The organism is Alkalitalea saponilacus (genome assembly GCF_900168165.1).
GTDB lineage: Bacteria > Bacteroidota > Bacteroidia > Bacteroidales > Marinilabiliaceae > Natronoflexus > Natronoflexus saponilacus.
In genome coordinates this window covers 1-57,671 of record NZ_FUYV01000019.1, presented here as the reverse complement: position 1 = coordinate 57,671, position 57,671 = coordinate 1, and the positions used below count along the sequence as shown (strand labels likewise).

At 40.0% G+C, this 57,671-nt stretch carries 43 protein-coding genes and 2 tRNA genes (1 of these 45 running past the window's edge); 31 read left to right on the top strand and 14 right to left on the bottom strand.

Annotated elements, in window-relative coordinates; translation table 11 throughout:
- Positions 1-765, top strand: partial view of an endonuclease/exonuclease/phosphatase family protein gene (locus tag B5X70_RS14440; RefSeq protein WP_079558617.1) — the 3' portion only. 297 nt of this gene lie to the left of the window's left edge; the window shows 765 of its 1,062 coding nt (coding positions 298-1,062); its start codon lies beyond the left edge, outside the window; it ends in the stop codon at positions 763-765.
- Here B5X70_RS14440 and B5X70_RS14435 read toward each other — a convergent pair whose 3' ends face one another.
- Together B5X70_RS14435 and B5X70_RS14430 are read right to left on the bottom strand one after the other, a co-directional pair.
- A complete protein-coding gene (locus B5X70_RS14435) occupies positions 766-1,386 on the bottom strand; it encodes a trimeric intracellular cation channel family protein (RefSeq protein ID WP_079558616.1) in 621 nt (206 codons plus the stop codon).
- Positions 1,387-1,471: 85 nt separating this feature from the next.
- Positions 1,472-3,139: a DEAD/DEAH box helicase gene (locus B5X70_RS14430; protein ID WP_079558615.1), complete on the bottom strand. Its 1,668-nt coding sequence runs from the start codon at positions 3,137-3,139 to the stop codon at positions 1,472-1,474.
- 297 nt (positions 3,140-3,436) lie between these two features.
- Here B5X70_RS14430 and B5X70_RS14425 point away from each other — a divergent pair, with 297 nt between their 5' ends.
- The 14 genes from B5X70_RS14425 to B5X70_RS14355 all read left to right on the top strand — a co-directional run bounded on the left by B5X70_RS14425 (position 3,437) and on the right by B5X70_RS14355 (position 22,342).
- Complete coding sequence (locus B5X70_RS14425) at positions 3,437-4,444, top strand: GntR family transcriptional regulator (protein ID WP_079558614.1); 1,008 nt, start codon at positions 3,437-3,439, stop codon at positions 4,442-4,444.
- 42 nt (positions 4,445-4,486) lie between these two features.
- Complete coding sequence (locus B5X70_RS14420; RefSeq protein ID WP_079558613.1) at positions 4,487-5,959, top strand: xylulokinase; 1,473 nt, start codon at positions 4,487-4,489, stop codon at positions 5,957-5,959.
- 20 nt (positions 5,960-5,979) lie between these two features.
- Complete coding sequence (xylA, locus tag B5X70_RS14415) at positions 5,980-7,308, top strand: xylose isomerase (RefSeq protein WP_079558612.1); 1,329 nt, start codon at positions 5,980-5,982, stop codon at positions 7,306-7,308.
- A gap of 107 nt (positions 7,309-7,415) precedes the next feature.
- Positions 7,416-8,804 (top strand): D-xylose transporter XylE, encoded by a 1,389-nt coding sequence (gene xylE, locus B5X70_RS14410; protein ID WP_079558611.1) that lies wholly within the window; start codon positions 7,416-7,418, stop codon positions 8,802-8,804.
- Between the two features lie 263 nt (positions 8,805-9,067).
- Entirely contained in the window at positions 9,068-10,624 is a 1,557-nt protein-coding gene (locus tag B5X70_RS14405; RefSeq protein ID WP_079558610.1) for an alpha-N-arabinofuranosidase, read from the top strand.
- Between the two features lie 170 nt (positions 10,625-10,794).
- Positions 10,795-11,796 (top strand): glutamate ligase, encoded by a 1,002-nt coding sequence (locus B5X70_RS14400; RefSeq protein ID WP_079558609.1) that lies wholly within the window; start codon positions 10,795-10,797, stop codon positions 11,794-11,796.
- A 73-nt stretch (positions 11,797-11,869) separates the two neighbouring features.
- The gene (locus tag B5X70_RS14395) at positions 11,870-13,210 is read left to right on the top strand and encodes a glutamate--cysteine ligase (protein WP_079558608.1); all 1,341 of its coding nucleotides are present in this window, start codon (positions 11,870-11,872) and stop codon (positions 13,208-13,210) included.
- Entirely contained in the window at positions 13,200-14,948 is a 1,749-nt protein-coding gene (locus B5X70_RS14390) for an ABC transporter ATP-binding protein (RefSeq protein ID WP_079558607.1), read from the top strand. Before B5X70_RS14395 ends, B5X70_RS14390 begins: the two co-directional genes overlap by 11 nt.
- An 8-nt stretch (positions 14,949-14,956) precedes the next feature.
- Positions 14,957-16,729, top strand: a complete 1,773-nt coding sequence (locus B5X70_RS14385) for an ABC transporter ATP-binding protein (protein ID WP_232468355.1) — start codon at positions 14,957-14,959, stop codon at positions 16,727-16,729.
- A gap of 200 nt (positions 16,730-16,929) precedes the next feature.
- A complete protein-coding gene (locus B5X70_RS14375; RefSeq protein ID WP_079558605.1) occupies positions 16,930-17,922 on the top strand; it encodes a beta/alpha barrel domain-containing protein in 993 nt (330 codons plus the stop codon).
- Between the two features lie 88 nt (positions 17,923-18,010).
- Positions 18,011-19,297 (top strand): hydroxymethylglutaryl-CoA reductase, encoded by a 1,287-nt coding sequence (locus tag B5X70_RS14370; RefSeq protein WP_079558604.1) that lies wholly within the window; start codon positions 18,011-18,013, stop codon positions 19,295-19,297.
- Between the two features lies 1 nt (position 19,298).
- The gene (locus B5X70_RS14365) at positions 19,299-20,207 is read left to right on the top strand and encodes a GYDIA family GHMP kinase (protein WP_079558603.1); all 909 of its coding nucleotides are present in this window, start codon (positions 19,299-19,301) and stop codon (positions 20,205-20,207) included.
- 88 nt (positions 20,208-20,295) lie between these two features.
- Entirely contained in the window at positions 20,296-21,363 is a 1,068-nt protein-coding gene (mvaD, locus tag B5X70_RS14360; protein ID WP_079558602.1) for a diphosphomevalonate decarboxylase, read from the top strand.
- 1 nt (position 21,364) lies between these two features.
- Positions 21,365-22,342, top strand: a complete 978-nt coding sequence (locus tag B5X70_RS14355; protein WP_079558601.1) for a mevalonate kinase family protein — start codon at positions 21,365-21,367, stop codon at positions 22,340-22,342.
- 115 nt (positions 22,343-22,457) lie between these two features.
- On the opposite strand, the gene B5X70_RS14350 is transcribed toward B5X70_RS14355, so the two are convergent.
- A complete protein-coding gene (locus B5X70_RS14350) occupies positions 22,458-22,664 on the bottom strand; it encodes a hypothetical protein (protein ID WP_079558600.1) in 207 nt (68 codons plus the stop codon).
- Between the two features lie 176 nt (positions 22,665-22,840).
- On the opposite strand from B5X70_RS14350, the gene hemN reads away from it, so the two are divergent.
- The 3 genes from hemN to B5X70_RS14335 all read left to right on the top strand — a co-directional run bounded on the left by hemN (position 22,841) and on the right by B5X70_RS14335 (position 25,889).
- Positions 22,841-24,211: an oxygen-independent coproporphyrinogen III oxidase gene (gene hemN / locus B5X70_RS14345; protein WP_079558599.1), complete on the top strand. Its 1,371-nt coding sequence runs from the start codon at positions 22,841-22,843 to the stop codon at positions 24,209-24,211.
- Positions 24,212-24,256: 45 nt separating this feature from the next.
- The gene (gene hemG / locus B5X70_RS14340) at positions 24,257-25,627 is read left to right on the top strand and encodes a protoporphyrinogen oxidase (RefSeq protein ID WP_079558598.1); all 1,371 of its coding nucleotides are present in this window, start codon (positions 24,257-24,259) and stop codon (positions 25,625-25,627) included.
- 177 nt (positions 25,628-25,804) lie between these two features.
- Positions 25,805-25,889: transfer RNA gene (locus B5X70_RS14335), tRNA-Ser, on the top strand.
- 209 nt (positions 25,890-26,098) lie between these two features.
- Here the strand turns inward: B5X70_RS14335 and B5X70_RS14330 are convergent.
- The 8 genes from B5X70_RS14330 to B5X70_RS14295 all read right to left on the bottom strand — a co-directional run bounded on the left by B5X70_RS14330 (position 26,099) and on the right by B5X70_RS14295 (position 37,764).
- Positions 26,099-26,175, bottom strand: a tRNA-Arg gene (locus tag B5X70_RS14330).
- 210 nt (positions 26,176-26,385) lie between these two features.
- Positions 26,386-26,877: a flavodoxin domain-containing protein gene (locus tag B5X70_RS14325; RefSeq protein WP_079558597.1), complete on the bottom strand. Its 492-nt coding sequence runs from the start codon at positions 26,875-26,877 to the stop codon at positions 26,386-26,388.
- An 11-nt stretch (positions 26,878-26,888) separates the two neighbouring features.
- Positions 26,889-27,581 (bottom strand): hypothetical protein, encoded by a 693-nt coding sequence (locus B5X70_RS14320; protein ID WP_079558596.1) that lies wholly within the window; start codon positions 27,579-27,581, stop codon positions 26,889-26,891.
- A gap of 110 nt (positions 27,582-27,691) precedes the next feature.
- Positions 27,692-28,825 carry a helix-turn-helix domain-containing protein gene (locus B5X70_RS14315; RefSeq protein WP_079558595.1) on the bottom strand — a complete coding sequence of 378 codons (1,134 nt, stop codon included), beginning with the start codon at positions 28,823-28,825 and terminating at the stop codon, positions 27,692-27,694.
- 202 nt (positions 28,826-29,027) lie between these two features.
- Positions 29,028-32,381, bottom strand: coding sequence for a ligand-binding sensor domain-containing protein (locus B5X70_RS14310; protein WP_079558594.1), 3,354 nt, complete (start codon positions 32,379-32,381; stop codon positions 29,028-29,030).
- 462 nt (positions 32,382-32,843) lie between these two features.
- Positions 32,844-33,749 carry a diaminopimelate dehydrogenase gene (locus B5X70_RS14305; protein WP_079558593.1) on the bottom strand — a complete coding sequence of 302 codons (906 nt, stop codon included), beginning with the start codon at positions 33,747-33,749 and terminating at the stop codon, positions 32,844-32,846.
- 328 nt (positions 33,750-34,077) lie between these two features.
- A complete protein-coding gene (locus B5X70_RS14300; RefSeq protein WP_079558592.1) occupies positions 34,078-37,350 on the bottom strand; it encodes an AsmA family protein in 3,273 nt (1,090 codons plus the stop codon).
- Positions 37,351-37,404: 54 nt separating this feature from the next.
- Positions 37,405-37,764 carry a hypothetical protein gene (locus B5X70_RS14295; RefSeq protein ID WP_079558591.1) on the bottom strand — a complete coding sequence of 120 codons (360 nt, stop codon included), beginning with the start codon at positions 37,762-37,764 and terminating at the stop codon, positions 37,405-37,407.
- 413 nt (positions 37,765-38,177) lie between these two features.
- Here B5X70_RS14295 and tnpA point away from each other — a divergent pair, with 413 nt between their 5' ends.
- From tnpA to B5X70_RS14250, 9 genes are all read left to right on the top strand, one after another.
- A complete protein-coding gene (tnpA, locus tag B5X70_RS14290; protein WP_079558590.1) occupies positions 38,178-38,645 on the top strand; it encodes an IS200/IS605 family transposase in 468 nt (155 codons plus the stop codon).
- Positions 38,646-39,669: 1,024 nt separating this feature from the next.
- Positions 39,670-40,920 (top strand): glutamyl-tRNA reductase, encoded by a 1,251-nt coding sequence (gene hemA, locus B5X70_RS14285; RefSeq protein ID WP_079558589.1) that lies wholly within the window; start codon positions 39,670-39,672, stop codon positions 40,918-40,920.
- Positions 40,917-41,846 (top strand): hydroxymethylbilane synthase, encoded by a 930-nt coding sequence (gene hemC, locus B5X70_RS14280; protein WP_079558588.1) that lies wholly within the window; start codon positions 40,917-40,919, stop codon positions 41,844-41,846. Before hemA ends, hemC begins: the two co-directional genes overlap by 4 nt.
- Positions 41,839-42,561: a uroporphyrinogen-III synthase gene (locus tag B5X70_RS14275; protein WP_159450011.1), complete on the top strand. Its 723-nt coding sequence runs from the start codon at positions 41,839-41,841 to the stop codon at positions 42,559-42,561. Before hemC ends, B5X70_RS14275 begins: the two co-directional genes overlap by 8 nt.
- An 82-nt stretch (positions 42,562-42,643) precedes the next feature.
- Positions 42,644-43,615, top strand: a complete 972-nt coding sequence (hemB, locus tag B5X70_RS14270; RefSeq protein WP_079558586.1) for a porphobilinogen synthase — start codon at positions 42,644-42,646, stop codon at positions 43,613-43,615.
- Between the two features lie 59 nt (positions 43,616-43,674).
- Positions 43,675-44,949, top strand: a complete 1,275-nt coding sequence (gene hemL, locus B5X70_RS14265; RefSeq protein WP_079558585.1) for a glutamate-1-semialdehyde 2,1-aminomutase — start codon at positions 43,675-43,677, stop codon at positions 44,947-44,949.
- A gap of 18 nt (positions 44,950-44,967) precedes the next feature.
- Complete coding sequence (gene hemE, locus B5X70_RS14260; RefSeq protein WP_079558584.1) at positions 44,968-45,990, top strand: uroporphyrinogen decarboxylase; 1,023 nt, start codon at positions 44,968-44,970, stop codon at positions 45,988-45,990.
- Positions 45,991-46,006: 16 nt separating this feature from the next.
- A complete protein-coding gene (locus tag B5X70_RS14255) occupies positions 46,007-46,882 on the top strand; it encodes a LytR/AlgR family response regulator transcription factor (protein ID WP_079558583.1) in 876 nt (291 codons plus the stop codon).
- A gap of 182 nt (positions 46,883-47,064) precedes the next feature.
- Positions 47,065-49,380, top strand: coding sequence for a TonB-dependent receptor (locus B5X70_RS14250; protein WP_079558582.1), 2,316 nt, complete (start codon positions 47,065-47,067; stop codon positions 49,378-49,380).
- 190 nt (positions 49,381-49,570) lie between these two features.
- Here the strand turns inward: B5X70_RS14250 and B5X70_RS14245 are convergent, their stop codons facing one another.
- The 3 genes from B5X70_RS14245 to B5X70_RS14235 form a co-directional block, all read right to left on the bottom strand.
- Positions 49,571-50,158, bottom strand: coding sequence for a hypothetical protein (locus B5X70_RS14245; protein ID WP_079558581.1), 588 nt, complete (start codon positions 50,156-50,158; stop codon positions 49,571-49,573).
- A 19-nt stretch (positions 50,159-50,177) separates the two neighbouring features.
- Positions 50,178-51,086 (bottom strand): DUF6588 family protein, encoded by a 909-nt coding sequence (locus tag B5X70_RS14240; protein WP_079558580.1) that lies wholly within the window; start codon positions 51,084-51,086, stop codon positions 50,178-50,180.
- Positions 51,087-51,263: 177 nt separating this feature from the next.
- Entirely contained in the window at positions 51,264-51,941 is a 678-nt protein-coding gene (locus B5X70_RS14235; protein WP_079558579.1) for a DUF2461 domain-containing protein, read from the bottom strand.
- 148 nt (positions 51,942-52,089) lie between these two features.
- Here B5X70_RS14235 and B5X70_RS14230 point away from each other — a divergent pair, with 148 nt between their 5' ends.
- The 4 genes from B5X70_RS14230 to B5X70_RS14215 all read left to right on the top strand — a co-directional run bounded on the left by B5X70_RS14230 (position 52,090) and on the right by B5X70_RS14215 (position 57,593).
- Positions 52,090-52,983, top strand: a complete 894-nt coding sequence (locus tag B5X70_RS14230; RefSeq protein WP_079558578.1) for a patatin-like phospholipase family protein — start codon at positions 52,090-52,092, stop codon at positions 52,981-52,983.
- Positions 52,984-53,132: 149 nt separating this feature from the next.
- Positions 53,133-53,660 carry a hypothetical protein gene (locus B5X70_RS14225; RefSeq protein ID WP_079558577.1) on the top strand — a complete coding sequence of 176 codons (528 nt, stop codon included), beginning with the start codon at positions 53,133-53,135 and terminating at the stop codon, positions 53,658-53,660.
- A 21-nt stretch (positions 53,661-53,681) separates the two neighbouring features.
- Entirely contained in the window at positions 53,682-54,119 is a 438-nt protein-coding gene (locus tag B5X70_RS14220; RefSeq protein ID WP_079558576.1) for a hypothetical protein, read from the top strand.
- Positions 54,120-57,593, top strand: a complete 3,474-nt coding sequence (locus B5X70_RS14215; RefSeq protein WP_079558575.1) for a hypothetical protein — start codon at positions 54,120-54,122, stop codon at positions 57,591-57,593. It abuts the gene before it with no gap.
- The last annotated feature ends 78 nt before the right edge of the window (positions 57,594-57,671 follow it).

Genomic DNA, 57,671 nt, shown 5'->3' with positions numbered 1-57,671 from the left:
GAATTAGAAAACAGAGAGGTTCTTGTAGATCTGGTACAAAACGAACGGATACGCCACCTTAATTACCAAATAGTACATCATTACGGACCCGATCGTCGAGGTATGGATGTTGCATTGCTTTACCAGCCACGCTATTTCAGGGTTACAAACTCCAGATCGGTACCGCTGGAATATTATCGTGAAGATGGCAGTCGACTCTACACCAGAGATCAACTACTGGTTTCAGGAGTTTTTGATGGCGAGCCCATGCACTTCATTGTTAATCATTATCCATCACGTTGGGGAGGTGAAGAAAGAAGCCGTCCGTTGCGTGTTGCTGCAGCTCAGCTTTCACGGGCATTGGTAGATGAAATTAAGGATGAAGATGCTGATGCAAAAGTTATTGTTATGGGAGATTTTAATGACGATCCCATCAATGAAAGTATAAAGGTTCACTTAAATGCTCATGGAAACCAAAGGAGACTGGAGGAAGGACAACTTTACAACCCTTTCGAGCCTTTGCATCGACGGGGGATAGGCACTCTCGCCTATCGGGGAGAATGGAATTTGTTCGACCAGATTTTATTAACGCAGAGTTTTCTCAATAAAGATCAGGAAGGATACAGGTATCACTCTGTCAGGGTATTTAACGAATCTTTCTTAGCCAGAGACGAAGGACGGTTTAGAGGATACCCCTTTCGTTCCTATGTGGGGAATCAATACATGGGAGGATACAGCGACCACTTCCCGGTTTATATCGTTTTGGTTAGAACTCTCAGTCAATAGCTATTTTTGTTCAGAATCAATGGTTAGAACTGGCATTGACCAGTTGTAACGGATTGAGAGCAGTCTAATGGTAATAATAACTCCAACGGTTAATAACTGGTTAATTCCTGCCTCCAGTCCCAACCATCTCAGAGCCAGATAAACCAATGCTCCGGCAATACATGCCGTAGCATAAATCTCCTTTTTAAAGATCAATGGAACTTCATTGGTCAGAGTGTCACGAATAACACCGCCCACAACAGCCGAAGTTACTCCCATTAAAATTGCTACAGCAGGGTGAACCCCAATCATCAGAGCTTTTTCTAAACCGATGATGGTGAATACGCCAATTCCAATTGTATCGAATAAAAACATGGTTCGGCGCAATTTATTAAGTGTTTGCCTGAAAATGATGGCCACAATAATCCCTGTCATAATAACAGCCAGGTAGTGCCAGTTACTGAGCCAGGTTACGGGAGTTACACCAATCAGGAGGTCTCTTGTTGTTCCTCCACCAATTGCCGTAACAACGCCAATAAACATGGCGCCAAACAGATCCAGTCGTTTTTCGGCAGCTGTAAGTACACCACTCATGGCAAATACCATGGCTCCAATATAATCAAGGAGTGTGAATATGACCATCTTAATTTGCGTTATACCAAAAGGCGAAATTCTTTATTAGAATTTCGCCTTTATCTTTAGTTATAATATTAGGTTGCCCGAGGATTTAGTTTTTCCACTTTCCCCCGTTACGTTTTCCACTACTTCTTTTTGAAGGCATAACGTCCATAGGTTGCACCATCAGGCTCATCCCTTTGTAACGTGCTCTTCTAAAAGCTTTAATCAAGTGCTTTTCATGCTGACTGTCGGCCTCAAAGAACGAAACTTTTTTCTGAATATCAATCTTGCCAATGGCAATTTTTTTATCAGGGGTTTGTCTGTTGATGATGCTGATCAGTACATCAGGGCGCAAATCGTTTTTCGATCCAACGTTGATGGAGTATTTAGCAAATTTTTCACCAACACTTCTTCTGGCACCTCTATTCTCAGTTGTTCTGGCTCTTCTGCCTGTGTCGACATTCAGATCGGCAGTACCCTGATAATCTTTGTGAAGCCTGTTAAAGTTATGAGCAATGAGTTTTTTAATAACTTCTTCTTTACTTAAACCTTCAAACATCATTTCAACAGACTTCAAATACTGGTCTGCATCAAAACCTTCCGGTTCCGATTGAGAAACTTCCCCCATAAAGTTAATCAATCTTTTTTCGAACACCTCTTTCCCGTTTGGAATGGGAGTGTGGATGAATTTGTGTCCGGCCTGTTTTTCCATAAAAGATAAACGTCTGGTTTCGGCAGGAGCAAGAATCGCAATGGATTTTCCTTTTCTACCGGCACGTCCGGTTCGACCACTTCGGTGTATGTAGTTTTCTGGGTCGTCCGGTAAGTGATAGTGGATGACGTGTGTCAGGTTGTCAACATCCAAACCTCTGGCTGCAACATCAGTTGCTACGAGAATCTGAAGGTTCCTGTTTCTGAAACGTCCCATAACATAATCTCTCTGAGCCTGTGATAAATCACCATGAAGTGCATCGGCATTGTAACCGTCACCCATTAGTTTATCAGCAATGTCTTTGGTTTCCTGCCGAGTTCTACAAAAAACTATTCCATAAATATCCGGGTTGATATCAGCGATCCTTCTTAAAGCCTGATATGTGTTTGGTGGAGATGTTACACAATACTCATGACTGATATCAGTATTGGATGTATTTTGTCGGCTAACCGAAATGGTATGCGGATTTTGCATGTGTTTTCCGGCCATTCTGTTAATGTCCGGGGGCATGGTTGCCGAAAAAAGCAAGGTCTGTTTTGAATCAGGGGTTTGATCCAGGATGGCATCCATCTCATCTTTAAAACCCATTTTCAGCATCTCATCGGCTTCATCCAGCACTAAAAAGCGGATGCCCGACAAATTAAGCTTTCCACGGTTTACTAAGTCATTAACCCTTCCAGGGGTTCCAACTACAATATTACACTTTTTACGAATCGCAGAAATCTGCTCATAAATAGGTGCTCCACCGTAAACCGGTACGATGGAAATGTTCATGGCCAGTGTAAACGACTTCAAATCATTAGTGATTTGAAGACACAACTCTCTGGTTGGACATAAAATGATGGATTGTACACCAACCATTTCTGTATCCAATTTATGAAGAATGGGTAAACCAAAAGCAGCGGTTTTTCCTGTTCCTGTTTGAGCCATGGCAATTAAATCCTGCTCTGAATTCAATAAAAATGGAATGGTTTGTGATTGAATAGGTGTTGGCTGAGTGAATCCGAGCTTTTCAACTGATTCAAGAATTTCGGGACGTAATCCCGTTTCAATAAATGTTTGCATTAGTAATTTGAAAATAATTAATAGAGCAGCCAGCTATACGTTGTCTGACTGAAGCCCGGTCTCGCCATCTGATATTAAAGTTTCCGGCTGTTGAGAATACCATGACCGGGAAAAGTGGTCTGTAATTCCGGAAAATCAGGCTGCAAAAGTAGTGAGTATTTAATTATTAATTGCATGAATCCCTAGTTAAATAACCTTGTTTTATGTTTTTTTATAATGTATGTAAAAAAAAAATGGTTCATCTGATACAAGTTATTGTTAAAAGCCATATCTTTGACCCTACCAGACCAGAACACTATGTCAAAAAAGAAAAAAGTCTTTAAGTTTCAATTAAATACCGGAGAAGATGTACCTAAATTCCGGCAACTGATCGATTCAGTTAATCATGCAATTTCTGAGAACAGACTCAGTGTTGGTGATCATTTGCCATCGGTCAACCAGATTTGTAAAGAGTACAGTTTAAGTCGTGATACGGTTTTTAAGGCTTATTCCATTCTTAAAGAACAAGGTGTTATTGATTCAGTGCCAAACAAAGGTTACTTTGTTGCCCGTGAGGTTCGCAGAGTTTTTCTTTTCCTCGATACTTTTAAGGCATATAAGGAAGTTCTCTATGACTCCTTTACCAAGAATCTTCCGACAAATGTTATGGCCGATGTGCATTTTCATCACTACAATATTGATGTCTTTCGCCGGCAAATTGAAGAGAGTATAGGGAAATACACTAAATACGTTGTAATGCCTTTTGATGCAACTGAAATGCATCAAATCCTTGAAATGATACCATCAGAGAAATTGCTGATTGTCGATTGGAACATCTATTCCAAACCTACCAGTAATATGTTGTATCAGGATTTTGGGCAATCTGTTTTTGAAGGTCTTCAAAGCGTATCGCATTTAATCAAGAAATATCGTGAAGCTGTTTTCCTTTATCCGGACTATACTAATCATCCATACGAATCGGTAGAGTATTTTTGTAAATATTGTATTGAAAATAACATTCCACATGTGGTTTCCAGAGATCCGGAAAACTTTGAAGTAAGGGATGGTGTCATTTATTTTAGCGTTAGCGACCGGATGTTGGGAAAATTTCTTGATCAATGTAGGGAGAAAAAACTCGAGCCAGGTGTGAATACCGGTATTATTTCATATAACGAAACACCTATGAAGAAATTTATATATAAAGGCATTACCGTGATTACCACTGACTTTAAATTAATGGGTCAAAAGGCAGCTGAGTTTGTTTCAGGAGATACAACGATGCAGTATTGTGTACCAACACGAATATTAGTACGCGAGTCCTTGTAAAAAAATTATAATATTAAACAGAACAGAACAGACTGAAAATTTATGTATACTTTAGGAATTGATGTAGGAAGCTCTTCAGTGAAAGTTAGTTTATTGAATCTTACAAATGGGAAATGCGTTGCTTCAGCATTTTATCCATCTGAAGAGATGCCAATCCTAGCTGTTAAAGCTGGATGGGCAGAACAGGAGCCATTGCAATGGTGGGAAAATATGAAAAATGCCCTTGCTGATGTTCTGAAGAACGCTGCCATTAATAAAGCTGAAATAAAAGCAATAGGTATATCTTATCAAATGCATGGATTGGTTGCCTTGGATAAGAATGGCGATGTAGTTAGGCCTTCGATTATCTGGTGTGACAGCCGTGCAGTTGAGATAGGCGATAAGGCTTTCAAGGAATTGGGTAGTGACTACTGTTTGAACAGTTGTCTGAATTCTCCCGGTAATTTTACTGCCTCAAAACTAAAATGGGTAAAAGAAAATGAACCGGAATTATACGCCACCATTGATAAAATTATGCTTCCGGGTGACTACATCGCCTATCGTCTTACTGGGGAAAAGCAGACTACAGTCACAGGGTTGTCGGAAGGAATTATGTGGGATTTCAAAAAAGAGAATGTTGCCAATGATTTGTTTGATTACTATGGTTTTTCTTCTGATCTAATACCAGAAATCGTACCGGTTTTTTCTGAACAAGCAAAAGTTTCAGATACGATCGCCGCTGAGTTAGGAATTCCGGCAGGAATTCCTGTTAGTTATCGTGCAGGTGATCAGCCAAATAACGCATTCTCTTTAAATGTGCTTGAACCGGGCGAGGTAGCTGCAACCGCTGGTACATCGGGTGTTGTTTATGGCGTAAACGATCGCCTTGCCAGAGATGAACAATCACGGGTTAACACTTTTGCGCATGTTAATCATAACGAAGAACAAAAGCGTTTAGGTGTATTACTCTGTATAAACGGAACAGGGATTCTCAACTCATGGTTAAGAAGGAATGTCGCAGGAGGTATTGATTATCCTGCTATGAATGATGAAGCTATGAAAGTTTCTGCAGGCGCTGATGGATTATTGTTTTATCCATTCGGAAACGGAGCAGAGAGAGTTCTGGGTAATGCCAATCCCGGAGCAGAACTAAAAGGCTTGAGTTTTAATATTCACAATCAATCTCATGTGTTGAGAGCGGCGCAGGAAGGCATTGCTTTTAGTTTCCGTTACGGAGTCGATATCATGGGAGAGATGGGGATTAAAACTTCTGTGGTACGTGCAGGAAAGGCTAATATGTTTTTGAGTCCTTTGTTCCGCCAAACCATGGCTAATGTACTCGGAGCAAAAATTGAGCTATATGATACCGACGGTGCATTAGGTGCTGCACGTGGAGCAGCATTGGGGGCAGGCTTGTATAAAAATGCTTCGGAAGCATTTGATAACTTGACATGTCTTGAGACCATTCAACCAAACAATGAAAAGAATGCGGTTGAAGATGCCTATAAAAATTGGAAATTTAATTTAAAGTTCTAACAGATTAATTATTTTATATTATGAGCGTTACTTTAGGAAACAAAGAGTATTTTCCCGGAATTGGGGAAATTAAGTTCGAAGGAAAAGAATCAAAAAATCCTTTGGCATTTAAATGGTATAACGCAGACCAAGTGGTTGGCGGTAAAACCATGAAGGAGCATCTGCGCTTTGCAGTTTCATATTGGCATACCTTCTGCGGATTGGGTGGAGACCCATTTGGTCCTGGTACACAAAAGTATCCTTGGTTAGGAGCTGGTGATGCAATCGAAGAGGCTAAAAATAAAATGGACGCCGCATTTGAGTTTTTCACCAAGTTAGGTGTGCCTTATTACTGCTTCCACGACATTGATTTAGTAAGTGAAGGGTCTTCAATTGCTGAGTACGAGAAGAACATGCAATCTATTGTTGACTATGCCAAAGCCAAGCAGGCTGCTTCTGGCGTTAAACTGTTGTGGGGAACTGCCAACGTATTCAGCAATCCTCGATATATGAACGGAGCTTCAACCAATCCTGATTTTGCTGCTTTGGCTTACGCCGGAACACAAGTTAAGAATGCCATTGATGCTACCATTGCTTTGGGTGGTGAAGGTTATACTTTCTGGGGTGGTCGTGAAGGTTACATGAGCCTTTTGAATACCAATATGAAACGTGAACTTGAACATATGGGAAGATTCCTTTCTATGGCCCGCGATTATGCTCGTAAGCAAGGTTTTAAGGGATGTTTCTATATTGAGCCAAAACCAATGGAGCCAACCAAACATCAGTATGATTTCGATTCAGCTACTGTAATTGGTTTCCTTCGTCAGTATGGTCTAGAGAAAGATTTTAAAGTTAATATAGAAGTAAACCATGCGACTCTAGCGAGTCACACTTTCCAGCATGAATTACAGGTTGCTGCTGATGCCGGTATGCTTGGTTCTATAGATGCAAACCGCGGTGATTACCAAAACGGATGGGATACCGACCAGTTCCCGATCAACATTTACGAAACTGCTGAAGCCATGCTTGTTATTCTTGAGGCAGGAGGTTTCCAGACTGGTGGTGTAAACTTTGATGCAAAAATCCGTCGTAATTCAACCGATCTTGAGGACATCTTTATTGCTCATGTATCAGCAATGGATGTTTTTGCCCGCTCTCTTGTTATTGCTGATAAAGTTTTAAGCGACTCAGATTACAAAAAGATGCGTGCTGCTCGTTATGCCTCTTATGATAGCGGCAAAGGTGCCGAATTCGAAGCTGGTAAATTAACTCTTGAAGATCTGCGCAATTTTGCTGCTCAAAATGGAGAACCTGCCAGAATCAGTGGAAAGCAAGAGTTGTACGAACAACTTATCAATCTTTATATCTAATTTTTACGAGATAGCCGGAGTTATCCGGCTATCTTCATTTGATCCCTTATCATTGTTATTCAGAGTTAGTTAAAACAGATCCCAAATCTTGATTTAAATCTTTTAGAATGCAGAATAACGGTCAGAATAAGCTATATGTTGTTGGTTTAACCCTTGTGGCAACGCTTGGTGGGTTGTTGTTTGGTTACGATACAGCAGTGATTTCAGGAGCAGAAGGTTCGCTTCAGGTCTTTTTTGCCCATGCTCTTGGTTTAAATGATTTTGTACACGGAATTACAACCTCAAGCGCATTGATTGGATGTGTAATTGGTGGTGCTTTATCGGGAGTTTTCGCAAATCGTTTGGGTAGAAAAAGAGCCCTGCAGCTTGCTGCTTTCCTATTTTTTACATCAGCTATCGGATCCGCTTATCCTGAGATGTTTCTGTTCCCGTTCGGGGAAGCATCTGTTGGTTTGCTGGTCACTTTTAACATGTTCCGGGTGCTTGGAGGTATCGGAGTTGGTCTTGCTTCAGCCATTTGTCCAATGTACATAGCTGAAATTGCTCCCGCAAACATCCGAGGACGTTTGGTTTCTCTCAACCAATTTGCCATCATTTTTGGTATGTTGGTTGTCTATTTTGTTAATTGGGGAATTGCTCAGGGGCAGCCTCTTGAATGGATAAACAGCATCGGATGGCGATGGATGTTTGCATCAGAAGCCATACCTGCAGCCCTTTTTGGTACATTGCTTTTCCTTGTACCTGAAACACCCCGTTATCTTGCTCTAAATCGCGAAGATGAAAAGGCCATGTCTATTCTGACCCGAATTAACGGTCGGGATAGAGCACAGGAAATCATGACGGAAATAAAATCTACCGTTAAAGTGTCGGCTGCCAAAATATTCTCATACGGAAAACTTGTTGTAATTATCGGTATCCTGTTGTCGGTGTTTCAACAATTTGTTGGTATAAATGTAGTCCTCTACTATGCTCCCCGTATATTCCAAAATATGGCAGGAAGTGCAACAGATGTTTCAATGATGCAGACAGTCGTTATGGGAGTGGTGAATATTTTGTTCACTGTGGTAGCAATTATGACAGTAGATAAATTTGGTCGTAAACCCCTTTTGATAATAGGTTCCATAGGAATGGCCATCGGCATGTTTGCAATAGGACTGATGTCTTATTTTCAGATTATAGGTATTGGAACTCTTATTTTCATTATTGTTTATAGTGCATCATTTATGATGTCTTGGGGACCTATCTGTTGGGTTTTAATTTCTGAAATATTCCCCAACAATATCAGGGGAAAGGCCGTTGCTATTGCTGTGGCTGCTCAATGGATTGCAAATTTTATGGTAAGTTCTACATTTCCATTTCTTATTAGTGTAAACGAAGCATTTACTTATGGATTATATGGAGTGATGAGTGTGATCTCGGCCATATTTGTCTGGAAAATTGTACCCGAAACCAAAGGGAAAACATTGGAGCAAATGGAAGCCCTTTGGAAAAAATAGTCCTTTTTTTTCATAGATTTGGTTTGGAACCGGAATTCTTAAAGAAGAGTTCCGGTTCTTTTTTGAGAAAGAATGTTTATTACAATAATTCACAGATTAAAAGTTAAATTTTGTTTATTGAAAGGTTGGAGGGTTTAATAATTTCTCTTACTTTAGATTGACAAATTGTTTTATATATCTCTTAATAAAAGAGTTATTAGAGTAGTAACTTAATCTTTCAGTTATATGTGAAGTTTAAACATTAATCAAAATCCTAATTACTGATGAAGAAATCTATTTTATTACTAATGGTAGTTGCACTTCTGATTGGGTGTGCGACTAATGACGAAAAGGTTGTTAAGGGCAACCAAATATTCTTAAACTTTGATCAAGCAGAACTGGTTATCAATAAGGATGTTTACGGACATTTTGCAGAACACCTTGGACGCTGCGTTTATGATGGAATATGGGTCGGCCCCGATTCAGATATTCCAAATTACAAAGGGTATCGTTTAGATGTTCTGGAAGCTCTTAAAGAATTGCAAGTTCCTGTATTAAGATGGCCGGGTGGCTGTTTTGCCGATACATACAACTGGAAAGACGGCGTTGGCCCACGGAGTGAAAGACCTAAGCTGGTAAATGTTTTCTGGGGCGGAGATGTAGAGGATAACAGCTTTGGAACTCATGAATTTCTTGAGCTTTGCCAAATCCTTGGTGCTGATGCCTATATTGCTGCAAATGTTGGAAGTGGCAGCGTTCGAGAAATGATAGAATGGATTGAATACATGACATCAGATCAGGATATTCCAATGGCAAACTGGCGGCGCGAGAATGGCCGTGAAGAACCTTGGGATGTTAAGTTCTTAGGTATTGGCAACGAGAGCTGGGGATGCGGAGGGGAGATGACTCCGGAATTTTATGTAAATCTGATGCGTCAGTATTCTGTTTTTGCCCGCCAATATGGAGGTTCGGATATGATTCGTGTGGGATGTGGTTCTCATCAGTTTTATTATCATTGGACAGAGGTTCTTATGCGTGAAGGTCGCAATCATATGGAGGCTCTTTCATTACATTATTATACGATTCCAACAGGTGATTGGGGAATTAAATCTGAAGCAACCGGATTCGATGAAGATCTTTATTTTAGCGCACTTAGAAATGCGCTAAGAATGGATGAACTTTTAAAAGGTCATATCGAAATTATGGACAGATATGATCCCGAAGGACGTGTTGAACTGTACATGGATGAATGGGGAATATGGACGGATCCGGAACCCGGAACCAATCCGGCTTTTCTGCACCAACAAAACTCGATGCGCGATGCATTAATAGCTTCTTTAACTTTTGATATTTTCCACAGGCATGCCCGCAGAGTACAAATGGCCAACATCGCTCAAATGGTGAATGTTCTTCAGGCCATGATTTTAACCGATGGTGACAGAATGATTCTGACTCCCACTTATCATGTGTTTAACATGTATAAATTCAATCAGAATGCAACGTATATACCGGTTGAAATAACCACTGAAAAATACGCTTTTGAGAATGAGACCATACCTGCCATCACGGGTACGGCATCAACCAAAGATGGAAAAGTTTTTGTCGGTTTAAGTAATCTTCATGCATCAGAAACTTTAACAATTGATGTTGACATTTCTGGTGGTAATGCAAATAGGGTGTTGAAGGCTACCATCCTTACGGCACCTGAGTTTAACTCTCATAACACCTACGATAACCCAAATGTTGTTGCTCCGGCCGAATTTGCCGGATATGAGCTTACAGCTGGCAATCTGCAGGTTGTTATACCTCCATACTCAGTAGTTACTTTTGAAATGGAATAATTAATACCAGTTTTATAAACATTTTACACCCCTTGCACCTTTAAGTGCAAGGGGTTTTGTTTTTTATTATTCCGGTAAGCTCTAAACTATAAACTATAAACCCTAAACTATAAACTCAATATATTATTGCTAAATTTGAATTTTTGACAGGATTTTAAAAACAATCAACAATGCAGGATGTTAATTATATGTTCACTCCTTTAAAAGGATATGAACAATTTGAGGCCACTACCCAAATAATCATTGCAGAGATTATTAAAAGGGGATTGCCGTTTGAAATCATTGATGAAAAGAACAACCTGATTGCAGTAACATATAACAACCGGGAGTATATCATTCATGAAGGAACCATATCAGATGCCAACAGTTTAATAGCCTATTGGATATCAAACGATAAGTGGATGACCAAGCAGTTTCTTAAACGTGCAGGTATTTCTTGTGCTCAAGGTGCTGTTATAAAGAAGGGTTATTCTGTAAACGACCTTATAGGATTGCAATTTCCGCTTGTGGCAAAACCGGCCAATACCGACCATGGCATTGCTGTCAGCGCTAACCTGAAAAATATGGACGATACCAAATCGGCCATTGAAACGGCTTTTGAATATTCCGACAGGGTAATTGTAGAAGAGTTTTTTACCGGCAGGGAATACAGATTTCTGGTAGTGGATGATGCTGTTCGTGCCGTAGCATACCGTGAACCGGCCAATGTGATTGGTGACGGTAGTTCAACCATTGCGCAGCTCGTTGAAGAAAAAAGTGCAGGACGTGGTGAAGATTACACCCATCCGTTACTAAAAATTAAGGTGGATAAGGAGGTCATGCGCCATCTTTCGCAACAGAATCTGACGCTTGACGATATTCTGGAAAGAGGACGAAAGGTTTATTTACGTGAAAACTCGAACCTTAGCACGGGTGGAGATAGCATTGATGTGACCGATGAAATGCCTCCGTTTTATAAGGATGTTGCTTCAAAAGCAGCCCGCGCCGCGGGTCTGCGGTTGGCTGGTATTGATATCATTATTAATGATATCGCAGGGATACCTTCCCCAAAAAAATACATAGTAGTAGAGTTGAATGCCCCGGCCATGCTGAGCATGCACAATTATCCCTACATTGGAAAAAACAGACATGTGGAAAAGTATGTATTGGATTGTATTCTCAGCGGTAAGTAAATGTTTTTCTCCTTACTCTAACCTATCAGTCTGATATCTAGTATTCTTAAGTTCTTTAAATAGATACAAAAACGTGGAGATAATCGAAAATAAAGACCAGTTAATTCGCTATTTTGAGGCGGGGAGCAAATCTTCTGACCGATGGGGTATAGGCACGGAGCATGAGCAATTTCTGTTTTTGAGAGACCGGTTGGAAAGAGCCGCCTATGGAGGCACGCACGGCATTGCTGAAATTATGCAATACATGCAAAAAGCAGATGGCTGGAAGCCGGTAACTGAATCCGGTAATATCATTGCTCTCAGGAAGAACGGTGCATCAATCACCATCGAACCGGGCGGGCAATTTGAACTGTCCGGCAGCAACTTTAAAACAGTTCATGAAACCAACAGAGAGACTCGTCTTCACTTCGATATGCTTAAAAATATTTGCAAGGAATTTGGCGTTGGCAGTCTTTGTCTTGGGTTTGACCCGTTGAGTACCCGCGAACAGGTGCCCTGGATGCCAAAAAAACGCTACGAATATATGCGTAATTATATGCCAACACGGGGAACTCTCGGGTTGGATATGATGACCCGTACAGCCTGCATTCAGGTTAATCTGGATTACGGCAATGAACAGGATATGGTGAAGAAAATGCGCGTTGCACAGGCGTTTCAGCCGGTAATTACTGCCATTTTTGCCAATTCTCCCTTTACCGAGGGCAAACCAAACGGTTACTTGAGCTACCGAGCACGTGTATGGGACGATACCGACCCCGACCGTTGCGGGTTTCTCCCGCTGGTATTTGAAGAAGGATTTGGTTTTGAACGTTGGGTCGATTATTTACTGGATGTGCCAATGTATTTTATCTATCGCGATGGAGAATACCTTTCTTCCGGTAACATCACCTTCAGACAGTTTCTGAACGGAGAGCACGAGTTGAAACCCACCATGGAAGACTGGGATACGCATGTCTCTACTGTTTTTCCCGATGTGCGGTTGAAAAGATTCATCGAACTCCGCGGTGCCGATGCCGGTTGCATTAATCACATCGTTGCACTTTCGGCACTTTGGGTGGGGTTAATGTACGATGAACAAAGTCTGGAAGAAGCCTGGAGCATAGCCTCACAATGGAACCTGGAGAATTTAAAAGAGATTCGTAGCCAAGTGCCCAAATTGGGACTTAGGTCCCAATCCGGCAATTTGAACATGCTACAAATCAGTCGTGAAGTGGTACGAATGGCATCCGAAGGACTAACCCGAAGAGCAAAACTTCTTGGAATAGAGGATGAAGGTTGTTACCTTCATCCGGTGAAAAGAATTGTTGATTCAGGAATTACCCAGGCTGAACAACTTTTGGAGAAATATCACACATTATGGAAACAGGATGTTTCTGAACTTATAAAGGATTGTCCCGGCACCAATGATAAGTAAGCTTCGATTTCTTTTAAAATATGCCCATCAATACAGATGGTGGTACACGGGTGGTATTTTGTTTATGGCACTTACCATTGGTGTTTCCGTTACCATACCCGAGTATATCCAAAAAAGCATCGATTTAATTGGACAGGGAAGAGAAGGTAATGAAAATGCTTTCTACAACTACGTTTTAATGATTCTGGTTCTGGCTTTGGTGCTTATCCTTGTACGAACCATGTCGCGGATTCTCTTTTTTATTCCCGGCAGGCTGATTGAAAAACAACTAAAGGGTGAAATGTTCAGGAAACTGACCTCTTTCGGGAAAGAGTATTTTGATAAAAATTCATCCGGAAGCATCATTTCCAGAATAAACAACGACATAAACGGGGTACGCATGATTACCGGCTTTGGACTTATGCAAATCGGTAATGTGATTTTTTCTCTGTCGGTTACTCCCTATAAAATGTGGAATATGTCTCCGGTTCTTACGCTGTACTGCGTTCTTCCGCTCATCGTGGTTTTTGTCATTGTAAGGGTAGGAATGGCTGTGATGGTTAAAAACACACGCCGCCGCATGGATTCTTTGCAGAATTTGTCTGGAAAAACGGTGTCATTTTTATCGGGAAACGGCGTAATAAAAAGTTACAACATACATAAATGGGCCGAAGAGAAAGTGGATGAGGAGAATGTATCGCTTTTTGATTTTACCATGAACATTGCCCGTGTGCGTTCTTTCGTGCTTCCTTTGCTGGCCAATCTCGAACAGATTCTGAAAATTGTGGTATTATTTGCCGGTGGGATGTTCGTGATTAACGGCACTTTTACCATTGGTCAGTTGGCGGAATTCATCGCCTATGCTGCATTGTTATCCCATCCAATCATGGGATTGGGATGGGTGCTAACTGTATTTCAGCAGGGTTTTGTTGGGATAACCAGTCTTCAAACCATTATGGACAAAAAAGGTGTGGATGATGATAAGCCTGCATTGGAGCCGAGTAAAGTCAACACCCTGTTTAAACAGGGTGTTTCGGTTCGAAATCTTTCATATCGTTATCACAATGGAGATGAAGAGGTTTTAAAGAATATCTCTTTTGATATCAAACCGGGACAAGTAGTTGGAATTACCGGAAAGCTTGGATGTGGAAAAACCACGTTGGTGAACTGTCTTAATGGCTATTTAAAACCGGAAAAAAACTCCGTTTTTTTCAATGGACATGATGCGGCGCTGTTAAGAGGACAGGACATCCGCAAGGTTGTGAAAACGGTTAGTCAGGAAGTCTTTCTTTTTTCGGATACCATTGAAAATAACATCACTTTTGGCTCAGGAGACCTGCCCGACAATGAAAAGGTTGATAAGGTGATTTACAAAAGTGCTTTGGCAGATGAAATTGAACGCTTTCCCGGGCAAGAGCGTACCATGGTGGGAGAGAAGGGTATCATGTTATCGGGAGGCCAAAAGCAACGAATCAGCCTGGCCAGAGCGCTTTATACAAAATCTGACTTGCTGATTCTTGATGATGTTTTTTCGGCTGTGGATACCGATACAGAACGATTTTTAATAAAACATATTTTTGAGAATCGAACCAATGAAACCATTTTGGTGGTTTCAAATCGAATCAGTGTGTTGGAAAAGGCCGATTTTATTATTGTTTTGGAAGATGGTGAAATGGTGGCCAAAGGCACTCACAAAGAGCTAATGAAAAAATCTTCCTATTACCGGGAAACTTCAGAATTGCAGGATAATAAAGAATAGAAGGTGCAATGGCAGGAATGATTAAACGCATACTAAAAACCAGTGACTGGGGATTAATCAGAAAATTTGCCGGTTATTTTAAGCCCTATAAAAAGTGGGTGGTACTGAGTGTTGCCTCAATACCTGTTACAACGGCGGCAGGCATTATGTTTTTATGGTTGGTTGAAAAAATTGTGGATGACTACATTTTACCCGGCGATGCGGAGGGTTTGCAACTATACACCATATTACTTGGAGCCGTATTGGTGGTGAACTATTTGTTTGATGGAATATACAGTTATGCATTTTCAAAGGCCGGAAATATGGCCATTGTTGATATGAGGCGAGAATTATTTGGACGTGCGCTGCGTTTTCCAATGAAATATTTCGATAAGAATCCCATTGGCGTGACTTTGTCACGCCTTACCAGCGATATGGAGTCTATTTCCGAATCTTTTGCAGCAGGAATTTTGGGACTTCTTGCCGATACCATCAAAACATTGGCTTTGTTGACATATCTTTTTGTTCTCAACTGGCAGTTGACGTTGATTTTATTGATAGTGGTTCCTTTAATTATATTGGTCATCCGCTATTTACGAAGGAAAATTCGCAGAGCTTTTAATGAGTCACGCACCAGTTTGGCTAAATCTGCAGCATATTTGCAGGAGTCGTTAAACGGGATTAAAACCATTCAGCTTTATGCGGCGGAAAATGAAACTTTTGAGAAATATAACCAGTTGAACCAGCAATATTGCAAATCACAAAACCGGTCAAACGTTTACGATGCTGCACTTTACTCTACAGTGGAAGGAATTACTTCCATTGCAACAGCATTGGTTATTTGGTATGGTGCCGTACTTATCTGGAATTTTGATTTCACCATTGGTATTCTGATTGTTTTTGTTACTACGCTAGGAAGGCTTTTTATTCCGGTGCGGCAGTTCACTCAGCAAATTACCACCATTCAAAGGTCGTTGTCGGCACTGGAGCACATCAATGTGCTTTTTGAGCAGGAGGAGGAAGAACCGCGCACTTTATCCGGGGAGGATAAGCCTAAGCCTCTGGAATTTGAAGAGATTGAATTTCGTAATGTATTCTTTAGTTACGGTGACGATGCCCCTGACGTACTGAAAAACGTTTCATTCAAGTTGCAAAAAGGAGAGCGCATTGCACTTGTAGGAACCACCGGTTCCGGAAAATCAACCATTATTCGCTTATTGAGTAAAGCATACAGTGGTTATCGGGGTTCCATTACCATAAATGGTCAGGAGTTGCGGGATATCCCATTGAGTAGGGTAAGGGAGACCATCTCGGTGATGCAACAGGATATTTTCATGTTTAATGATACGGTTGCCTTTAATATTGGCCTTGGACGAGAAGGTGTGACCCGGGAAAAAATTGAGAATGCTGCACGGTTTGTTTATGCTGCCCCATTTGTCGAAAAACTACCCGGGAAATATGAATTCATTATCCAGGATAATGGCGATAACCTATCGAAGGGACAGGGTCAGCTTATATCTTTTGCAAGAGCTGTCTGCTCCGAAAGCGAATTAATTATACTTGACGAAGCCACCAGCGCGGTTGATTCATTAACTGAACAGTACATTCAGAAAGCCATAGGCAACATTTTTTCATCCAGAACCGTTATTGCTGTTGCACATCGGTTAAGCACCATTCGTCACTCTGATTTAATTCTGGTGATGGAAAACGGTGAGATCATTGAAAGGGGGAACCATACAGAATTACTTGCAAAAAGTGGAAAATATGCCAGCCTTTTGCATCAGTTGGATGAGAAAAGTTAGGTTGATGTTTATAATTCAAGGTTTAAAGTTTATGGTTTATGGTTTATGGTTTTGGGGCGAAGCGGAGTCCCAAATGGCTTTTGTTTCATGTTTGGATTTTCAAACCCTAAACTATCAACTCAAAACTATCAACTATCAACTATCAACCCAATTACAAACTAAAAACCATAAAATCTAACCGCCTAAAAACATCAAAACGAATGGAAGAACGTAAAAAAGACCATATAAATCTGGCATTTCAGTCGCGTGTTGAACCAGACGGTACCAACAAACCATATGATTACGAACCTTTGCTGGCGGCACATCCGTCAGACAATATGCTGCCGTTCGGTTTTGCAGGAAAAACCATGCAATTGCCTGTATGGGTATCAAGCATGACCGGAGGAACCGCAATGGCTGGGATTATCAACCGAAATCTGGCAAAAGCGTGTGCCGAGTTTGGTATGGGTATGGGACTTGGGTCCTGTCGAGCATTACTGGATGATGATAAATTTCTATCTGATTTTGACATCAGAGACATCATTGGAGACGATGCGCCTTTATATGCCAATCTGGGCGTTGCACAAGTTGAGAAACTCATTAGCTCAAAATCGCTGGATAAGGTTGATGAACTCATACATAAGCTCAAAGCTGATGGAATCATCATACACGTGAACCCGCTGCAGGAAGCTTTTCAACCCGAAGGAGACCGATTTTCCGTCCCTCCTGTAGAAACCATACAGACTTTTTTGGAAAACAGTTCGGTGCCATTGATTGTTAAAGAAGTGGGTCAGGGAATGGGGCCGGAAAGTCTCAGGGCATTGTTGAAACTCCCCCTAGAAGCCATTGAGTTTGGCGCTCTTGGCGGTACCAACTTTACCAAACTTGAACTTTTGCGACATCAGAACCATGACGTATCGGTTTTTGAATCCTTTAAAAACGTGGGACATACAGCGGAGGAGATGACCCAAATTGTCAATGAAATTGTGGAAAGCAACCATGAAATAAATTGCAGGCAGGTTATTGTTTCGGGAGGAATCACAGATGTTTTACAGGGGCATTTTTTGGCAAAAAAATGTAAACTTCCCGCGGTTTTTGGCATGGGCTCAGCATTTTTAAAACATGCAACCGAGGACTATTCTTCTCTAAAGCAGTATGTCCAACAAATAAAACAAAGCATTCTGATTGCAGAGCAATACCTTATGTTGAAGTAGCTGTTAGATAATCAGTCAATATTCATTTGAACATGATTACGTTTAACATCTTAATTATTAAAAATCTCATATTCTATTGATTTGTGGCATGGAACGAATAAAAGGATTTTCAAAACTATCGAGAAGTGAGAAGATAGACCAAATATCCAGATCACTCCATCTGAATCCAGATTTTAAGAAAACACTGGCATCGTACCGCCACCCAGAAGAACAGGAGCTATTCGACGACTTCTCTGAAAACACCATCACCAATTTTTATATGCCTTTTGGTGTGGCACCCAATTTCCTCATCAACAATCGCATGTACATGGTTCCCATGGTGATTGAAGAGAGTTCTGTGGTGGCAGCAGCATCGCGGTCTGCAGCATTTTGGGCAGATAACGGAGGTTTTACAACAACCATTCACAATACCATAAAAACCGGACACATCTGGTTCAGATGGCAGGGCGATTACCAACTGCTGAAATCTAAACAGGAATCGGCAGAAAAAATACTCAGAGATTCGGTAGCGCATATTTCTCAATCCATGGAAAAACGCAGTGGAGGAATAGTAAAAATGGAGTTCCTTCCACAACAGGAAATTCCCGAAGTATATCAGCTTTTGGTTCAGTTTAAAACAGCCGACAGCATGGGTGCCAATTTCATCAATTCGTGTCTGGAAGCCATGAAAGAACCTCTTTGCAATTTTTTCATATCCAACGAGATGAAAAATCCGGAAATCATCATGGCCATTCTTTCAAACCACACCCCTGAATGTTTGGTTACCTGTTCGGTGGAGTGCAAAACAGAACAACTACAACCTTTTGCAGGAAACCTGTCGGCTACAGAATTTGCAGAGAAATTCAACCTGGCAGTGGATATTGCACGCTGTAATCCGCACAGAGCCGTTACTCACAACAAAGGAATCTACAATGGTGTTGATGCTGTTATTCTTGCAACAGGAAACGACTTTCGTGCAGTGGAGGCTGCCGGTCATGCTTTTGCATCTTTGGATGGGCAATACCGTTCTCTGTCGCATTGCAACATTACAAGTGACGGGATTTTTCAATTCAAACTGACTATTCCCCTAGCCATTGGCACTGTGGGAGGATTAACCAACCTCCATCCCATGGCTAAAGAAGCTATGAAAATTATGCAGCAACCCAATTCCCAAGAGTTAATGGCCATTGCTGCTGCGGCAGGACTGGCCAATAATTTTTCCGCGGTGGCTTCTTTGGTGACCACCGGAATTCAAAAAGGACACATGAAACTGCATCTTTCAAACATTCTTAACTCCCTTAATGCCACAGAAGAAGAGAAAAAACTCGCAAACGAATATTTTGCCAATAATACGGTGAGCGTTAACGCTGTAAAGAAACTGCTAAACAGAACTTAACATGTATTTTCACGCAAACGGAAAATTACTTATTACCGGTGAATATTTGGTGTTGAATGGAGCCAAGGCCTTAGCCGTACCTTTAAAAAAGGGACAAAGCATGAAAATTGAAGAGGATGAATCCAACGGATTCATCTGGAAAGCCATGACTCCTGAAGGTCTTTGGTTTCAATCGGAATTCGACAGAAACCTGAACATCATAAAAACAACCAGTTCTGCGCATGCAGAAAAACTCAAATCGATTTTAGAAACAATCATCAGGCTTAATCCCGATGCCAATAAAAAACTAATCAATCAACGCATCACCACACAACTTGAATTTCAACCCGATTGGGGATGGGGAAGCAGCTCCACACTCATCTCTCTGTTATCGCAATGGCTGGAAACTGATGCATACCAATTTCTTCAGCAAACCTTTGGTGGTTCGGGTTACGATTTGGCCTGTGCCACCTCCCATCAGCCTCTATTTTTTAGAATTGATGCCAATCATCAACCAACAATTTCCCCGGTACAATTTTCACCTCCTTTCATGGAACAAATCGGTGTTGTATGGCTCAATAATAAACAAACCTCATCGGTTGAAATTGAGAGATTTAAAGAAAAGCAAGTGCCGGTATTAAAGTATGTTGATGACATTTCAAAAATATCGGAAGAGATTGTAACAGTGACTGATATTAAGCAGTTCTGTGAACTGCTTAACACCCATGAAGAAATCATCGGTAAAGTTACAGGCCTTACTCCGGTAAAAAGGAGTTTGTTTCCCGAATTCAACGGTACTATGAAATCCCTTGGCGCATGGGGAGGCGATTTTACTTTGTTTATAAGCGATGAACCATTTAGCTCCTCGGCTAAATGGTTTTCCCGGAAAGGGTATCAGACATCATTCAGATTAAAAGACATCATGATATAAAAAACTTAAAAAACTACACTAAACAAAAAGTTCCAAATCGTTGTTTAATCTTCATACAAAAAAGATTAAACTGTTTATCTGTAACTAAATGACCAAAGTCTCTCAAATAAATGCTTCCACCGAATGGAGAAGTCCGTCAAATCTGGCCATTGTAAAATATTGGGGAAAACGAAACGTGCAGGAACCCATTAATCCGAACGTGAGTTTTTCTTTGAAAAACTCCGTTACCATCACGCGTGTTACGGCAACCCCTTCAGAAAAAGGTGGATTTACTTTTTCCTTGAACGGTGCCTTTAATCCGGCATTCCACCCAAAAATTGAAACATTTCTTAAACAGGCTCAACACCATTTGCCATTTATCAGAAACCACCATTTAACCATAGAAAGCAGCAATACTTTTCCACATTCTTCGGGAATAGCCTCGTCGGCCAGTAGCATGAGTGCCCTCGCGCTTTGTCTTTTGTCGTTGCATAACCTATCCATAGGAAAATCTCCTGAATCGGTTGATTTAACCATGGCTTCGGGTTTGAGCAGGTTTGGTTCGGGAAGCGCATGCCGCTCTGTTTTTGGAGGATGGAATTTGTGGGGTAAGTTTGATGAAGTTAAAGAGAGTTCCGATACCTATGCGGTTCCCATTTTGAAAAACGAGGTTTCACCCGTTTTTCAGGACTTAAAAAACGTCATACTCATCATCAACAGTGGTTCAAAAAGTGTAAGCAGTTCTCAGGGACATCAACTGATGAATGACCACCCTTTCAGAGAAGCCAGAGTTGAGCAGGCTTTTAACCACACCGGCAAACTGCTTGAAATACTCAAAACCGGCGACTGGAATGGCTTTATTGAAATAGCCGAAAATGAAGCTCTTACACTACACGGACTGATGCTAAATTCAACACCATCTTACACCTTAATGGAACCCAATTCATTACAAGCCATACAATTAATTCGACGTGCACGAAAAGATGAAGACTTAAAAATAGGGTTCAGTATGGATGCAGGTCCAAACCTGCACGTTCTTTATCCCGAGTCGGAAGCTTCAAAGGTTGAACCCTGGATTGAACAAAACCTTAAACCACTTTGCCAAAACCAACAGATGATATATGATTCCGTGGGAGATGGCCCAATAAACATCCAATCCATTAATAACGCGATTTGACATGTCAACACAAACAAACGGATACAACGATACCTTCCACTCTAAAATAATGTTGTTTGGAGAATACAGTATTATTTTAGGCTCTATGGGTTTAACCATTCCTTATGCCCATTTTAATGGTTCATTGGGTTTCATTAATAAAAACAGATATACAGATCTGGATTTTGCTAAACGCAGTAATCTGTTGCTCTCCGAATATTCTGAATACATCGACAAACTTGAGCGTGAAGGGTTGTTGCCTGAAAACTTTGATAATAAGCGCCTGAAAAAGGACATTACAAACGGACTTTATTTTGAAAGTACCATTCCCGAAGGATACGGACTTGGCAGCAGTGGAGCGTTGGTGGCTGCATTGTACCACAAGTATAAAACCGATAATCAGAACCCACGAAGAGCAACCACTCACAATCAGCTGCTAAAACTGAAAAAGGAGCTTGCAACCCTGGAAACATGGTTTCATGGAACCAGTTCCGGCATTGACCCATTAATCTGTTACATGAAGCACCCGTTGCTTTTGAATAACGACACAAGCATAAAACCCATTGGCATTCCGCGTTATAATTTAACAAGCGAAGATGCTATCTTTTTGGTTAACAGTGGCAAACCCGGGAAAACAGCACCTCTGGTTGAACGGTTTATGTCGCAGTTAGAAAATCCTGAGTTCAAGGATTTAATGGAAAACCACTATACTCCCCTGAACAATAAATGCATCAAGCATTTGATATATGGCGAACTCGACCAGTTCACCGAATCGCTGAGTGAACTCTCTCAATTTCAAGCCACCCATTTTAAAGATATGATTCCCCCTACCGTTGAAATGGAATGGATATATGGCATCAGCACCCAGAAATACATTCTGAAACTTTGCGGCTCAGGAGGCGGCGGATTTGTTCTCGGCTTTACCAGAAACTACAGCGAAGTTAAAGAACGCTTTCAGGAAAAAAATATGGAAGTGGTGCCGGTTTACAGAGCGGAGTGAGATTTTGTTGAGGGTTTGGAGTTGAGAGTTTTGAGTTTGGATTGCGAAGTTAACCGCAACTCTGTATGGCAGGAATAGTTTTGTAATGAAACGAAGATTAAAAACTAAATAATCTTCATTTAATTTTACGTTGAGCCATAAACTTTTCCCACATGCTTTTATTTACAGATTCGGAAAGTTCATCAACATCTTCCTTTTTTGCCTTTGATTTTGAAGTAACCTCTTTGTATTCAAGGTAATCCAGCATATTTTGAAGTTCAGTTAAATCGACATGCGCAGGCAACCTTACTAAAATCTCATTATTTGTCCGTTCAAGTATCATAAATATCCAATTTGTCTAAAGATACGAAATTCAATTTTGAACAGTAATGTTTCTTTCAAAAAAATATGCTTCACTTTCTTAAAACTTTCTCTTTCCCTAACCGTTACATGAACAAACAAATTAAAAACCTTAAATTTGTCGGTTATTCCATCAATCTGAAAAAAGCAAGATAAAATATGATTAGTCCGTCCCTCATAGAAAAATACAATCAACCCATCCCCCGTTATACAAGTTATCCACCGGCTACGGTTTTTCATGATACCTTTACTTCAAACGACTATATTCGAATGGCAGAAGCGTCAAACCATGAAGAACCGCGTGCCATATCCCTGTATATCCACATTCCTTTTTGCACCAGACTTTGTCTCTACTGCGGATGCAACACGCTAATTACCAACAAACAGGAGTTAATGACCGAATATCTGAAAGCTCTTAAAAAGGAGATTACAATGGTGAGCCAATGGTTGGACAAACAAAGACCGGTAACGCAAATTCACTGGGGAGGCGGTACGCCCAATGTGCTTTCAACTGATGAAGTAGCATCAATAATGGATTTGATTCATGAAAAATTTTCGGTTTCGAAAGAAACCGAAATTGCCATGGAATGCCATCCTGCTCACATCGACATAAACTACCTGGATAATCTTTTCAAAATGGGGTTTAACAGGATAAGCCTGGGAATACAAGACTTTAACAGCGAGGTATTAAAAACAGTACACCGAATGCCCCCGGCCATTCCCATTGAAGAGATAGTTCAATTTATAAAAGAGAGTAAAATTCCTCTGAACCTTGATTTTATATACGGTTTGCCGCTGCAAACTGTAGAAGGTTTTGCCGAAACCATGCAACAGGCTGTTAATCTGCAACCAGACAGACTGGTGACCTTCTCTTATGCACATGTACCTTGGGTAAAACCGCATCAAAAAACACTGGAAAAAACCGGACTTCCTTCACCCGAAGAAAAAACTGCCATGTACCTTTCAAGTTACGAAACAATTACTCAAAACGGATACATTCCAATTGGTTTCGACCATTATGCAAAACCCGACGATGAACTGAGCGCGGCTTTAAAAAACCATCAACTTCACCGAAATTTTCAGGGATATTGCACCAAATCGACAACAGGACAAGTTTATGCTTTCGGGATGTCAGGCATCAGTCAGTTAAGCAATGCCTACGCACAAAACACCAAAAACATAAAAGCATACGTTGAAGCCATCAACAATGGTATTCCTGCGACAGAAAAAGGATATGTCATTACCGAAGAAGAGAAACTAACCCGGGAGGTCATTCTCGAGTTGATGTGCAATAACTACCTCAAATGGGATGAACTTGCATTGAGGCTCAATTGCCATGTTGATGACCTAAAAAAGGCTACCGCATTTTCTGAAGAAAAAATTAAAACTTTTATTGTCGATGATTTGTTGATTAATAAAGATGATGCATTGGAAATTACAGACGCAGGCCGGTTTTTTACCCGCAACATAGCTTCGGCCTTCGACCCGAAGCTAAAAGCAGGCCCCGGACAATTTTCCAAAAGCATTTAACTTCATTATTGACTTATTTTTACATTGAAACAGAACATCAGCAATATGAGTACCCGGTCAGCTGTCATCATAGGAGCAGGACTCACAGGATTAACAACAGCCTTCTATCTAAAAAAAGCCGGATGGGAAGTCACCATACTTGAGAGGTCGGCCAGAACAGGAGGTTCCATACAAACTCACCGTGAAAACGGGTTCATTTTCGAAAGCGGTCCAAACACCGGAATTATCACAAATACTGAGGTCGCAGACCTTTTTGTCCGCCTTGGACCGGATTTTAAATTTGAGCCAGCCAATGAGGAAGCAAAACGCAGGTTAATCTGGAAAGGATGTCGATGGTATGCTCTCCCTCATTGTTTAAAAGAGGGAATTAGGACACCTCTGTTCAAATGGCGCGACAAATTTAGAATTCTTCTGGAACCATTCAGAACAAAAGGTAGAAATCCGGACGAAACGCTTGACGAACTGGTTAGGCGACGAATGGGAAACTCCTTTTTAAATTATGCCATCGACCCATTCATCTTAGGTGTTTATGCCGGAGACCCAGCTCAATTGGTCACCCGATATGCTTTTCCTAAGCTTTATAACCTTGAACAGGAGTATGGCAGTTTTATAAAAGGGAGCATAAAAAAATATAAAGAGCGAAAATCTCCGGAGCAGCAAAAAGTTACCCGGCAAATGTTTTCGGTTACAGGAGGATTAGATAATCTTGTAAGCACACTCACCGAACAGGTAGGTATTGAAAACTTCGTTTTCAACTGCCGCAGAATTACCATTTACCCTAAAGGAGACGAATACTCGATATCATACGCCCGTGAAGGTCAAACCCATCAAATTAACAATAACGTGGTGATAACAACCACAGGCGCAAACGAAGTTGATAGCCTTCTGCCATTCCTCAACCAAAAAGAGAAAGAATCCATTAACAACCTTAATTACGCCAAAGTCATTCAAGTGGCCATTGGTTTTAAAAAGTGGAGAGGATTGCCTCTTAAAGCGTTTGGTGGTCTTATCCCTCACAAAGAAAACAGGAAAATTTTGGGAATTCTTTTCCCTTCCGCCTTTCTGAAAGGACGTGCGCCTGAGGATGGAGCCCTTTTATCGGTATTTTTGGGAGGAGTAAGAAACCCGGAAATTCTACATCTCGACGATTCCATCATAAAAGCGATGGTAATGGAAGAACTCCGGTGCATGATGCTTGTTCCCAGTGGCGATGAACCGGATCTGTTTAAAATTTTCCGCCACAACCACGCAATCCCTCAATATGAAGTCACTACTGGCGAAAGGCTTAGCACCATAGCGAAAATAGAATCCCGTTTCCCGGGTTTAATCCTTGCCGGAAACATCCGCGATGGAATAGGAATGGCAGACAGAATAAAACAAGGCACCACCATTGCACAAGAACTTATTAAGGGTTGAAAAGGTGAGGGTTTTTGGTTCATGGTTTATAGTTTATCCAGAAAACTATAAACCATAAACCAAACAACCATAAATTAATTGATGTTCGTCCAAGGGAAAAATCTCCAAATAGTGAAAATTTTTTCCCAATTTGTTTTGCAAATAAAATTAAACCCCTATTTTTGCAACCGCAATGAAGGAGAGATGGCAGAGTGGTCGAATGCGGCGGTCTTGAAAACCGTTGACCTTCACGGGTCCGGGGGTTCGAATCCCTCTCTCTCCGCAAAAAGACTTTCATGAAAATGAGAGTCTTTTTTTATGGAATGAAATGAGATATCCTTAATTATTATTGTTCCCCAGAAATTTGGATTGTTCACCAATTTGTTCACCAGCATTTTGTTATAATATGGGTTTTAATGAACACCCCCAGAAAACAAAAAACGCTGTAAATCAATCGATTTACAGCGTTTTGAATATATGTGGGATTGTGAATGGTGATCCGGACAGGATTCGAACCTGTGACCCACAGCTTAGAAGGCTGTTGCTCTATCCAACTGAGCTACCGGACCGTCTCGTTTTCGGTGTGCAAATATAGAAAAATATTCTAAAACCAGGTAATATATCTACTTTTTTAAGAAAAAAAACAGAGTTTTTTTGAGTCTATTGTGATCTTAAAAGATATATAGCAGAACCATAAGCGAAGTATCCGCATCATAACTCTTAATGCACAAAAAAGGTTGATTGTATTCATCTCTTTGGTAGTGTTTGGATTATGAGTTTTAATTAATCAGAATGTTCGCTGAAATCCGGGATATGAGTTGGTCAATTTGTTCATAATTTATGTTCGAAACAGAGCTTTTTATTCCCGTAATTCTTTTTATAATGATTCTCTCAATGAAATTCATTTTTTCAAGTTTAAATTCACCTCCTGCATAGCAGGAGGCAAATGCATGATTTCTCAATAACTCCGGAAATGCGTTGGAGAATTGTAAATCTTTATCAGCATCATTCATATAGCAAATAAACAAGGCAACAGGCTTTTCCAGCAGGGTAATGATATTGTCTTTGACGAACCTGCTCATGGCTTTACCAATTTTGCCTGCATGTATGGATGTTCCCAAAACAATAATGCTATATTGAGTCAAATCTGTTTTTCGGGCTCCGCCCAGATTTATTAAATCCGTCAACGAATTATTAATACCATCAGAAATGGTTTGGGCGACCTTTTCTGCAGTTCCGTGCTTTGATTCATAAATTATAGCAGTTCTCATTACTGTGAAATTTAGAATGGGTTAAACTGGAATATCACACCAAACTTCGCATAACTGGAACCAGGCATATCAAATGATTTTTGATTATAATAATCTTCATATATCTGACTCCCACGGTACCCTTCAATAAACCACCCCAGACTACTTCCGTTTTGAAATCTAAATGGTGTTGAAGAAGCACCAAGAGATATGCCTGCTGAAACAGAGTTGTATGAATACTCAGGCAGTTGCCCCTGATGTGTGAAGTGGAGAAGATTATATTGCACAACCGGCCCAATTTTTATTTGGAATAGCCCTTGTTCATGGTGTTTTCTAACGATTCCAAAATTCCAAAGTACTGGAACCATGAACTGGACTAATGAAACCTCCCTGTTACCGAAGAATTGGTTATTCCCATCTCTATAGCTGAATTCCTGACTGTTCACCATAAAATCGAGCCCGGTTTCCACTGCATTATAACCAATGGGTTTTAATATTCTGGCTCCTATGTTGAAGCCTCTGTTTGTCGCACCTGAGAAACCATCGACAGGACTACCGGGGACTAAATCCAATTCAGTATTTTCTACAATTCCGCCTTTGTTGATACCTGCCTGTAGTCGGAATATCAATTGTTGGTGGTCTGTTGCAGCGGTTTCACGATGAGTGGCACATCCAAGAAAAAGGGGTGCAGTTAATAATGTCAGTTTCAAGTATTTTTTTAGCATGATAAAATGGTTTTTCATTATCATGCAAAGAAATATATAGACATGTAATTGAGAGACTCATTTTTTCGAAATGAGGTCTCAACTTGCCTGAAACATTATAAAATGAGGTCTCAGTTTTTTGATACCTGCTGTAAATACTGACTAGGAGTATAACCCGTCATGTTTTTAAACACGCGATTAAATGTAGCTTTAGAACTGAATCCACAATCAAGGGCAATGCTGATAAGAGTATAATCTTTGTTTTGAGGATCTTTACACTTTTGCTTGAACTCTTTAATTCGGTAGTGATTGATAAAATCGAAGAAGCTCTTATTTAATTGCACATTTAAGATGGATGACAAATACTCCGGAGAGGTATTTAGCTGCCCGCTTAATCCGGCAATGGTGATGCATTGATCCAGGTGTGGTTTGTTTTGCTGCATATAATGCAGCAAATCGTTTATAAAGGTAGAATCTTTGCTATTCGTGCTCATATTCAAAGATGGTGATTGTTGCCTTTTATCTAAATTCATCTTAACAGGCATACTAATGAACACATTCTCCTGCCTGAGACCAAAAAAGGCTAACGTAAGTACAAATAACGAAGCCATAGCGTGTGCCAATGATTGCATAAAACTGTATGGCATTAATTGCCATATGTAATCTAAAGTGTAGGTAAGGCTATTAAATGCATAAAGTACAACTGCTGAATATAGCAGAAACTTCAACCAGTCCAGACCAATTCCGGAAATCTCCGAAAAGTAACTTTTTATTTCATCTTTATACTTTTTGACTCTCCATATTGCTATAAATATATAACTGAGTGATGACACTGCAATCCCTGCTATTACAACAGGATAGATTAATCTTTCTTTAAATGACTGGTTTATGTCGATTTCAATTCTTGTTTCAACGGGATATAAAAAATGACCGGAGAATAATAGTATTGAAACAATGAAAAAGGGAATTAAATGAAGAATATCTATTTTACTAAACTTGAAGTTTTTCGTTGTCAGTGATTTTACATAAAACCAGATGGCCGGGCCATGAAGAAAAATCATGGTAGGAGAACTGTTTAAAAAAGCCGGATATGGGTAACCATTCTGTCGGTTGTAAAGCTCCATGAAACTGAGAAAAGTGGTTGTAGCGAATATCAGGAAATTTAATGACAACAAATAATCTGAGATGTTTTTTTTCTTTTTTGTAAGGATTAATAGAGCAAGGAATATACCCTGAACAACCCCGATTATTAATATGGTGTTCATAAATCTTTCTTGATATGGTTGAATACTCTTCTGACAATGACAAAGATAATGAATTTGCAAGATTGTCAGATAGATTTATTCAGCAACATCAGAGGATTTTTTTCGAAATCAGATATTTTGAGGATTTATCATAATTCCTTATAATATGCTAAAAAAATGAGTCGTTCATCCAAAACCACCAACGGAAATTACCTCATTGTAGTTAAGAGTCTTTATCAGGCATCAACGGTAAAGAGAAATAAAACATTGATCCTTTTCCCGGTTCAGATTCAACCTCAATAGTGCTTCCCATCTGATTCAGAATTTTTTTACTAAGTGCAAGTCCAAGTCCTGTTCCACGATAGAGTACCGAGGTGTCTTTTTCAATTTTGTAAAATGATTTAAATATCTTTGGTATTTCTTCCTTTTCTATGCCAATTCCGGTATCTCTTACAAAAAAAGTAACGCTGTTGTTTTCTGTTTTCCAGCCAAAATGAACATAACCTTCATTGGTAAATTTAATCGCATTTGTAAGCAGATTGGAAAGTACTTGTTTTATCCGGATAGGATCATTAAACAGTTCCAAATCAAATTCTGAATTATCCGGGATCACTTTTAATTCAATATCCTTTTCATTCTTCATGTTGAAATAGGCAATCAATTCTTCCATTATTTGCCTTACGGCAAACCATTGTTTGGTCAGGCTTAACTGATTGGTTTCAATCATAGAAATATCAAGGATGTCATTTATCAAGGTTAATAAGGTGTCTGTATTGGTGTTTATCATCTGGATGTAAGAATTCTTCTCTTCATTGTCCAGGTCAGGCTGAACCAAAAGATTAGAAAAACCAACGATGGCATTCATGGGTGTACGCAATTCATGGCTCAGATTTGCCAAAAAGGCTGTTTTTAATCTGTCCGAAATTTCAGCTTGTTCTTTGGCCTTAATTAGCTCCTTAGTTCTTTCGGTAACTAACTCTTCCAATTGGTTTCGATGACGCTCCAGTTCATAATTCTGGCATGTAATCTCTTCTTTTGATTCTTCCAATAAGGCATTTGTTTCGGAGAGTTCTACGGTTCGTTTTGCCACACTCTCTTCCAATTCAATGTTTCTGCGTCGAATAGCCCTAAACCTGTACTGGATTCCAAGATATACGCACAGCAGAATAAATAGTATTGTCGCAATTCTAAATAATTGCGTTTGCCACCATGGCGGTATTATAACGATTTTCAATTCTTTTGGTTCCAGACTCCAAACCCCGTCATTGTTTGTTCCGGCAACTTTAAATGTATATGTTCCGGGGTTAAGGTTTGTATAAGTTGCAAAGCGTCTGTTTTCAACTTCGTGCCATTGGCTTTCATACCCTTCTAGTTGATACTTATAACTGTTCTTTTGTGGATTCAGATAATTAATGGCCGAATAAAAGATAGTTATGTTGTTTTGTCTATACTTGAGAAGGATTTCATCAATAGTGTTAACATTAATCTTTCCTAGTTGCTCTTCAATATTCTCATTTTCATCAGTTCCAAAAACATGAAAATCTGTTATTATTATTTCGGGTGGAATTGGATTGTCGTGAATGTGGTCAGGGTGAAATCTTACAAAACCTCTTGAAGTTCCAAAATTCATATATCCATCTGTCCCCCTTTTTGCCGCTCTTGGTCTGAAATCATCGGCCGCGAGTCCGTCATACTGATCGTATAATCTGAAGTTGGGTTTTTGAGGTGTATCAGCTCCTTTAATAAATTTAGCAATCCCTTTATTGGTGCTTATCCATAGGTTTTTATGATCGTCTTCCAGTATTCCCTGAATGGTGTTGTTTGGCAAACCATGATAGGTAGTGTAGTGGATAAATGTACCATCTTCTTTATTAAACAAGTTTAGTCCCAGATTTCCGGCAACCCAGATGTTGTTATTGCTATCTTCGAAAACAAATAATGCCTGACCTCTTCTTAAACTTTTAGGATCTGATGGATCGTGTATGAAATTAGTGAAAGTGCCCGAATCTTTATTTAAAATTGAAAAAGCTGAATAGCAGGTTAGCATAAGTGTCCCATCTGATGCTTCAAAAAAATGATTTACAGAATTGTGAGGTAATGAATAAGGATCATCAGGATTATTTCTAAATACCTCAAAGTTTTCATTTTCATAATCAAACCGGTTTAATCCTCCATGATTGGTTGCTACCCACAAATTATTGTTTTGATCTTCCTTAATGGCAAATACATGTGGGCTTGAAATTGATCCGGGGTTTTCTGATGGTGTGTATGTTTTAAAAGTTTCTGTATCGGGGTTAAACAGATTTAATCCACCATTCCATGTTCCTACCCAAAAATTATCCCTACTGTCTCTGTAAAGAGCTAAAACTCCTTCACCTTTTAATGTTCCGGAAGAATAGGAGGAGGAGTAAAATGTTCTGATTTCGCCTGTTTCCTTTTTTAATCTATCAAGGCCGACGCCTGTACCAATCCATAAATAATCATCATCGTCCAGAAATGACGTTATCAAATGGCTGCTGATTGACATACCCGGTACCGGATTTACGATGTAATTCCTGAATTGCTTTATTCGTGCACTATATAAATTTACACCTCCGCTATAGGTTCCAATCCAAATGTCCCCATTCTTGTCTTTATACAGGCTTGAAATATTGTTATCACTCAAACCCCACATGTTTTGAGGATAATGAGCATAAGTGCTGTATTTAATTGATTCTCTGTTGTTCGTAACGGAGTTAAGATCAACAACTGTAACATTACCACCTGAACTGTTTCCAACCCATAACTGGTTATCTCTAATTATTAATTTATTAACATTGCTATTTATTAGCTTTGAGAAAGTTCCATTCTCCGGAAGTGCTAAGTAATTCTTAAACTCATATACTCCATCTCTGCTAACTCCAATCCATAGTCTATTATTCTTATCTTCAACAATTGAACGGACTTCTCCTTTAAAATCAGTATCGTACCATTTAAATGATTTTTCTTCTGGTAAATAAAGATTTAGCCCATTATTTGTTCCAATCCACAGATTCCCCGACGAATCTTCAAAAATTGATCTCACCTGACTATGGGATAAGCTGTTGGGTGATTCAGAATGTGTAAATGTTATTATTGTATCTTTTTCTGGGATGTATTTGAAAAGGCCGTTTTGTGAACCAAACCAAACATTGCTTTTTGAGTCGGTAAAGGAGCGTTCAATATTTTGATTTTGGAAATAGTGAAAAGGATAAATAGCATCAGTATTATGGTTATAGATGGAAACTCCCAGAGATGTACAAATCCACATCTCATCTTCGTTCTTTTTTGAAATATCATTGATTGATGGATGAATGAGACCTTCATATTGTGTTAATCCTGCCGTAAATACCCTAAAGTTGTGTCCATCAAATCTGTTAAGTCCGTCACCTGTGCCAAACCACATGTATCCAAACCTGTCCTGGTAAATGGCTCTCACATGACTGTGAGAGAGTCCTGTTGCTGTGGTAAACTGGATAAACTGTTTGTTCTGGTTCTGCGCGATGGAACAAAGTGATGAAAATATGAAGATTATGTATGTTAGAATAACGCGCAGCATAGGTCGTTTTCAGTTTCTATAAATATTACTTTTTATATTTTAATGATATGAGCAAATTTACCCTGATTGGAACCATATGCTATTATATTTCTGGTATTCAAGTTTAATAATACGAAATTAAATTAACATTTCATAACAAAAACACAAAAAAACTCTACCTATTCAAAAGTAGCTATGATAAATAGTTTTAGTTGTCTGAAAAAAGTTCATTATCAATATTAAGTACGTACATGACACAGCAAAAGTTTCAACCTTTATATTGCGATTCTGACGCGGAAACAAAAAGGTAGTTAATTTAAATATAAGTTAAGATATTAACCTAAGGTTTTACTTCCGGAAAGAGAATTCAGGTTTCACTGTTTTTCTTCTTTTTGATTCAGGTTTGCAACATTATGAGCATAAAAAATGCGGCTTCTTTCGAAGCCGCATTTTAAGGTCTATTTGCAACAAACTTTCTTCCGTTTACACAAGCTTCTTCAACAAAGCTTCTTTATCTCCGTATAAATAATCAATTGGTGCAATTTCAGGCATGGTGTAGGCTCCTGGTTGTTGTTTCAACACAGCTCTGGCGCATGAAATCAATATTTGACTGGTAAGCGCCGGATTATTGATTCTCATATGAAACTCGAACAACTGGTTTTGGGATTTACCCGAAACACCTTTGTGCTCAAGCAATACGCCGTGTCCCATATCTTTTAGGTCATCTACACTTGGAACGGGAATCACATGGGTTTCGTCGTTACAAAAATAGCTGTCGGCTTTAATATCTTTTGCTACTTTTTCTGCATTTGCTCCCTCTTCCAGTTCAACATACACCATGCGGCGGTGAATACCGGTTCCGGTAGGAATGGTCATCGAAAGTGCGTCTTTTACGCCATCTTTTCCTTTAGCAACAACCGAATGCCCCATGCTCATTCCGGGGCCAAAATTGGTGTAGGTCAAGCCTTTGGGAGCCATGGCCAGTAAAAGTGTACGCACAACTGAGTCGCTGCCAGGATCCCATCCTGCTGATATAATGGCTTTTGAGTTGTGTTTTTTCCCGGTCTCGTCCAATAGTGAACGTAGCTTCCACATCTCCTCACCGTGGATGTCAAAACTGTCAACTGTGCAAATGCCTTTTTCCATAATGGCTTTGGCAACCTGGGGAATGCTGCGGGTTGGTGAACACAACACGGCCACATCCACTTTTCCTAGATCTGAAATATCTGAAACAACTTTAACGTTGGCCAGTTCCGGAGGATTATTGCCTGTGGAGCCTGCACGACGAACAACGCCTGCCAGTTCCATATCGGGTGCAGCCTGAATGGCTTCAACCGAAAATTTGCCAATGTTCCCGTAACTCACTACTGCTACTCTGATTTTGCTCATAATACCTGGTTATTTTATGGTTTTCATGATTTCCGGAATCAGAAATTGATGGTTCTCTTTGTTTTCCGGATACATTTTTAATTATCGAAGTACAAATATCGTGAAAAATCAGGACAATTACAAATTGAAGTTTTTCGTGGTGTTTTTGTGATAGTTTTTGTGTTTTAGTGATTTTAATTTTATGTTTTTTTTGTGTGTAAGGTTGATATTGAGTGATTTTATTGAAAGATCTGCTTTTTTATAGGGTGTGTAGTCCCAATTTATGATGTTTTTCAAAAAATAGAGGGGTGCTTTTGCACACCCCTCTTTACATTCAATGTCATTTAGCTTATTCCTGATTCTGATTTTCTTCTCTACGTCTAATGTTTTGCAACAAGGACTGACGGATGATGTCTCTTAATTCAAGCTGTTTGTTGGCCACAAGCCGTTGGGATGATGGTCTGTAGTATCTTCCGTAGCGTGGCCATCGTAATCCGTACCTCATCTTGTCAGGAGTTCCACGAACATTTAAGCCCAATCTGAATGGAAGCGGAGACCTCACCAGTGATATATGATAATCAAATGTCATATCCAGATTATGGTTTCCTGATATAATTGCACCGTATCTGTCAATAACTATTAAAAACGGGTAAATATCCACTTGGTCTTCAAAAATGGTAAACTCAGCAGACAAAGAGTCCACTTTGTTTTCGGCTCTTCTGCTGAACCAAAACCTCCTGGCAATTTGGCCAAATGTCTCTCCATCCATTAGCACCAAATCGTTACCAACAACTGATGATGCACCCCTCAAAGTGGACATTTTTAAAGTATAGGTGGAGTCCATATAGGTTTCAACTGCTATATGGAACTCCCCGGTACCATCAAAGGAACGAAGCATTGGCATGATGGTATCAATATCCGGAATCAAATTTAACAGATCGTTGATTTGAATATCCAACATGTGGAAATCAAGCCCCAGATAGAGATGGTTTTTCCGTGGTGTTCTGTAAATTGATGTCATTTGCATATCTGCAGCTGAAGTGCTGAAGGTGAGATCCTGAAGTACAAGTATTCCATCGTTTATGATTACTTCTCCTAAAACATTTCTGGCCGTATCAACACCAAATGTTACTTTTCTGATGTTGCTTTGTAAAATAAAATCGACCCCCTGTGGAACCATGTAAGGACCTGTAAATTCTCCATTATTGGCGATGTCTGCACTGGTTTTTTCATCCAAATTTTCAACAGATTCTTCAATTCCCAATCCACTGGTCAGGCTCATGAGTTGGGTGACATCGGTTATTTCTGAATCAAAATTGAACCGGCCTGTAAGGATGGAGTCCCCACGAACCCATGATAGAATGTTTCTCATCTCTCCGGCCAAATAAAAATCAGAGTTTCCAATAATCATTCGCCCTTCCTTAAAATTGAAGTTCTCCGGATCGAAATCCATTTTAACCACAGGTATTTGAACAGGGTAGGAGAGTGCATGCAAAGCGAAATTGGCATCACTCATATCCAAGAAGCCATTAATCAACCATTGCATAAAAAAATCTTCCTCACTGGGTGCAACATGTTGTAATCCGGTTCTTAAATCAACTTTTCCAATTTCAATGTTGTTTTCACCTGCAAACAGTTCCAGATAATCACCTTTATAATATAATTCGATGTCGGGTTGCTCCGGATTTTCGGCCATTGGAGCAAGCGTAAACCTACCGTTTGGTTGACGAATGGATAAACGAATGGTATCCATTTCGGCGTACAACTCTTCCAAATTGAAAGTGCAAATCACCTGAGGAACTCTGGTTGAATCTCTGAAATCAGAGGTTTCAAGAAGCAGTTCTCCGTTTTTAACGGTGGTTTGCATGTTTTCATTAACGCTTGCAAAAAAATCGGATGTTGAGAACTTAATTTGAGCAAAACCCGGATTTTTGTCCGAGAAATCGGGATTCGGAAGTGCAAAATCAAGTTTAGAACCGGTTGCTTTTAGCGAAATGGTATCGTATACCATTTCAAATTCGGTGAATGTGGCAGAACCTGAAAGTTTCATTTTTTCAAGTTCCATATTCTCCATTTGTGACATGGTAAAGTTTGAACGGATACGTCCGTTCAAACGGCCTTTCATACTGGTGTTGAGTTCTTCCGGAATCAGATGGTTAAACTCCTCCATCCATAAATTAGCACTAGTACTTAAATTGGTATGAATATCAGAAAATAAACGGTTAATAACGCCTGATGTGGTAAAAGATGAGTTTGTCGTGGAGGCATTGAATCTGTTAATTCTCACAAAAGATCTTGCATCATCGGCCAGATCGGTGAAAATATGAACGTCACCGTTCATATTTCGCAATGGTAACGGGTATTCAGCATAATTAAAGCTTCCGTTTTTCAATTGTAATTTAATATCCATCAGTGGCATCACCGAATCACTATAAATGCCCGTTATTTTTCCAGTTGAACTGACTAATCCATCAGTTTCAATTCCTTCAAGGTATTCATGAAATGCTGGTGGAATCATGGCTATAATTTCCCTGATTCGCCAATTTTCCAGCTGATATCCCATATCTGTATGTATGATGCCGGAAGTGTCCACTTCCATAGTTCCTGAAACATGTGCAGCCAGTTGATTAACTGATGCTTTCGCATTATCCAGATTGAGAAATACCCGTGAAGGAATAAATGTTGACGAAGGAGCATCAATTATAACAGATGCATTGTCCAGGTAAGTTTCTCCATCGTACCCAAATGTTATCAGCGATTGCGAAATGTTTATATTCCCTACAATGTGGTCGGGTAGCATGGTTCCTGAAATTGAACCGGAAAAGTTCTTCACTATGGCTTCCATGGTATCGTAGAGGTAGATGGCATTTCCACGCTTGATATCAAAACTTCCGGTGATTTCATCTCCCTGAATGCCAAAGTCGCCCGTGGCTGCCAAATTGCCCACTTCTGTATACATTTCCTCCATTTGGAAAATGATATTGGCATTTTTAAGGTCGATGGAGCCAATAATGTTGTCTTCTTCCATTTTTCCGGTAATGGAGGTGGAAAGTTGGGTGACTTCGGTCACGATATTTGAAGTAAGGTCGGTATAATAAATGTTCAGGTTGTCAAAATCAGCTCTTTTTATGTTGATTAGGTCAAATGAAAATTCTGAATCGCTTTTTTCTTTTTCATCGGTTTCATCTTTTATTTTCTCATTTTCATCAAGAAACAGAGAGAAGTTAGAATTTCCGGTAGAGTCTGTGAATAGGTTGACAAGTCCATTTTTCAAGACGATTTTTTCAATGACCACCTGATCATTTTTCCACCATGCTTTAAAGTCAATTATTCCTGTAAACTGTCCTGCGTGAAGAAGCGTATCATTTGTAGCTCCGCTGTATGGACTGAGAATGGTAAGGTCATTAACTCTTAAACCAAATTGAGGGAATGTGCTGAAAAATGTGAGTTCCACCTCCCCAATTTCAGTTTGGTAAGGCATATGTTTTTCAGCCTGATTTCTGACGATGGGGGTAAGTCTTTCAGGAGTGAAAACCAGCCATAAAGCAACGCTGATAATTATAAACAGAACAACCAGAATCGATAGTACGGTTATGATAGCAGGTTTTATATATCTCTTCATCAGGATAAAATTACATTGTTTATTTAGGTTGGGATTAGTAAATCAAATATTGTTTTAATTATTTACTTTCGTAAATGAATATTTGCGTCCATGACCTTCGTATCTGAGGCGCGTACTCGTGAGTTCAGTTACTGAATAGTAACGAGGCACGTTGCCACCTATTTCCATAATATGGATTTGTGTTAATTCGTCTTTTACAAGTGTCCATGTAAAATCCTGAGCTTCATCCTCACGAACATCATCTGCAGTATTCCATCTGTAGCCGGTTCCGTTGGCAAAGTAGCGTTCAAATAGTGTTCCTGATTGCCATTTCCCTGTCAAAAGTGCATCATCAAAATCATCGTCTTTATCACACCCGGTAAATATCAATACACCCAGTATTGATAGTCCGAAAAAATATAGAAACTTCTTCATTATATTAAAGTTTGAAAGGTATTATTAGTATTAAAACATCTGAATACGAAATTATGAAAAATAAGGACAAAACTCCACTGCTAATCGCTCAAACAGCAAATTTTATGCCCGATATAGTTTATTTCTTTAGCTCAATATAAAAATTACATGACCTGTTTTAAGGTTTACTGATTTTCGCGACTATTATATCAGTATTTTAAAATGTGGGCGATAGTCTTGGCATCCTCGTAGAAATGAAACAACCTATATTAAATTTAGGGGCTTTAGCCCTGATATCTTCGTAGCAACATAGCCCAACCCAATTTCCCAAGGGGCGTTAGCCCTGGCATCTTGTTTTCATAAAACAAAATTCACCAAATTCTATTCATACTAAAAAAATAAACAATTATATTTAGATAATAAAATGCAACAACATGGCTAACACCTACACCCAACTTTACGTTCAGTACGTTTTCACCGTAAAAGGGAAAGAAAACCTTATTAGAGAAAGATTCAGAATTGAACTGGAAAAAGTAATTTGTGGAATTATTAGCAATCAGAAATCAAAAACCTATGCAATTTATTGCAATCCTGACCACACGCATATTTTAGTTGGCATACATCCAATTATATCTGTATCTAAATTAGTAGAACAAATAAAATCCGGTTCATCTAATTGGTTAAATAATAAAAAATATATTCATGGATTTTTCAGCTGGCAAGATGGTTATGGAGCATTTACCTATTCCAAATCACATATTGACAAGGTGGTTAAATATATTTTAAATCAACCTGAGCATCACAAAAAGCAATCGTTTAAAGATGAATATTTGAATTTTCTAAAGAAATTTGATGTTGAGTATGATCCAAAATACCTTTTCGATTGGCATGATAATGAATAGATTTCAGGGCTAGCGCCCCTCCATTTTCGTTATTAACCTCCTATTCTACGAAGATTACAGGGCTACGCCCCTTATCTATGATTAACAGATTTATGTTCAAGGGATTCAACATGGTTCTCGCCCCTTTTTTACATTTCCTTTTTTTTATTTGGGCTTTAGTCTCTTCGTAGAAATGAAACAACCTATATTAATAAATTTAGGGGCGTAGCCCTGATATCTTCGTAGCAGCATAGCCCAATCCAATTTACCAAGGGGCGCTAGCCCTGGCATCTTACTATCATAACACCGATGCCCATGAAACACCTATGAACAAAATCGATTGGTTAATGATTAGATTTCAGGGCTAGCGCCCCTCCATTTCCAATATTTAGCACTTTTTCTACGAAGATTACAGGGCTAGCGCCCCTAAAAATAATGAGCATTGAATTACAATGGATGTATTCATGTTATTTTATCGGTAAAACCATCTTGTTTTGACAAAAGGACATTGTACCAAACATAGCAAAATGTCATCCCCGGTTAATCAAAGGATTGAGGTGTCGTACCAATATCTTCGTGAAATATAAACGAACTGTTTTCTTTAGGGGCGTAGCCCTAATATCTTCGTAGATAAGGAAGTCCCTATATTAAATTAGGGGCGTAGCCCTGATGTCTTCGTAGCAGCATAGCCCAATCCAATTTACCAAGGGGCGTTAGCCCTGGCATCTTTCTGACATAAAAAATACCACAAATTTTAGAAATCCCCTATTATTGTTTAGAATTCAGAACCTGCACTCCTGTAAATGGGTTCATTTGAAAAAACAATGATAACCACCCTATTCAGGATATTTTTGTATAAATTTCATGGATTCAAGTATAAAAAGTCTTAATTTTATCGGAAATTATATTTCATGGTATGAGTTTTTGAATTATTAGACACTGAAAGTTTTTGTAATTCAGACAGTAAATGAGAGGTAGTATGTTTTCGGGACGCTATTTTTAGTGTGTTTTATAAACAAAAAACCAGGTAGAATAAGAAAGCGATATGATTGGAGTTATTGGAGTTAGTCAGAAATCAGCACCCGTGAAAGTTCGTGAGCAGTTGGCGTTAGATAGTGCAGAGGCCGATTTGCTTGCCGAAAAAATCATGGCTGCCAACTATTTCAAGGATTTGGTTATACTATCAACATGTAATCGAACTGAAATCTATTTCTCGGCTGAGGGTATCTGTTCAAGTGGAGCTACCAAATTGGTTCAAAAGGCTTTGTTCCAAATTAAGCAATTCGATGAGGACATTCAGCCTTATCTGTTTAACTATTTTCATGAAGATACGGTTCGTCATTTATTCAGAGTTACTTCCGGATTGGATTCAATGATTTTAGGTGAGTATCAGATTGTATCGCAAATAAAATCATCCTATACCGAAGCCGAAGAGCGAGGCAGCATTGGAACACTCTTTCATAGATTTTTTAATAAAGCCTTGGAGTGCAGTAAACAAGTGAGAATGAGCACGCCCTTTAATCGGGGGGCTTGTTCCGTGAGTTCTGCCGCTGTGGAAAAATGTTTTGAGCAGTTTCCTGATCTGCCTGAGCGAAATATTTTAATAATCGGAACCGGAGATACAGGGGAATTGGTTTTGAAAAACCTGCATAAAAAGGGTTGTCAAAACATCAGCTTGATCAACCGAACAGAAGAAACGGCACAACAACTCGCCACTGCATTCAATTGTAGTGTGTTGCCATACAATAATTTGTTGGGAGGGCTTCACGATGCTGAAGTTATTATTACATCTGTTGCTGGCAAAGAGCCCATCCTGAATGCCGGGTTGGTACAACCGCATTTAAATGGTCATGCGAATATTTTGATGATTGATTTGGGAGTACCACGTAATTTAGATACGGACATTACAGCAATTCCATCCATTACTTTATATAATATAGATGATTTAGAGGAAGTTATAGCTATGAATGCAGAGCGTAAACAAGAGTTTGTTGAAGTAGCCGAGGAGATTGTGGAAACCAAAGTAGATGAGTTTACCCATTGGTTGAATCAGCAAAAACTGGCGCCTGCCATTCAAAACATCGATAAAGTAATTGATGCGGTTTATGAAAAAGAGTTGAAAGTATTTACTAAAGATTTTTCGGAAGAGGAGTTGCAACAAATACAAAAATTTAACCGGCATATGTCCAAGAAACTGAAAAGCAAAATTGTCCGCCAATTAAAATCAGTTTCCGATAATGGACGTATTACTGAATTTGTAGATGTTATCAATCAACTCTTTGACAAAAATCCATGAATCGTACCATAAAAATAGGAACCCGTGGAAGTCAACTGGCACTTTGGCAGGCACATGAGGTTCAAAAACAACTACAAAGTGCATTCCCCGATATACAGACTGAAATCGTGGTGATTAAAACCAAGGGCGATATCATTCTTGATGTGGCACTCTCCAAAATTGGCGATAAAGGTTTGTTTACCAAAGAAATAGAACAGGCATTGCTCAATGGGGACATTGACTTGGCCGTTCACAGCTTGAAAGACATGCCAACGGAATTGCCCGATAATCTTATATTGGGAGGGGTTTTGGAGAGGGGAGAGGTTCGGGATGTTTTTTTGTCTAGAGATAAAAGGCCTTTATCGACATTTACGAGCAAAGATAAAATTGCCACTTCCAGTTTGCGCCGTCAGGCGCAACTGTTGCATTACAACCCCGCTCTGAATATTGTCGATATCCGTGGAAATGTAAACAGCCGCATTCAAAAAATGAGCGATGGTTATTGCGATGCTTTAATAATGGCAGGTGCAGGCATTCAGCGACTTGGTTTGGAGCATCTCATCACCCAGTATCTGGAGCCCGAAACGGTGATGCCTGCGGTCAGTCAGGGAGCCGTTACCATCGAGATTCGCGAGGGCGACGAAGAAATATATCCAATTATTGATGCCATTAATCATTTACCAACCTGGTATCAGGTAATGGCCGAACGCGCTTTTTTGCGGACCATGGAGGGTGGTTGTCAGGTTCCTGTGGCCTGTTTTTCTGAGGTTGCAGATGGTAATATGAAAATGAGGGCGATGGTAGCTTCTTTGGATGGGCGAATTATTGTTAAAGATGTAATGGAAACAACTTTGGATGAAGCCACTGAAAAAGCCATCGAAATGGCTTTTTCGATGCTTGACGCCGGAGCTGAGAAAATCCTGGAATCCATTAGAGGTAATGATTAACAGTTTGGTCATAAGGACTTTCCCTGTGCCAGAGGGTGATGATATTTTTCTAAAAATCATGAACTCTTTTGGCGTTAAAGTAGTGGAAGCCCCTTTGATTGAGGTAAAAGCCATTGATTTTTCTATTCCGGACCCTGTGCTCGAATTCGATTGGATAATTTTTACCAGTAAAAATGCATTAAAACCTTTTTTAAAAAAGGTTTCTGATATTAAGAATACCAAAATTGCTGTCATTGGTAATTCAACAGCCGAAGCTCTTAAAAATATTGGCTATCAGGCCGACTTTATTGGGAGTGGTCACTCAGGTGCACGATTTGCTGAGGAGTTTAAAGAACTTGCCACATCGGGAGATAGAGTCTTGCTGGCAGTTGGAAAGCTGGCCTCCAATGTTATGGAAAACTCACTGGAGCAGGATTTCATTGTGCATCGGGTCGATGTGTATGAAACAACAATACCCAGAAATATCAACCTCAAAGCAATTGCGAAAATAGAATCCGATGATTACGGTTATATCGCGGTTTCCAGTCCTTCAGCAGTAGATAATCTGATGCTGCATATGAAAAACAACAAGGAAAGATTACGTTTTGTCAGCATAGGCACTGTTACCTCCGCGCAAATCAGGAGATATGGCATTGAGCCATCCGGCGAAGCAACAAACCAAAATTACAAAGGACTTGCAGAAACAATAGTATCAACCATAAACCCACAACCCTAAACCCTAAACTCTAAACCCTAAACTCTAAACCCTAAACTCTAAACCCTAAACAAAAAACTTATAACCTTAAAACATAAAAAACATGTCATTTCCAATCACACGATTACGAAGATTACGACAAAGTAAACTGATGCGGGATATGGTTCGCGAAACCGAAGTCAATCGCGATGACCTGATTATGCCCTATTTTGTGTGTCCCGGAAGCGGAGTTAAAAACCCCATTGCATCCATGCCGGGAAATTTTCAATGGTCCATTGATTTGTTGGTTGATGAGGTTAAAGATTTGATTCAAAGTGCCGGTATTCATAAAATTTTGCTTTTTGGTATTCCCGAAGAGAAAGATGAAACCGGAGACGTGGCATGTGAGCACGATGCCATTGTTTGTCGTGCCATTCGTGCCATAAAAAAAGAGGTGAGCGATGTGCTGATTGTGGCCGATGTTTGCAATTGTGAATATACGACGCATGGCCATTGCGGAACCATTATAGATGGGGATGTGGACAACGACCTGACATTGGTTACTCTTGCCGGACAAGCCATGGCTTTGGCAGCCGCCGGAGCCGATGTCATTGCCCCCAGCGATATGATGGACGGCCGAGTGGCGGCCATCCGTAAAGCTTTGGATGATGGTGGATTTATTAAAACGCCCATCATGGCTTATTCTGCCAAGTATGCATCTTCATTTTACGGACCATTTAGAGATGCTGCGGAGAGTGCTCCCCAATTTGGCGATCGTTCAACCTATCAAATGGATTCGGGCAACAGCGATGAAGCACTGCGTGAAGTGGAACAGGACATAGCTGAAGGCGCAGATTTGGTAATGGTTAAACCGGCTTTAAGTTATCTTGACATCATCCAACGGGTAAAGTCAACATTTAATATTCCGGTGGTAGCCTACAATGTAAGTGGAGAATTCAGCATGGTGAAAGCAGCCGGTGCCAATGGTTGGATTGATGAAAAGCGAATGATTACAGAAATCCTTACTTCTATTAAGCGAGCAGGCGCTGATGTTATCATTACATATCATGCGAAAGAATTTGGCGTAAATATTTAGTTGGTTTTTGATTACAATATAGAAAGGGCGTAATCAATCAGAAAAAACAAAATATACATATGAGAAACATCAATAAAAGCATATCAGCGTTTAAAAAATCTTTGGAATTACTGCCGGGAGGAGTTAATTCTCCTGTACGCGCATTTAAAAGTGTAGGCGGAAACCCTTTGTTCATCGACAAAGCCAAGGGCTCCAAAGTATGGGATATTGACGGGAACTGTTACACCGATTTTGTCGCATCATGGGGGCCTATGATTTTAGGACATGCCAGGGAGGAGATTGTTGAAGCCATCCAGAAAGCAGCGAAAAAAGGAACCAGTTATGGCGCCCCAACTCTTGCAGAAAATGAGATGGCTGAGTTGATTACATCCATGGTTCCATCGGTTGAGAAGGTGCGTATGGTGAATTCCGGAACTGAAGCAACCATGAGTGCATTGCGGTTGGCAAGAGGTTTTACCGGCAAAGACAAAGTGGTAAAATTTGCCGGATGTTTTCATGGACATGCCGATAGTTTTTTGATTAAAGCCGGTTCAGGAGCCATGACTTTGGGTTTGCCCGATAGCCCCGGGGTTACAAAGGCTGCTGCTGCCGATACGCTCACTGCCGAGTATAATGATTTGGATTCTGTGGAGGCTTTGTTTAGCGAATACGGAAGTGAAATTGCTGCCGTTATCGTGGAGCCGGTGCCCGGAAATATGGGTGTGATTCTTCCAAAACCCGGTTTTCTTGAAGGATTAAGAGACCTAACCAATCGACATGACGCCTTGTTGATTTTCGATGAGGTAATAACAGGATTCCGACTGGCACCGGGTGGTGCACAGGAGCGGATGGGGGTAATACCCGATTTAACCACCATGGGAAAAATTATTGGAGGAGGTCTTCCTGTTGGCGCATACGGAGGCCGCAAAGAGATTATGGACATGCTGGCGCCAAACGGTCCGGTTTATCAGGCCGGAACCTTAAGCGGAAATCCACTGGCCATGGCTGCAGGAAGCCAAATGCTTCAGATTTTGAATGACAACCCATCTATATACAACGAGCTGGAGCGCAAAGCTGCACGTCTTGAAGAGGGTTTGAGGGAGCGACTTAAAGAAACCGGAACCCCTGGTGTGATTAACCGAATAGGTTCCATGATGACACTCTTTTTTACTGAATTGGCAGAAGTAAATGGATTTAACGATGCCATGACTTCCGATACAGAAAAATATGCCCGGCATTTCAACGCTTCGTTGGATAAAGGAATTTATTTTGCGCCTTCGGCATTTGAGTGTACCTTTATTTCCGATGCGCACACAGATGAAGACATCGAGAAGGTGATTCAGGCATTTGCTTAACATATTAGAGATAACCACATGAAGTCAATATTATTAGATACACTCAGGGGAGAAACGACACCACGCCCACCGGTTTGGTTTATGCGACAGGCAGGCCGTGTATTGCCCAATTACAATAAACTCAAGGAGAGCCACTCTTTTCGTGAAATGATGGCCAACCCAAATCTGGCTGCGGAGGTAACGCTGATGCCAATTGCCGATTTGGGAGTTGATGCAGCCATTCTTTTTTCTGATATTCTGGTGATTCCCAATGCCATGGGGATGGAGTTGAAATGGACAGATAGCGGACCGGTGTTTCCAACACCGTTAAGCAACTTCTCTTCCCCGGTGGAACATCTGAAAGAAAATCCTCAAAAACTGGAGTATATCTATGATGTGATAGATGAAATTTTGCGGCGCAGACCGCAAAATGTGCCCCTGATTGGTTTTTGCGGTGCCCCGTTAACCACCATGTGTTACATGCTGCAGGGCGTTAGCAGCAATGGGAATTTTCCCGATGCCATGAAATTTCTTTTCAGCAACAAAACAGAATCTAAAAAACTGATTGATGCCATAGCCGATTTTTCGGTTCATTATGCTTTGAAGCAGATTGAGCATGGGGTGGAGGTGTTTCAGTTGTTTGAAACGCATGCCGGGTTGATTCCTACTGAGATGTACATGGAATTGTTTATGCCCGCTGTTGAGAAAGTTGGTAAAGCTGTGCGCGCCACTGGCACGCCCTTCATCTTTTTCCCGAAAGGATTTTCCACCGGATTTAAAGCCATCACCCCCGATTTGTGTGATTTTGTTAGCATCGATTGGCAAATGCCGTTGGCCGATGCACGTGAAATGATACATCCGGAAGTGGGTTTGCAGGGAAACATCGACCCGCGGTTGTTGTATGCTCCTCAAGAGGTGATTGCTGTGGAACTTGAAAAACTAAAACCGTTTTTCCGTAGTAATCCGAAATGGATTCTGAATCTTGGCCACGGGTTTTTACCTGATATTCCCTATGAAAATGCACGTTTTACTGTGGATTGGGTAAAATCAACCAAATGGTGATTTCAAAAACAACTTTATGTCCTCTTGGTTCCAAAATATCCTGAACATTAAGTTCCCGCCAAACTATTTTTTTCTCCGGCCGGGAATGGGTGCCATGATTGTTGGTGCCGTAAGTTATTTGTTTGTGCTTATTTACAGACCAATGGGAACGCAAGCGTCATTGTATTTTGGTTATGAACTTACCATGGCGTTGTATTGTCTGGCAGTTGTTTTTATTGTTTATCTTTCTATTCGTTTCTTACGTTTATTTCCTTTTTTCAAAAATCTTTCACGTTGGACACTCGTTAAAGAGCTGTCAGGAACGTTCCTGATATTGATGTTTACAGGTGTGGGTGTATTTTTCACAGGTTTTATTATTGAGGATTCGTCTGTAAGCCGATGGAATTTTCCCACCTTCGTTGATTCGGTTGCACGCACCATGGTTGTAGGCATAGTGCCCTTTGGTATTCTGTTTTTAAAAAATGTGCAGCTATTATTGCCCGGTCAGCGGGTTGTTTTGAGTGAAGCAATGCCTCGTTCTGTTTCATCCGGTGAGGATGAAACAGAGATACACTCATCCTTAAAAAAGGAGCATCTGAAATTTAACTTGTCGGAGTTTCTGTATGCTGAATCGGAAGGGAACTATGTTGCCTTCCATATCATAAGCGATAATAAAGTGGTGAAGAAACTCATCCGAAACTCCATCAACAACATTCAGTGGCAACTTGAAAAATACCCGCATTTTTTTCGGTCACACCGGGGATTTATTGTTAACCTTAACCGGATAAAAAAACATCAGGGTAACTCTTCCGGTTATCGTTTATTTTTGGATGGAACCGATGTGGTTGTTCCGGTTTCGCGCCAAAATGCAGAAAAATTTGAGAGCCTGATGGCTCTCAAATCAAAATCCTGAATTCCTGCGTCATTTTTAATCTTTGCTGTTCATCACAAGAGTTTGTAATTGGTCACAATTTTAAATACGAAAATTGTTGCCGGTCACAAATTGTTGTCATGTATCCCTTGTTTTTGGAGGGTTTTCATTGATTTCGGTACTTGCAGTTGTCATTTAATTGCAAAATTTAATCTGTGAAAACCATGAAAACGCCATTTAAAATTTTAGTCATTACCATCCTTGTAGGATTAGTTGCTCAATCGGTACAAAGTTCCTCTGTTATTTCCGGAAGAATATATGATGCAGATTTTTCTGAACCGTTGCCATCGGCAACTGTCGTGTTGTTGAACCCAGCAGATTCATCCCTGATGGCAGGAGTCATCAGCAATTATGATGGAGAGTTTCACATTTCCGGTATATTACCGGGAAATTATCTGTTGGAAATTGGCTTTATAGGTTTCCATTCGGTATCACATCTTATTGATTTATCAGAACGAGATTTAAATCTCGGGGATATTTATTTGCACGCTCAAACCCATGAAATTGGAGAGGCTCTGATAGTGGCCGAGCGGCGTCGTGCCGGTTCAAACGGAGTTTTAACCACTTATCATGTCAATAACCGAATGGAAAAGGTATCGGCAACAGGTGTGGATGTTTTGAGCCTGATTCCAGGCGTTCAGATTGATTTGATGCAAAACCTGACCATTCAGGGACGACAAAACATCAAAGTACTGGTTAATAACATTGAAAGGGATTTGAATTTTCTTCGTCAGTTGGATGCTTCCCGCATTCTGAAGGTGGAGGTGAATATGGCTCCGGGAGCGGGTTACGAGGCTGTAACGGATGGAGTCATTAATGTTATATTAAAGGAACGGGAAACCGGATGGAATGGTCATGTGCATGTTGAAGCGCCCATTACTCAAAATGAGTATTATCTATTCCCTAATTTCGGTTTAAATGTTGGAATAGGAAAATTCAATTTCTTTACATCATACGATGGCGAATTCAGTGGTTTCGATATTGAAGAGCGAAGCCGTCATACGGCTTCGCTCGATGGATTGACAAGAGATTTTACTTCCGTTCAGGAAGTTGTTCAGGATTATCGCTCACACAGGTTTCATTATGGTTTCGATTTTTATCTGAATGAACGAAATCTTTTCAACTTCTATGCCTACACCAACCCATTTTCAAATGAACACGATGGCAATTTACTCCATCGCCTGACAGAGAATGGGGAAACTCTATACAGTCATGATGGGAGTAAGCGTGACAACGACCGAAACAATCGCTCATTTTATTCGCTCTACTACCGGCATTCATTCAATTCTAATCATGAAATCTCGACAGATGTGACGATTTTCAGATTTAAAGGTGAAAACCAGACCTGGTTTGAGTTTGATGACGCAGATGATTTCAGCAATTCAGTGAATCCTTATCAAATCAACTACAGCATGAAAATTGACCACAAAATAGCACTCAATGAAAGTTTGTTGCTGAGAAGTGGTTTCAGGCATGTGAGAACCGAAATGAAAGAACGGCAGAACGATGATTTTAGATATCGTGAAAATCTCCTGGGAGTCTATTCTGAAATCTCCGGTCAATATGGCCGTTTTGGATTTGGCAGCGGCATCAGGATGGAGGAGCGAAAGGTCAGTGAACAAACAGTAGGAGATTATTCGGATGTTGATTTTTTTCCGTCCTTTAGAGCCGGTTTTACCTTTGAGAATGGCCACCGATTGGAAATGCGATATACCCGGATGATAAGCCGGCCACACATTTACCAAATGAACCCTCAGTTAATGATGCACGACCCCATGTTTTCAAGTGTCGGGAATCCTGCGTTGAAACCATCTTTTTCCAACAATTTTCAACTTGAGCACTCTTTGGGTTTTGGTTCAGGTTTTTTCTCATCGCAGCTGTTTTTTAATCACCATTCAAACTTTGTTGGAGGATATACAGAGCTTAACAGTTCAGGTTTATTGGAGCGGAATTATCTGAATCTGGGTGGTGTTGAGCAGTATGGAATAGAGATGGTTGCGGCGGTAAATTTATTGAACAGAGTTTCAATCAGTCCATATGTTAAGGTTTACAGAAACATCAGTGAGTCAACAGGAAATATTGGTCGTGTAACCGATATGGCCGTTGAAACGGCCTTTTCGGCAGCTGTTGAGCTGGGAAAAAGCACCTCTGCATCGGTGATGTTTCAACACAACAGTCCGGTCACCACGTTTCAAAACAAATACTGGCACGATGCACTCTATTTTATTACGCTTGACCAAAAAATAGGAAAAAACCTGACGGCCGGTTTGAAATCTGCGCTCCCTTTATCAGGGACATTTGCTTATCACGCCTTTGAGATAAATGGAAACGATTTTTCCTCAAATGCATCAGGAAATATTTCTTTATCAGAATTGCCTCTTTGGTTTTACGCGCGCTGGCAGTTTGGCGGAGGGAAAAACATTAACAGAGTAGGACGCGATAAAGAGGATTTCAATAATTTACCTTCCAAGGGGTTTTGAGAATTTTAACATAGTGTGTTAAAAAGAAGACTAACCACAATGGACACAAAGGAAGCACAAAGAACACCAGGTAATTATTGTTGATAGAAAAATATTGTGCGCTTGGTGAAAAACTTAGTGATCATTGTGGTTAATTTTCTCAAATTTGTTAAACAAAATTTCTACGTAGTTTCTTTGCAAATTTAAAGAGTTACAAACCTTTTACTTCGTCTTTGTATTCAACAACCACTTTAATTCTAACGTCCATTTTTGCATTTATAAATGTTGAATTGGGGAAGGTGTTTCCTTCAATTCTGATGCTGATTTGATTTTTACCGTGGGGCACTGTGTTGTAGGCAATTGCTTTAAGTATATTTCGCAATTGATCAACTCCCGGTTTTTTCAAATATTGATTCAGATTAACTGATTGTGTTGTGGCATTCAGGCTGATAGTCAGGTTTTCTACGAGTATGTATTCTGTGTTGTCCCAACCGGTAATGAAAATGGAAGAAACAACTTCTTCGGCAGTATTGGCAGGTTGCTCTGGTGTTGCATTTAATGCAACATCCAGAAAAATTCCTTCAACCATAACATCCGTAATTTCTCCATCGGTATCAAGATCCTTTATGGCATCCTGAATTTCTCTTACATCAATATCAGCAGATTCTGCAAATGCACCTTCATGATGCACAAATGCGGTTCCTGATTCGGTAAATGAAGGATAAAGATAGATCTCTTTATCTCCACAGCCAGCTAAAAGTAAGGCTGTGATAACTATATTAAAAATTATTTTCTTCATATTGTTTTGGTTTTAATTGTTACTTATATCCGAATCCAATACCTAAACCGGCAGAAATCGTACTTTGTTTAGCCAAATTGTATTCTGCATGCAAATTTACTGGACCAAGATTTAATCCAAACCCTGTGGTTAACCTGATGGTATTTCCCGGTGTCAGATCGAATCTGATCTCCTCGGTTTGGCCATTCTCAAGATTTTCGTATTCATAACTGATCTTCATGCTTCCCATTTCATAACCCAAACCGCCGTATAAGGTGAGAAAAGGTATGGAGTAACTTCCTTGAAGACTTATAATTGAGGAGGATGCATCCAAATAGTCTCCAAACTTGAATTTCTGATTGTAAAAACCAATGGCGGAGCTGAATGGCAGCGGGAAATATTGATCTATACTGTGCCTGAGCCCCCATCCAAACAGAGAAATATCGCCAACATCTTCGATTTTTTTTGTTCCGGCAAACCGAATGGTTAAATCAGTACCGTAAACCGAACCAACTGTTAGTTGAGGGGTAATCATGGGTACGTAGCCGATGTCTAGTCCTCCCGGGAAAACATAAACCAAACCGGTGTTTGGATCTTCAACTCGTTTTCCCTCCGATGGACCAAAAACGGTTGGAACGTTTTCCACTCGTGTGGAGGGAAAATAGTCGCCTTCGGCGGAGGCGGTCATAAATTTCTGACTAGAAGGAATAACTGCCAATTGCGTTTCAATTCCAAGATAAATCTGAAACCCAAGTTTGTTTATCACTGCATTATGAAACAGTCCGCTGTTCAGATTTGCCGAAAAAGCATCGGCAAATGGCTGCATATATTTCTGTCCATTTTCTGATGTGTATTTTGAAACCAGTTCTTCAACATTTTGAGCATTTGAGGTAACAGGTAAAAACCATCCAAAAAGACAGAAAAGAGAAACAATCTTTATTTTTTGCATAGAGTATAGTTTAGGTTGAACAAAAATAAATGGTCATTTACAATGCGAAATACCATGAGAGGTCAAACCCCTCATGAATTTTCATAGAAGCAATTTAATACCAAAAACAAGCAATGGAAATATTTATTTGACCAACGAGAGAAATGCGGTGTTGATTGATTTAGAATATTGGGGGAACTATTTTTCTTCAAACGCATATTTCACGGCTTTATTCAGCCATGTGTTAAATGCAACCGTTTTGTTGAATGCTTTGATGGTGTTCTCCAGAAGGTTTTTATCCAGTATAAATTCCTCATCAACCTGTTTGCAAAGGATTGGATTCTTCAGTTTCAGATATTCTGCATAGGGGGAGTCGGCAGGATATCCGCGCGGAACCCTCTTCAAAGGTTGGTCATCATCGAGCCGAAAACCCTTGGCTGCTATTATGGTCTCTTCAAATTGATCACCGTTAAGAGAGATCTCTTCACGAATGCTGTTTAATATTTTCTGTTCGGGACGGTAAAGTCCTGTATCTAGTTGCGAACCACCAAGAAATCCTTCACCTTTAGGTTCTATATGGAAATAATAACCTGAATATCCCGATTTTTTGCCATGGGGACAGATGTATGCACCAAAATGCGTTTTGAACGGCATTTTGTTGGTCGAAAAACGAATGTCCCGATAAAACCTGTATGTGCAATCCTTTATCGTTAATCCTTTAATTGAAGGGTCAAAAGTTCCAATTCCGGCAATTAATTTCTCCACAAAACTGTTAAAGATATCCCTCGCTTCCAGATACTCATTTTTATTTGCCTCAAACCACTCTCTGTTGTTGTTCTCGCTTATTTTTTTCAGAAAATTCAGGACTTTTTGCATGTTGTTGTCTCAATTTGATGGTTGGTTTTAATTTCAAAGGTAAATATTTATTGGTTTATCTGGGGATTGTTTTTTTAGATATTTCCTGGTTTAAATTTCATTTTTTTCTCCAAATCCTCGTAATTTTAAGCAGACTTTTCGACAATTTATGGATGCTTTTTCAATGACTAATAACAATAATTCAACCCATAACGTAGCCCTGGTGCTTGAAGGTGGAGGGTTCAGAGGGATTTTTACTGCTGCTGTGCTCGATGCATATCAGGAATCGGGGTTGTTTTTCAGGTATATGATTGGGGTTTCTGCCGGAGCCGCTTACAGCGTTTCTTACGTGGCTCGTCAGTATCGCCGGAATCTGGAAGTTAATCGGTATGTAAACGACCCACGTTACTGTAGTTTCAAGAATTTGCTCAAAACAGGCAGCTATTTCAACTGGAGTTTTATTTATCATGAAATTCCGCTTCAATATGTTCCTTTTGATTATCATGCTTATAGCCAATCAGATTCGCGATTGAAGGTGGTGGTAACCGACATTGCAACCGGACTGCCTGAATATTATGAGTTGCGAACTGAATGTCCGGAGGAATTTCGGGATTGGCTTTCGGCTACATCGGCATTGCCGATGATTTCCAAACCCATTAGCATTAATGGTCATCAATACATGGATGGCGGACTTTGCGACTCTATCCCTGTGGCCAAAGCCCTGGCCGATGGTAATGAAAGAGCCGTGGTGGTACTAACCCGTCCCAAAGGTTATCGTAAAAAACCAAGCCGCTCTTCATGGCTATTGCGTTTTCGATACCGCCGGTACCCAAAACTGGTTCAGTGCATTCGAAAGCGTACAGAAGAGTATAACGCCAAACTGGATTTGATTGACCGCCTGGAGCAGGAGGGGAGGGTCTTTGTCATTCGTCCCGACAATGGAAATCTGGTTTCACGATTGGAAAATAATCCAAAAAAACTTAGTGCCTGCTATGACAGTGCTGTAGTGCAGATGGAAAAAGAAATGTCACGGCTTGAGAGGTGGCTTGATGTTTACCACTAGAGTCTTTTCGAGTTAATGAACTATCCGATGTAATTCGTGCATGTAAGAACAAGTAAGCTTTAGGTGGATTCAGATCAATTATTCAGAATTCTTGAGTATTTAGTGAAAAAAATCTTATTTTCAGAGTCTTTTTTAACCTTAATTCATAGATGATCAACATGAAACATTACTTTTCTCTTTTAGTTCTGCTAATATTTAGTTCTGCATCTACTCTTGCTCAGACCAATGCACCATTAAAAGAAATAACCGCCGGAACTTATCACAGCAAACATGAAAATGGAGCTGATGAGTGGTTTCTCTACCGCACCGATACCCCCACATGGGTCATCATATCTTCCGTTGATAAAACTGATACCGACACTTACGTTGAAGTTTATTATGAAGGCCACAAACAACCATTTCTGAGAAATGATGACTATAAAAATGCCCAATCAAGGGTGAAATTTCTTGCTGAACCCAATTCCGTATATATCATCAGATGGAGAGGTATTTATGCAGAAACAGGTTACGATTGGGATTGCATAGAAGAAGATTTAAGACCAGGAGAGCATCACTCCACAGCCATTGAAGTTACAGATGAAACAATGGAATTTCAGATACCTCCCGGTCATGAAGTCTGGTACAAATATGTTAGTGACGGGAATCAATGGGTAGGAATGGAAAGCTCTAATTATTAATATGAAATCTATCAAACCTGCGTGGATCAAAAAAACCTCGTTCAATCCACACATGCACCTTACAGAAGTAATTTTTCATTCTCTCCCCGTGAGGGAGAGATTTATTATTTCCGTTGGAAAAACCAAAATAGCCCCTCGTTTGGTTTGTTTTGGAAAATGACCAATAAAACTCCACAGGAAGGCAAAACATCAGAAATGCCGAAAACAATACCCATTGACAAGCAAGTTGAGTTCAATCCGCAGACAGGGATTGACTTTTGGTATGAATTCAAGGCAGATTCAACAGGGTATTTAAAATTTGGAATTTCTTACGATGCAAACTTCAAAATTGAAGTTTGGGAAAAACTGTTAGATAAGGAGGTTCCGGTTTATTATAAAATAAATGATTGGGAGCCTGATTATTATTACTTTAATTATAAAAAAGATGTTGACTATATAATAAGGGTACGTCATCAATGAATGTTCCATTTTCATGCCGGCAAAGTAGACACTAAGCCCGGTATCAACAAACATAACCCCAAAGATATAAGTGAAGGTGTTCATTATGCCAGAACACGATACAAAACAGGAGAATGGTTTCGTTACACCCCCAACGCTGGCGGCGATGTAATGATTGCTACGCAATACGATGCTTATGCCGAAACGACCATCCAGCTTTTCAACGAAGCATCCGGCAAAATGCTGGCTTCAGATACTACCAATAACATACAGGGCAAAGAAGGGAGAGTTGTCTTCAATGCTGAAGAATCAGTTGCCTATTTGATTTATATTGGGAACTCCGGCTTTAGCTCTTTAGAGGGAATTTATTGGGATTTGAAGAAAAATCCGCAATTTTGTTCAGCACCTAAAAATATATCTCCGGAAAACAATCAGACCGTATTGGGCAACACCGATTATTGGTTTGAATACACTGCCAGTATACGATCCATTGTCAATGTAGCTGCAACCGGTCTGGAAAACAATAAACAATTCGTAGACATTGAATTTTATCACTCCTGCGACTCAATGATTTCGGCAGGAAAAGACAATGCAGATATTTACCTGAAACCCGGCGAAAAAGTATTGATAAAAACCAAGGGTCGCCACATTGAAGGCTTCTACGATGTTGCAATCAATGAGACAGAGCAAACGGTAGGAACCAAGGAACACCCGTTGGAAATAACTGCAGGCAACCATCAAATCAAAACCAACACAGACCACTGGTTTGTCTATTATCCGCAAAGCACAGGCAAAATAGAAATTGACATGCCCCATGATTTGTCGCCAATGCCCCGGCTTGAAATATACCGACCATATAACAATTCAATAGCTCTTACAACACGCAGTCTGGATTTTGGTAAAGCAGCCGCACGATGCAAAACCGGAGAACCTCTGTACTTTCGATGGCTCAACAATAATTCTGATGCACTCTTTGAGTGGACAATCACTGAAAAAGAAACCGTTACCGGCGACCTTATAACAAATGCACTGGAAGCATTGGAGGGAATGAATGAAATGACCAAGACCAATCGCATGCCAACCTACTATTATTACGTGCCGCAAAGCTTTGGAAAGATAAGAATAAGCACATGCGATTTGACAGAGGAGAATACTTTCGTTCTTGTATTTGACAGCATCAATCAGGTATCCACTTCAATATTCAGTGGGAGTGGCTGTGGCCATCAGTCTGATATTGAGTTTTATTGTAATCCCAACGATACCATATATCTTTGCTGGATTGAAGATTTTTCAAACAATCCCTATCCTTTTACTCTTTCCGAAACACCATTAACGGAAGGCTCTGATAGAAGGGTTGCATACAATGCAATCGAAGGATTAAACGAGGCAGTTTTTACAGATACCAACATTCAATGGTTTAAATACACAACAAGCATTGAGGGACGACTAATTCTTTCTAACTGCGGAATAGAGTCGTCGTTTTTTCCAAACATTCAAGTATTTGCAAATAACAGCAATAGCGACAGAAGACTGGAAAGCAAGGATTGCGGAGAAAACCAAAAAACAATACAACTCGAAGTACAACCCGGCAATACCTATTACATAAAATTCCAGTCAACCACAACCGGAACAGACTTCAGCATGGAATGGAATCTTGAAGAAGCCGCCTTTGAAGAGGGTACACGCTGCAGCAATGCCGCAGCAATTGATGAAGGACTCCACACAACCAATTCTGACAACCATCGATGGTATAGTTACACCGCAAAAAGCAATGCTGAAATCACCATTTCCCGTTGCAACATTGAAGACGACCTTGACATTCTTCTTCAACCTAACATTTATAAAAATTGCGGTCAGAGACTTAACCGGGTTGATATCACATATTGTGGTTCCAAAAGCAAACACGATTTTGTAGCATTAAAAGATTCCACTTATTATATTACCTGGGGTTATATTTCAAATTATCAGTTTCAGTGGGAATTGTCAGAACAGACTTATCCACTCACTGGTTTCTGTCTCGATGCCAAAGAGGTTATAAACGGCATCAACCATGCCGAACACACCAGTAATAATGATATCTGGTATAAATTCACTCCACCACACGATGGAACAATTATCCTTAACTCAGTTGGGTTAACAGAAGAGGACACAGAAGTGGAATTTCATTCTGGTTGCTCTGATGGCATAGAATATACAGAAATATACAGCAGCGACAGGTATGGGAGTAGTAAACAAGCCCGGTTATCATGGCCGTGTGAGGGCAATGAAACTTACTATATTCGCTGGAAAGGGGACAAAATAACGGCACCGTACAACTGGGAATTCATTTACATTGCAAAGGGGGACGACAAAGATGACCCCCTGGAAGCCCATCTGGGAATAAATGAAAGAACTCTATCAAACAGCACTAGTCAGTACTTTGCTTTTGGGAACACTCCTCTGAAACATTTCTATCATATATCCATTCCTCGTCAGGATGGAAAAACCAGAAAACTGAATGTGCTACCCAGATACGATAGCTGGTACGATGGGATTTATTTTAATGCAGATTCCACCGAAGCAGAGATTATACGTCTAAGCGGCGGTTCCTATATAATTGAATGCATTAGTGAACCCGGAGACAGTTTCACCTGGAACATTCAAGAGCGATATATGGATACCCTGACAGTCAACACCCGGCTGTTGGGGCACACCGGATTTATCAATGACTGGTTTGTGCTATCGGGAGAAGAGGATGCCTACTACACCATAGAATCAGACAAAGCGATAAAAGCAAACAGTGATATTGAACTTTATGCCAAATTTCTTTACAGCGAATCAAAATTAAGTCCCATAGCGTCAGGCATGAATGTTCCGTTTTATAAGTTATCGGCAAATACAAAACATTACCTAAAATGGGCATTGCCCGAAAACGGAAAAACAGATTATTGGTGGAGCCTGTCTCCATTTCATTTCTCTGGTAGTGGCGATTGCTTTGATGCTGAACCCGCAAGGCCTGGTGCCATTTACTCTACATTTAATGGTTCCAGACTTATGTATAAATTTCGCCCTGATAAATCAGGACGTTACATTATAAATGTTGAGACCTCTGAGTTAAGGCGTTCTGGATTAGAAAGACTAAGTTTATACAAAGGTTCCTGCGAAAGCAATAAATGGTTGGGATATGTTGATTTTTCTGAAATCACGCACAACCAATATTTGTTAACTTCAATAGCATTGGATTCCATTACGGAAAACACCAATTATTATTTGGAGTGGGATTTTATATTCTCCAGTAATTTGATAAAAGAGTTTAGCTGGCAACTCCAATTTGACGCTGATTATCAAAGTAAAGAAGATGATCCAGTAGATCCTGATTTTTTTATTGGCAAAAACCCAAACAACGGACGTTTCGAAGTTTTCTTCCCAAAACTAAGAGAGGAGACAACATTGGATATTTATAATAGTAGTGGAAACAATATTTATTCAAATATTCTTCAACCAATAGCGTCCTAAACGATTAAAAAAGTGAGAAGGAATTTAAGTATCTCAAATTATCTTTGAGGTGCACAACAAAAAAACCTTCTCACATGT

Bases quoted from the DNA above. Each gene is read 5' to 3' on its own strand.
- B5X70_RS14400 (WP_079558609.1), top strand. From the start codon at position 10,795: ATGCAGGATGTTAATTATATGTTCACTCCTTTAAAAGGATATGAACAA.
- B5X70_RS14385 (WP_232468355.1), top strand. From the start codon at position 14,957: ATGGCAGGAATGATTAAACGCATACTAAAAACCAGTGACTGGGGATTA.
- mvaD (WP_079558602.1), top strand. From the start codon at position 20,296: ATGACCAAAGTCTCTCAAATAAATGCTTCCACCGAATGGAGAAGTCCG.
- B5X70_RS14305 (WP_079558593.1), bottom strand. From the start codon at position 33,749: ATGAGCAAAATCAGAGTAGCAGTAGTGAGTTACGGGAACATTGGCAAA.
- B5X70_RS14425 (WP_079558614.1), top strand. From the start codon at position 3,437: ATGTCAAAAAAGAAAAAAGTCTTTAAGTTTCAATTAAATACCGGAGAA.
- B5X70_RS14435 (WP_079558616.1), bottom strand. From the start codon at position 1,386: ATGGTCATATTCACACTCCTTGATTATATTGGAGCCATGGTATTTGCC.
- B5X70_RS14320 (WP_079558596.1), bottom strand. From the start codon at position 27,581: ATGCTAAAAAAATACTTGAAACTGACATTATTAACTGCACCCCTTTTT.
- B5X70_RS14355 (WP_079558601.1), top strand. From the start codon at position 21,365: ATGTCAACACAAACAAACGGATACAACGATACCTTCCACTCTAAAATA.
- B5X70_RS14295 (WP_079558591.1), bottom strand. From the start codon at position 37,764: ATGAAGAAGTTTCTATATTTTTTCGGACTATCAATACTGGGTGTATTG.
- B5X70_RS14350 (WP_079558600.1), bottom strand. From the start codon at position 22,664: ATGATACTTGAACGGACAAATAATGAGATTTTAGTAAGGTTGCCTGCG.
- B5X70_RS14405 (WP_079558610.1), top strand. From the start codon at position 9,068: ATGAAGAAATCTATTTTATTACTAATGGTAGTTGCACTTCTGATTGGG.
- B5X70_RS14315 (WP_079558595.1), bottom strand. From the start codon at position 28,825: ATGAACACCATATTAATAATCGGGGTTGTTCAGGGTATATTCCTTGCT.
- B5X70_RS14240 (WP_079558580.1), bottom strand. From the start codon at position 51,086: ATGCAAAAAATAAAGATTGTTTCTCTTTTCTGTCTTTTTGGATGGTTT.
- B5X70_RS14310 (WP_079558594.1), bottom strand. From the start codon at position 32,381: ATGCTGCGCGTTATTCTAACATACATAATCTTCATATTTTCATCACTT.
- B5X70_RS14230 (WP_079558578.1), top strand. From the start codon at position 52,090: ATGGATGCTTTTTCAATGACTAATAACAATAATTCAACCCATAACGTA.
- hemG (WP_079558598.1), top strand. From the start codon at position 24,257: ATGAGTACCCGGTCAGCTGTCATCATAGGAGCAGGACTCACAGGATTA.
- xylE (WP_079558611.1), top strand. From the start codon at position 7,416: ATGCAGAATAACGGTCAGAATAAGCTATATGTTGTTGGTTTAACCCTT.
- B5X70_RS14430 (WP_079558615.1), bottom strand. From the start codon at position 3,139: ATGCAAACATTTATTGAAACGGGATTACGTCCCGAAATTCTTGAATCA.
- B5X70_RS14365 (WP_079558603.1), top strand. From the start codon at position 19,299: ATGTATTTTCACGCAAACGGAAAATTACTTATTACCGGTGAATATTTG.
- xylA (WP_079558612.1), top strand. From the start codon at position 5,980: ATGAGCGTTACTTTAGGAAACAAAGAGTATTTTCCCGGAATTGGGGAA.
- hemE (WP_079558584.1), top strand. From the start codon at position 44,968: ATGAAGTCAATATTATTAGATACACTCAGGGGAGAAACGACACCACGC.
- B5X70_RS14255 (WP_079558583.1), top strand. From the start codon at position 46,007: ATGTCCTCTTGGTTCCAAAATATCCTGAACATTAAGTTCCCGCCAAAC.
- B5X70_RS14325 (WP_079558597.1), bottom strand. From the start codon at position 26,877: ATGAGAACTGCTATAATTTATGAATCAAAGCACGGAACTGCAGAAAAG.
- hemL (WP_079558585.1), top strand. From the start codon at position 43,675: ATGAGAAACATCAATAAAAGCATATCAGCGTTTAAAAAATCTTTGGAA.
- hemN (WP_079558599.1), top strand. From the start codon at position 22,841: ATGATTAGTCCGTCCCTCATAGAAAAATACAATCAACCCATCCCCCGT.
- B5X70_RS14390 (WP_079558607.1), top strand. From the start codon at position 13,200: ATGATAAGTAAGCTTCGATTTCTTTTAAAATATGCCCATCAATACAGA.
- B5X70_RS14420 (WP_079558613.1), top strand. From the start codon at position 4,487: ATGTATACTTTAGGAATTGATGTAGGAAGCTCTTCAGTGAAAGTTAGT.
- hemA (WP_079558589.1), top strand. From the start codon at position 39,670: ATGATTGGAGTTATTGGAGTTAGTCAGAAATCAGCACCCGTGAAAGTT.
- hemC (WP_079558588.1), top strand. From the start codon at position 40,917: ATGAATCGTACCATAAAAATAGGAACCCGTGGAAGTCAACTGGCACTT.
- B5X70_RS14250 (WP_079558582.1), top strand. From the start codon at position 47,065: ATGAAAACGCCATTTAAAATTTTAGTCATTACCATCCTTGTAGGATTA.
- B5X70_RS14235 (WP_079558579.1), bottom strand. From the start codon at position 51,941: ATGCAAAAAGTCCTGAATTTTCTGAAAAAAATAAGCGAGAACAACAAC.
- hemB (WP_079558586.1), top strand. From the start codon at position 42,644: ATGTCATTTCCAATCACACGATTACGAAGATTACGACAAAGTAAACTG.
- B5X70_RS14370 (WP_079558604.1), top strand. From the start codon at position 18,011: ATGGAACGAATAAAAGGATTTTCAAAACTATCGAGAAGTGAGAAGATA.
- B5X70_RS14245 (WP_079558581.1), bottom strand. From the start codon at position 50,158: ATGAAGAAAATAATTTTTAATATAGTTATCACAGCCTTACTTTTAGCT.
- B5X70_RS14275 (WP_159450011.1), top strand. From the start codon at position 41,839: ATGATTAACAGTTTGGTCATAAGGACTTTCCCTGTGCCAGAGGGTGAT.
- B5X70_RS14375 (WP_079558605.1), top strand. From the start codon at position 16,930: ATGGAAGAACGTAAAAAAGACCATATAAATCTGGCATTTCAGTCGCGT.
- B5X70_RS14215 (WP_079558575.1), top strand. From the start codon at position 54,120: ATGTTCCATTTTCATGCCGGCAAAGTAGACACTAAGCCCGGTATCAAC.
- B5X70_RS14300 (WP_079558592.1), bottom strand. From the start codon at position 37,350: ATGAAGAGATATATAAAACCTGCTATCATAACCGTACTATCGATTCTG.
- B5X70_RS14225 (WP_079558577.1), top strand. From the start codon at position 53,133: ATGATCAACATGAAACATTACTTTTCTCTTTTAGTTCTGCTAATATTT.
- tnpA (WP_079558590.1), top strand. From the start codon at position 38,178: ATGGCTAACACCTACACCCAACTTTACGTTCAGTACGTTTTCACCGTA.